Annotated in this window: 47 protein-coding genes, 1 pseudogene and 1 riboswitch (2 of these 49 only partly in view); of the genes and pseudogenes, 26 read left to right on the top strand and 22 right to left on the bottom strand. The window is 74.8% G+C overall.

The window, feature by feature from the left end:
* The 5 genes from AC2TEW_RS23970 to AC2TEW_RS23950 form a co-directional block, all read left to right on the top strand.
* A protein-coding gene (locus AC2TEW_RS23970) for an AfsR/SARP family transcriptional regulator (protein ID WP_484625398.1) crosses the window boundary here: on the top strand, positions 1-413 show its final stretch. 2,473 nt of this gene lie to the left of the window's left edge; only the last 413 of its 2,886 coding nucleotides appear in the window; the start codon falls outside the window, past its left edge; it ends in the stop codon at positions 411-413.
* Positions 414-912: 499 nt separating this feature from the next.
* Positions 913-2,205 (top strand): precorrin-6y C5,15-methyltransferase (decarboxylating) subunit CbiE, encoded by a 1,293-nt coding sequence (gene cbiE / locus AC2TEW_RS23965; protein WP_484625397.1) that lies wholly within the window; start codon positions 913-915, stop codon positions 2,203-2,205.
* Positions 2,202-2,960 (top strand): precorrin-4 C(11)-methyltransferase, encoded by a 759-nt coding sequence (gene cobM / locus AC2TEW_RS23960; protein ID WP_033822637.1) that lies wholly within the window; start codon positions 2,202-2,204, stop codon positions 2,958-2,960. The genes cbiE and cobM overlap by 4 nt, the downstream gene beginning before the upstream one ends.
* Positions 2,960-3,793 carry a cobalt-precorrin-6A reductase gene (locus AC2TEW_RS23955; protein ID WP_484625396.1) on the top strand — a complete coding sequence of 278 codons (834 nt, stop codon included), beginning with the start codon at positions 2,960-2,962 and terminating at the stop codon, positions 3,791-3,793. Before cobM ends, AC2TEW_RS23955 begins: the two co-directional genes overlap by 1 nt.
* Positions 3,794-3,936: 143 nt before the next feature.
* The gene (locus tag AC2TEW_RS23950) at positions 3,937-4,827 is read left to right on the top strand and encodes a DMT family protein (RefSeq protein WP_484625395.1); all 891 of its coding nucleotides are present in this window, start codon (positions 3,937-3,939) and stop codon (positions 4,825-4,827) included.
* A 204-nt stretch (positions 4,828-5,031) separates the two neighbouring features.
* Here AC2TEW_RS23950 and AC2TEW_RS23945 read toward each other — a convergent pair whose 3' ends face one another.
* Both AC2TEW_RS23945 and snpA read right to left on the bottom strand, forming a co-directional pair.
* Positions 5,032-5,916, bottom strand: coding sequence for a S41 family peptidase (locus AC2TEW_RS23945; RefSeq protein ID WP_484625394.1), 885 nt, complete (start codon positions 5,914-5,916; stop codon positions 5,032-5,034).
* Between the two features lie 74 nt (positions 5,917-5,990).
* A complete protein-coding gene (snpA, locus tag AC2TEW_RS23940; protein WP_484625393.1) occupies positions 5,991-6,638 on the bottom strand; it encodes a snapalysin in 648 nt (215 codons plus the stop codon).
* A 190-nt stretch (positions 6,639-6,828) separates the two neighbouring features.
* Here snpA and AC2TEW_RS23935 point away from each other — a divergent pair, with 190 nt between their 5' ends.
* Positions 6,829-7,857 carry a LysR family transcriptional regulator gene (locus tag AC2TEW_RS23935; RefSeq protein WP_484625392.1) on the top strand — a complete coding sequence of 343 codons (1,029 nt, stop codon included), beginning with the start codon at positions 6,829-6,831 and terminating at the stop codon, positions 7,855-7,857.
* 156 nt (positions 7,858-8,013) lie between these two features.
* Here AC2TEW_RS23935 and AC2TEW_RS23930 read toward each other — a convergent pair whose 3' ends face one another.
* Positions 8,014-8,985, bottom strand: coding sequence for a hypothetical protein (locus tag AC2TEW_RS23930; protein ID WP_484625391.1), 972 nt, complete (start codon positions 8,983-8,985; stop codon positions 8,014-8,016).
* 386 nt (positions 8,986-9,371) lie between these two features.
* On the opposite strand from AC2TEW_RS23930, the gene AC2TEW_RS23925 reads away from it, so the two are divergent.
* Positions 9,372-10,166, top strand: coding sequence for a hypothetical protein (locus tag AC2TEW_RS23925; RefSeq protein ID WP_484625390.1), 795 nt, complete (start codon positions 9,372-9,374; stop codon positions 10,164-10,166).
* An 85-nt stretch (positions 10,167-10,251) separates the two neighbouring features.
* On the top strand, positions 10,252-10,704 hold the full coding sequence (locus AC2TEW_RS23920) for a VOC family protein (RefSeq protein WP_484625389.1): 453 nt from the start codon (positions 10,252-10,254) through the stop codon (positions 10,702-10,704).
* A 100-nt stretch (positions 10,705-10,804) separates the two neighbouring features.
* On the opposite strand, the gene AC2TEW_RS23915 is transcribed toward AC2TEW_RS23920, so the two are convergent.
* The 3 genes from AC2TEW_RS23915 to AC2TEW_RS23905 are packed head-to-tail and all read right to left on the bottom strand — an operon-like array spanning position 10,805 to position 14,132.
* On the bottom strand, positions 10,805-12,310 hold the full coding sequence (locus tag AC2TEW_RS23915) for a precorrin-2 C(20)-methyltransferase (RefSeq protein ID WP_484625388.1): 1,506 nt from the start codon (positions 12,308-12,310) through the stop codon (positions 10,805-10,807).
* Positions 12,307-12,933, bottom strand: a complete 627-nt coding sequence (locus AC2TEW_RS23910; RefSeq protein WP_484625387.1) for a precorrin-8X methylmutase — start codon at positions 12,931-12,933, stop codon at positions 12,307-12,309. Before AC2TEW_RS23910 ends, AC2TEW_RS23915 begins: the two co-directional genes overlap by 4 nt.
* The gene (locus AC2TEW_RS23905; protein WP_484625386.1) at positions 12,930-14,132 is read right to left on the bottom strand and encodes a ferredoxin-like domain-containing protein; all 1,203 of its coding nucleotides are present in this window, start codon (positions 14,130-14,132) and stop codon (positions 12,930-12,932) included. The genes AC2TEW_RS23910 and AC2TEW_RS23905 overlap by 4 nt, the downstream gene beginning before the upstream one ends.
* A gap of 114 nt (positions 14,133-14,246) precedes the next feature.
* Positions 14,247-14,369: riboswitch (cobalamin riboswitch) on the top strand.
* A gap of 121 nt (positions 14,370-14,490) precedes the next feature.
* On the opposite strand from AC2TEW_RS23905, the gene cobN reads away from it, so the two are divergent.
* Entirely contained in the window at positions 14,491-18,105 is a 3,615-nt protein-coding gene (cobN, locus tag AC2TEW_RS23900; RefSeq protein ID WP_484625385.1) for a cobaltochelatase subunit CobN, read from the top strand.
* Positions 18,106-18,212: 107 nt separating this feature from the next.
* Complete coding sequence (lnt, locus tag AC2TEW_RS23895) at positions 18,213-19,778, top strand: apolipoprotein N-acyltransferase (RefSeq protein WP_484625384.1); 1,566 nt, start codon at positions 18,213-18,215, stop codon at positions 19,776-19,778.
* An 8-nt stretch (positions 19,779-19,786) separates the two neighbouring features.
* Here lnt and AC2TEW_RS23890 read toward each other — a convergent pair whose 3' ends face one another.
* Both AC2TEW_RS23890 and AC2TEW_RS23885 read right to left on the bottom strand, forming a co-directional pair.
* Positions 19,787-20,551 (bottom strand): VOC family protein, encoded by a 765-nt coding sequence (locus AC2TEW_RS23890; protein ID WP_484625383.1) that lies wholly within the window; start codon positions 20,549-20,551, stop codon positions 19,787-19,789.
* 3 nt (positions 20,552-20,554) lie between these two features.
* On the bottom strand, positions 20,555-21,463 hold the full coding sequence (locus AC2TEW_RS23885) for an NADP-dependent oxidoreductase (RefSeq protein WP_484625382.1): 909 nt from the start codon (positions 21,461-21,463) through the stop codon (positions 20,555-20,557).
* A gap of 180 nt (positions 21,464-21,643) precedes the next feature.
* On the opposite strand from AC2TEW_RS23885, the gene AC2TEW_RS23880 reads away from it, so the two are divergent.
* On the top strand, positions 21,644-22,306 hold the full coding sequence (locus AC2TEW_RS23880; RefSeq protein ID WP_484625381.1) for a GTP cyclohydrolase II: 663 nt from the start codon (positions 21,644-21,646) through the stop codon (positions 22,304-22,306).
* A gap of 159 nt (positions 22,307-22,465) precedes the next feature.
* A complete protein-coding gene (locus tag AC2TEW_RS23875; protein WP_484625380.1) occupies positions 22,466-23,677 on the top strand; it encodes an FAD-dependent oxidoreductase in 1,212 nt (403 codons plus the stop codon).
* Here AC2TEW_RS23875 and AC2TEW_RS23870 read toward each other — a convergent pair.
* From AC2TEW_RS23870 to AC2TEW_RS23820, 11 genes are all read right to left on the bottom strand, one after another.
* Positions 23,646-24,887 carry a carboxylate--amine ligase gene (locus AC2TEW_RS23870; RefSeq protein ID WP_484625379.1) on the bottom strand — a complete coding sequence of 414 codons (1,242 nt, stop codon included), beginning with the start codon at positions 24,885-24,887 and terminating at the stop codon, positions 23,646-23,648. The two genes, AC2TEW_RS23875 and AC2TEW_RS23870, sit on opposite strands and share 32 nt — an antisense overlap.
* A gap of 26 nt (positions 24,888-24,913) precedes the next feature.
* A complete protein-coding gene (locus AC2TEW_RS23865; protein WP_484625378.1) occupies positions 24,914-26,224 on the bottom strand; it encodes a glycoside hydrolase family 16 protein in 1,311 nt (436 codons plus the stop codon).
* Positions 26,221-28,185: a glycosyltransferase gene (locus AC2TEW_RS23860; RefSeq protein ID WP_484625377.1), complete on the bottom strand. Its 1,965-nt coding sequence runs from the start codon at positions 28,183-28,185 to the stop codon at positions 26,221-26,223. Before AC2TEW_RS23860 ends, AC2TEW_RS23865 begins: the two co-directional genes overlap by 4 nt.
* A 2-nt stretch (positions 28,186-28,187) precedes the next feature.
* A complete protein-coding gene (locus AC2TEW_RS23855; protein WP_484625376.1) occupies positions 28,188-29,003 on the bottom strand; it encodes a polysaccharide deacetylase family protein in 816 nt (271 codons plus the stop codon).
* Entirely contained in the window at positions 29,000-29,968 is a 969-nt protein-coding gene (locus AC2TEW_RS23850; RefSeq protein ID WP_484625375.1) for a glycosyltransferase family 2 protein, read from the bottom strand. Before AC2TEW_RS23850 ends, AC2TEW_RS23855 begins: the two co-directional genes overlap by 4 nt.
* Positions 29,965-31,347 (bottom strand): lipopolysaccharide biosynthesis protein, encoded by a 1,383-nt coding sequence (locus AC2TEW_RS23845; RefSeq protein ID WP_484625374.1) that lies wholly within the window; start codon positions 31,345-31,347, stop codon positions 29,965-29,967. Before AC2TEW_RS23845 ends, AC2TEW_RS23850 begins: the two co-directional genes overlap by 4 nt.
* On the bottom strand, positions 31,344-32,585 hold the full coding sequence (locus tag AC2TEW_RS23840) for a glycosyltransferase family 2 protein (protein ID WP_484625373.1): 1,242 nt from the start codon (positions 32,583-32,585) through the stop codon (positions 31,344-31,346). The genes AC2TEW_RS23845 and AC2TEW_RS23840 overlap by 4 nt, the downstream gene beginning before the upstream one ends.
* Before the next feature lie 6 nt (positions 32,586-32,591).
* Complete coding sequence (locus AC2TEW_RS23835; protein WP_484625372.1) at positions 32,592-33,905, bottom strand: glycosyltransferase family 2 protein; 1,314 nt, start codon at positions 33,903-33,905, stop codon at positions 32,592-32,594.
* A complete protein-coding gene (locus AC2TEW_RS23830) occupies positions 33,902-34,732 on the bottom strand; it encodes a glycosyltransferase family 2 protein (protein ID WP_484625371.1) in 831 nt (276 codons plus the stop codon). Before AC2TEW_RS23830 ends, AC2TEW_RS23835 begins: the two co-directional genes overlap by 4 nt.
* Positions 34,733-35,097: 365 nt before the next feature.
* A complete protein-coding gene (locus tag AC2TEW_RS23825) occupies positions 35,098-37,233 on the bottom strand; it encodes a putative bifunctional diguanylate cyclase/phosphodiesterase (protein ID WP_484625370.1) in 2,136 nt (711 codons plus the stop codon).
* A complete protein-coding gene (locus AC2TEW_RS23820) occupies positions 37,230-38,036 on the bottom strand; it encodes an SAM-dependent methyltransferase (protein ID WP_484625369.1) in 807 nt (268 codons plus the stop codon). Before AC2TEW_RS23820 ends, AC2TEW_RS23825 begins: the two co-directional genes overlap by 4 nt.
* Positions 38,037-38,206: 170 nt before the next feature.
* On the opposite strand from AC2TEW_RS23820, the gene AC2TEW_RS23815 reads away from it, so the two are divergent.
* Both AC2TEW_RS23815 and AC2TEW_RS23810 read left to right on the top strand, forming a co-directional pair.
* Positions 38,207-39,973 (top strand): glycoside hydrolase family 15 protein, encoded by a 1,767-nt coding sequence (locus tag AC2TEW_RS23815; protein ID WP_484625368.1) that lies wholly within the window; start codon positions 38,207-38,209, stop codon positions 39,971-39,973.
* 66 nt (positions 39,974-40,039) lie between these two features.
* Complete coding sequence (locus AC2TEW_RS23810) at positions 40,040-41,242, top strand: winged helix DNA-binding domain-containing protein (RefSeq protein WP_484625367.1); 1,203 nt, start codon at positions 40,040-40,042, stop codon at positions 41,240-41,242.
* 126 nt (positions 41,243-41,368) lie between these two features.
* On the opposite strand, the gene AC2TEW_RS23805 is transcribed toward AC2TEW_RS23810, so the two are convergent.
* Complete coding sequence (locus AC2TEW_RS23805) at positions 41,369-42,133, bottom strand: GntR family transcriptional regulator (RefSeq protein WP_484625366.1); 765 nt, start codon at positions 42,131-42,133, stop codon at positions 41,369-41,371.
* Between the two features lie 98 nt (positions 42,134-42,231).
* On the opposite strand from AC2TEW_RS23805, the gene AC2TEW_RS23800 reads away from it, so the two are divergent.
* Positions 42,232-42,468, top strand: coding sequence for a hypothetical protein (locus AC2TEW_RS23800; RefSeq protein WP_484625365.1), 237 nt, complete (start codon positions 42,232-42,234; stop codon positions 42,466-42,468).
* Between the two features lie 52 nt (positions 42,469-42,520).
* On the top strand, positions 42,521-42,778 hold the full coding sequence (locus AC2TEW_RS23795) for a hypothetical protein (RefSeq protein WP_484625364.1): 258 nt from the start codon (positions 42,521-42,523) through the stop codon (positions 42,776-42,778).
* A gap of 366 nt (positions 42,779-43,144) precedes the next feature.
* Here AC2TEW_RS23795 and AC2TEW_RS23790 read toward each other — a convergent pair whose 3' ends face one another.
* Positions 43,145-43,813 (bottom strand): antibiotic biosynthesis monooxygenase, encoded by a 669-nt coding sequence (locus AC2TEW_RS23790; protein ID WP_484625363.1) that lies wholly within the window; start codon positions 43,811-43,813, stop codon positions 43,145-43,147.
* Positions 43,814-44,113: 300 nt separating this feature from the next.
* Between AC2TEW_RS23790 and AC2TEW_RS23785 the strand changes: the two genes are divergently transcribed.
* The 8 genes and pseudogenes from AC2TEW_RS23785 (at position 44,114) to AC2TEW_RS23750 (ending at position 54,929) form a co-directional block, all read left to right on the top strand.
* Complete coding sequence (locus AC2TEW_RS23785; protein WP_484625362.1) at positions 44,114-45,298, top strand: aminotransferase class I/II-fold pyridoxal phosphate-dependent enzyme; 1,185 nt, start codon at positions 44,114-44,116, stop codon at positions 45,296-45,298.
* A 67-nt stretch (positions 45,299-45,365) separates the two neighbouring features.
* Positions 45,366-46,439 (top strand): annotated as a pseudogene (gene egtA / locus AC2TEW_RS23780) (ergothioneine biosynthesis glutamate--cysteine ligase EgtA); the annotation flags it as partial.
* An 881-nt stretch (positions 46,440-47,320) separates the two neighbouring features.
* Entirely contained in the window at positions 47,321-48,613 is a 1,293-nt protein-coding gene (gene egtB, locus AC2TEW_RS23775) for an ergothioneine biosynthesis protein EgtB (RefSeq protein WP_484625430.1), read from the top strand.
* Positions 48,613-49,365 (top strand): ergothioneine biosynthesis protein EgtC, encoded by a 753-nt coding sequence (gene egtC, locus AC2TEW_RS23770; protein WP_484625361.1) that lies wholly within the window; start codon positions 48,613-48,615, stop codon positions 49,363-49,365. Before egtB ends, egtC begins: the two co-directional genes overlap by 1 nt.
* A gap of 133 nt (positions 49,366-49,498) precedes the next feature.
* Positions 49,499-50,470: an L-histidine N(alpha)-methyltransferase gene (gene egtD / locus AC2TEW_RS23765; RefSeq protein WP_484625360.1), complete on the top strand. Its 972-nt coding sequence runs from the start codon at positions 49,499-49,501 to the stop codon at positions 50,468-50,470.
* Positions 50,471-50,626: 156 nt separating this feature from the next.
* Positions 50,627-52,048, top strand: coding sequence for a sugar porter family MFS transporter (locus AC2TEW_RS23760; RefSeq protein WP_484625359.1), 1,422 nt, complete (start codon positions 50,627-50,629; stop codon positions 52,046-52,048).
* Positions 52,049-52,246: 198 nt separating this feature from the next.
* Positions 52,247-53,536, top strand: coding sequence for a nitric oxide synthase oxygenase (locus AC2TEW_RS23755; protein ID WP_484625429.1), 1,290 nt, complete (start codon positions 52,247-52,249; stop codon positions 53,534-53,536).
* A gap of 118 nt (positions 53,537-53,654) precedes the next feature.
* Positions 53,655-54,929: an aminoglycoside phosphotransferase family protein gene (locus AC2TEW_RS23750; protein WP_484625358.1), complete on the top strand. Its 1,275-nt coding sequence runs from the start codon at positions 53,655-53,657 to the stop codon at positions 54,927-54,929.
* On the opposite strand, the gene AC2TEW_RS23745 is transcribed toward AC2TEW_RS23750, so the two are convergent.
* Positions 54,846-55,535: a TetR/AcrR family transcriptional regulator gene (locus AC2TEW_RS23745; RefSeq protein ID WP_484625357.1), complete on the bottom strand. Its 690-nt coding sequence runs from the start codon at positions 55,533-55,535 to the stop codon at positions 54,846-54,848. The genes AC2TEW_RS23750 and AC2TEW_RS23745 overlap by 84 nt on opposite strands.
* Before the next feature lie 193 nt (positions 55,536-55,728).
* On the opposite strand from AC2TEW_RS23745, the gene AC2TEW_RS23740 reads away from it, so the two are divergent.
* Entirely contained in the window at positions 55,729-56,877 is a 1,149-nt protein-coding gene (locus AC2TEW_RS23740; protein ID WP_484625428.1) for an acyl-CoA dehydrogenase family protein, read from the top strand.
* Positions 56,878-56,937: 60 nt separating this feature from the next.
* Positions 56,938-57,379: the 5' portion of a thiolase family protein gene (locus tag AC2TEW_RS23735; protein WP_484625356.1), read on the top strand. The gene runs 746 nt beyond the window's last position; only the first 442 of its 1,188 coding nucleotides appear in the window; it begins with the start codon at positions 56,938-56,940; the stop codon falls past the right edge of the window.

Here is a 57,379-nt window from a genome sequence, read left to right as displayed (position 1 = left end):
ACAGCGACCGGGCCCTGCGGGCCGGCCGGGAGTTCAACGAACTCCCCGGCGACGCCAACACCCTGGTCACCAAGGGCGCCGCGCTGAGCGGACTCGGCCGCGACGCCGAGGCCGTCGCCCCGTTCCAGGAGTCCGTGATGCTCGCCCGCTACATCGGTGACCGGTTCTGCGAAGGCATGGCGCTCTCGCGGCTCGCCCTCGCACTCACCCGGCTGGCCCGGACCGAGGAGGCCGAGACGGCGGTCCTGGAGGCCCGCGCCGTCGTCGACGTGCTCGCCGAGCGGGCCGCCGCCTGGCAGGCGGTCGCCGTCCGGGCGCAGCTCGACGAGGTGGCGGCCGCCGCGCGCACCGCCTGCGGGCACACCGTCGTCGGGCCCACCGCTCCGGCCGCCCGCTCCGGACTGCCGGCCTGACCGCCGGCCGGCCCGAACACCGTCGGCCACACCGTCGGACCGGCCCGGCCGGGCGCCGCGCCGAGACCCCCGTCCCCTGCGCGGCGCCGAGGCGCGGTCAGGTCCAGATCGAGTCCCCCGACACCCCGCCGCCTGCCCGCGCCACCCGCCCGGACTTCCCCGTCGGCTTCGTCATCGTCCGCTCCTCTCACCATCCGCACCGGCCGGACGACAGCCCACCGGCGATCCGGCCGCCCTGTTCGGCGGCCTGCTCGAAGCTTCCTGCGGGCCACCAACGGATCACCAACGGAACACCGTTCGCCGCGACGGCGAGCGGCGACGGCGAGCGGCGACGGCGAGGCAGCCGCAGCGGGAGCCCGGGCCGCCCACCGGCCGCCCGGGGCCGGGCGGCCACCCGCCCCGCCCACCGCGAGAGCAGCGTCACGCCCCGCCCCGGCCCGCCGCTCCGCGGGCCCCGGTAGGCTGCCTGCCAGCCCGTCCGACCTGCGAGGAGTCCCCCTTGACCAGCGCCTCGACCAGCGCTTCCGTTCCGGTCCCGGCGATCACCGTGGTCGGGATCGGGGCCGACGGCTGGCCGGGCCTCGCCGAAGCGTCACGGCGGGCGCTCGAGGACGCCGAGGTGGTGATCGGCGGGCCGCGCCAACTCGACCTGCTGCCCGCCGAGGTGACCGCCGAACGGCTCCCCTGGCCCTCGCCGCTGCGCCCCGCCGTCCCCGGGCTGCTGGCCGACCACCGCGGCCGCCGCCTGGCCGTCCTCGCCAGCGGCGACCCGATGTTCTACGGCATCGGCCGCACCCTGGCCGAGCTCGCCGGACCGGACGCGCTGCGGGTGCTGCCGCACCCCTCCTCCGTCAGCCACGCCTGCGCCCGCCTCGGCCTGCCCGTCGAGGACACCGACGTGGTCACCCTGGTCGGCCGCCCGCCGGACTCACTCACCGCCGCCCTCTACCCCGGCCGCACCGTCCTGGTGCTCAGCGCCGGGGCCCGCACCCCCGCCCAGGTCGCCGCGCTGCTCACCGAACGCGGCTACGGGCCGAGCCGGCTGCGCGTGCTGGAGCAGCTGGGCTCCCCCGCCGAACGGCAGCTGGAGGGCACCGCCGCCCACTGGCCGCACCCGCCCGGCGACCCCCTCAACGTCATCGCCGTCGACTGCGCGGCCGAACCCGGCACGCTCCGCGCCCAGCTGGTGCCCGGGCGGCCGGACGCCGCGTACGAGAGCGACGGCCAGCTCACCAAGCGGCACGTCCGCGCGGCCACCCTCGCCTCGCTCGCCCCCGCGCCCGGCGAACTGCTCTGGGACATCGGCGGCGGCTCCGGCTCGATCGGCATCGAGTGGCTGCGCGCCCACCGCAGCTGCCGCGCCGTCAGCGTGGAACGCGACCCGGCCCGGGCCGGGCGGATCACCCGCAACGCCGCCGCCCTCGGCGTGCCCCGCCTCCAGGTGGTGACCGGCCCCGCGCCCGCCGCGCTGGCCGGGCTGCCCGCCCCGGACGCCGTGTTCATCGGCGGCGGGCTGACCGCACCCGGGCTGCTGGAGGCCTGCTGGGCGGCGCTCCCGGCGGGCGGACGGCTGGTCGCCAACACCGTGACGCTGGAGTCGGAGGCCCTGCTCACGCAGTGGTACCGGCGGCACGGCGGGGAGCTGCTGCGGCTCGCGGTGGCGCACGCGGTACCGGTGGGCGGCTTCACCGGCTGGCGGCAGGCGATGCCGGTCACCCAGTGGTCGGTGGTCAAGCCGCCGACCGGGGACGAGAACGCTTCGGAACAGGGAGAGCAGGGAGAGCAGCAGTGACCGTCTACTTCATCGGGGCCGGCCCCGGCGCCGCCGACCTGATCACCGTGCGCGGCCAGCGCACCCTGGCGGCCTGCGGGGTGTGCCTGTACGCGGGCAGCCTGGTACCGCGCGAGCTGCTGGCCGAGTGCCCGCCGGACGCCCGGCTGGTCGACACCGCGCAGCTCAACCTGGACCAGATCGTCGCCGAGATGACCGCGGCCCACGGACGCGGCCAGGACGTGGCCCGGCTGCACTCCGGCGACCCCTCGGTGTTCAGCGCGGTGGCCGAGCAGATGCGCCGCCTGGACGCGGCCGGCATCCCGTACGAGGTGGTGCCCGGCGTGCCCGCGTTCGCGGCCGCGGCGGCGGCGCTGAAGCGGGAGCTGACGGTCCCGACGGTCGGCCAGACGGTGATCCTCACCCGGGTCGCCCGGCAGGCCACCCCGATGCCCGAGGGCGAGGACCTGGCCACCCTCGGCCGCAGCGGCGCCCTGCTGGTGCTGCACCTGGCGACCCGGTACGTGGAGAGCGTGGTCGAGGAGCTGCTGCCGCACTACGGCGCCGACTGCCCGGCCGCCGTGGTGGCGATGGCCAGCCGCCCGGACGAGCTGGTGCTGCGCGGCACCCTCGGCGACATCGCCGGCCAGGTGAAGGAGGCCGGGGTGCTGCGGACCGCCGTCATCCTGGTCGGGCGCACGCTGGGGGCCGAGCAGTTCCGGGACAGCCACCTCTACTCGGCCGAGCGGGAGCGCCCGCACGAGCCCTGCGCCTGATGCCCCGCCACCTCCTGATCCTCGGCGGGACCACCGAGGCCCGGCAGCTCGCGGCCGCGCTGGTGGCCGGGGCGGCGCCTGGGTCGGTGCCCGGGTCCGTGCCCGGGGCGGCGGCCGGGTCCGTGCGGGCGGCCGGGTCCACGGCCGGTGGGACGGCCGACCCGGGTCTGCGGGTGACCAGTTCGCTGGCGGGCCGGGTGGCGCAGCCGCGGCTGCCCGCCGGGGAGGTACGGATCGGCGGCTTCGGCGGCCCGGCCGGGCTGGCCGCCTGGCTGCGCGAGCACCGGGTGGACGCGGTGGTCGACGCCACCCACCCGTTCGCCGAGGGGATCAGCCGCAACGCGGCCGAGGCCGCCGCCCGCACCGGGGTGCCGCTGCTGGCACTGCGCCGCCCGGGCTTCCAGCCGGTCGCCGGGGACCGCTGGCACCCGGTCGGGTCGCCGGCGGAGGCCGCCGACGCGCTGCCCGCGCTCGGGCGCCGGATCATGCTGACCACCGGCCGGCAGAGCCTGGCCGCCTTCGCCCACCTGACCGGCCTCTTCTTCCTGGCCCGCTCGGTGGACGCCCCGGAGCCGCCGCTGCCGCCGCACACCGAGATCCTGCTCGACCGCGGCCCGTTCACCCTGGACGGCGAACGGGCCGTCCTGCGCACCCACCGGATCGACGTCCTGGTCACCAAGGACAGCGGCGGCGCCGCCACCGCGCCCAAGCTGACCGCCGCCCGTGAACTGGGCCTGCCCGTGGTGGTGATCCGCCGCCCCGAGCCACCGGCCGGCGTCCCGGCCGTCCCGGACGTCGCATCCGCCGTCGCCTGGCTCGCCGCCGCCCGCTGAGCCCGGGCGGCCGGGCGGCCGGGCGGCCGGGCCTTGAACGGGCGGACCGGGCCAGGCGGGCAGGCCGGGCCGGGCCTCGAACGGGCTGCGAACGGCCGCGCTGGTCCGCCGGGATCGGCCGGCCAGGCCATAGCCTCTGGACCATGTCACTCGGGGTGATCTGGGCGCTGGTCGCCGCACTCCTCGCCGGCCTGGCGACGGTGCTGGAGGCACTCGGCACCCGCCGGGCCGCCCGCGGGCGCGATGCGGCCGCCGCCGGCGCCGGGGCAGCGGCGCTGGTGGGCGCGGTCCGGCAGTGGCCGTTCCTCGCCGGTGTGGTGCTGGACGTGCTCAGCTTCGCCGCCGAACTGGTCGCGCTGGAGCGGCTCCCGCTGTACGTCGTCGAGGCGATGCTCTCCTCCGCGCTGGCCGTGACGGCCGTCGGCGCGGCAGCTCTGCTCCGGGTCCGGCTGCGGCGGATCGAGTGGACGGCGGTGCTCGCGGTCTCCGCCGGACTGGCCGTACTGGCCGTCACCGCCGGGCGCGAGGGCAGCGGAAAGGGCGACCTGACCCTGCGGGTCGTCACGCTGGTGGCGGCGGTGGGCCTGCTGGGCGCGACCTGGGCGGCGGGCCGCCTCCCGGCCGGCTCCCGGGCCACCGTGCTCGGGCTGGTCGCCGGACTCGAGTTCGGCCTGGTGGGGGTCGCGGTGCGGGTGCTGCCCTCGCTCGACGTCGGGCATCTGTTCACCGAACCGTCCGCGTACGCGGTCGCGATCGGCGGGATCGGCGGGTTCGTGGCACTGACGGCGGCCGTCGAGAAGGGCTCGGTGACCGCGGCGACGGCGGCCATGGTGATCACCGAGACGGTCGGGCCGGCCGCCGTCGGGGTCCTGGTGCTCGGGGACCGCACCCGGACGGGAGCCGTCCCGGCGGCGGTCGCGGGCTTCGTGGTCGCCGTGGCGGGCGTGCTGATGCTGGCCCGCTTCGGCGACGCCGAGCGGGTGTCCGCCGGGGACGCGGCCCCCGCCCCCGACCCCGCGGCCGACGGCAGCTGAGGGCGGGGCGGGGACGGCGGCCGCGGGCCAAGATCGGACGTCGAACGTCGAACGCCGGACGCCGGCCGTCAGCCGTCAGCCGTCAGCCGTCAGCCGTCAGCCGTCAGCCGTCAGCCGTCAGCCGTCAGGGGCCGGATATCGGATGACAGCACATGGATAACCGTCGACAGATGACAGATTTCATCATCTGTCATCTGCGATCGGTCAGGCCAACTCCGCCGCCAGCCCCTTCAGCGCCGTCTCCAGTGCCAGCTCCGCCGGGACGGCCACATCCGGAACGACGCCGACGCCCTCCCAGTTGGTGCCGGTGATCGGGTTGATCGAACGGGAGGTCGGCACGGTGACGGTGACATGCGGGGTGAGCGGGTACCACTCGGTGGGGTGCGCGCCGCCCCTGGTGGTCTCGCCGATCAGGGTGGCCCGCTGCTGCACCTTCAGGTTGTAGGCGAGCTCCTCACCGCCGGAGAAGGTGGTCGCGCTGGTCAGTACCCGCACCGGCCGGTCCAGGTAGCGCGGCGCCGGAAGGTGGCCGGAGGTCCAGAACTGGCGGGTGCGTCCGGTGGTCCGCTCGTAGACGTCGTTCAGGTGCACCTCGCCGTCGGCGAAGAAGTAGCTGCACCACAGGGCGACGCCCTCCGGCGAGCCGCCGCGGTTGTGGCGCAGGTCGATGACGAGCGCGTCGGTGCCGGCCACCAGCCGCATCGCGGCGGCGAACATCTCGGCGCCGTCGGCCGGGGTGGCGATCAGCCGCAGGTCCAGGTAGCCGATGTTGCCGTCCAGCCGCTCGACCCGGCGCACGCCCTGGTTCTCGGAGCGGCAGAGCGCCGAGAAGGCGGCGTCCGCGTCCTCGTCCTCCTCCATCGGCTGCGGCTCCTCGCGCCACATCAGCCGCAGGTGCTTGTCGGGGCAGACCTGCTGCAGGTGTCCGGTGACGGCGGTGCACAGGTCGGGGACGGCCAGTCCCTCGTACTCGCCGGCGGCGAGGCGGCGGCGGATCTCGGCCTCGGCCTCGGCGGCGCGGTCGGGGAACACGTAGCCCGTGGTGATCCGGGTGAGCGCGTCCTCGAGTATGGCGTGATGGGTGGTCATGGAACCGGATGGTAGTGCGAGGACCCGGCCCCGGCGGTAGCCGTTTTCGGGGCCGGGTCCAGCGCGGCGACCGGTCAGCCGGCCGCGACGGCCGCCGTCAGGCCGTTCACCCAGAGCGAGTTGACCCGGTTCTTCTCCGCGGTGTTCGGGTACGCGTTGGTGCACGAGGTGCCCGGCCCGCCACCGGACATCAGCTCGCTGCACGGGCCGGAGTAGTGGTCCGGCAGGCCGAGCACGTGGCCGGTCTCGTGCGCCACCACGCGGACCGAGTAGTACTGGCGGTTCTGCGCGTAGTCGAGGAAGACGTACCCGCGGCCGTGGCCGTCGGTGCTGGCGTACGAGCCGCGCGAGTCGTTGCCCTCGTAGTAGCGGAAGTCGGCGTTGGTACCGCTGCGCAGCTGCACGTTGCGCACCGAGCCGTTCCAGATCGAAGCGCTGCTGGCTATCTGGCTGCGGAAGGTCGGCGCGCTGCTGGCGTCGTAGGTCACGGTGACGGTCTGGAGGAACGGGTTGGCGGCCTTCTTGGCCAGCGCCGACTTCATCACCGCCTGGTAGAACGCCTGGTTGTTGGCCGCCTCCTCGGCCGAGCCGGTGTACGAGGACGCGACGTAGCCCTGCTGGGGAGCCGTGTCGGAGGTCGCGGCGGTGGCGGGCGTGGCGGCCAGGCCGGCGGCGAGCGCGAGGCCGACGGCAGCGGTGAGCGACAGGACGGAACGCTTCATGTGGGGGAACTCCGTTCGCGAGTTCCACGGCGGTTGGGGGCGCCGCGGAGCACCGGTGAAGTGGTGACAGCAGAGAGCTTCGTCCAGCTCCGCGAGCCGACGCACGATGTCAGTCCGGTGATAACGCGCGGGAATATCCCCACATGTCACGAGCTGTCACCGGGTGTCACCCGGGATTCCATTCCATGACATGGCCCTGGCAAAGACTTGGCCATCTGGTTATGCTCCGGCTGTGGAGCTCGACGTGAGACACCTGCGCGTGCTGTGCGCCATCGCGGACACCGGCAGCGTGCGCAAGGCGGCACTGCAGCTCGGCATGACCCAACCCGCCCTCTCCACCCAGCTGCACCGCATCGAACGCACCATCGGTGGCGCCCTGTTCACCCGTCAGCAGACCGGCAGTCACCCCACCGCGCTCGGTCACTCGGTGCTCTCCCGGGCCCGGCCCATCATCGGCGAGATGGCCACCCTGGTCGCCGCCGCCCGGCAGGAGGCGGTCGGCGCCGAGCAGCTCAAGCTGCGGATCGGCAGCGTCGGCAGCCGCGCCGTACCGGCCTGGCTGCGCAAGGTCCACGACCGGTTACCCGACACCGACACCACCATCCACGTCGACATCTCCGCCATCGCCCTGCTCCGCATGATCGCCACCGAGCAGCTGGACACCGCCTTCGTACACGAGAGCGAGGGCTTCCCGCTCAGGATCCCGGCCGGCACCGAGCACCGCGTCCTGCTCGACCGCGAGCCGCAGTTCCTCGCGATGTCGGTCCGCCACCCGGCGGCCACCCAGCCCGTGGTACGGCTGGCCGACCTCGCCGAGGACACCTGGATGGTCGACCCGACGGCCGACCACGAGTACGCCGCCATGCGGCGGGCCTTCTCCGCCGCCGGGCTCGACCCCCGGGTCCTCCAGGTCCGCGACAACGCCACCGCGGCCGAACTGGTCGCCTCCGGCGAGGCCGTCCGCCCCTGCCAGCCCACCTCGGCCCCCGTCCCCGGCACCGTGGTCCGCCCCCTGCACGGCGACCCGCTCGGCGTCCGCCTCCTGCTCACCTGGCGCACCGACACCCTCACCACCCCCACCCTGGACGCCCTCTACACCGACCTGCGCACCGCCTACCTCGACCTCGCCCGCGCCAACCCCACCTACCTGGCCTGGCTGCTCCGGCACAACCGCTCCCTCCCGCACCTGCTCGGCCCGGCGGAGAGCTCACCCAACTAGGAGCTGCCCGGCCGACCGTGTGACGGAGCCTGATCCGGCGTGATGGTCCAGGCCCGGGGCGCGGAGAAGCGCGGTGATCCGTCGGACGCGGAGCGGGAACGGCTGCTGCCGTACCTACGGGTGGGCAACGGCCGGTGCGGGTGGTGGCGTGAGGTGTCACACGGGGACGACGACCAGGCCCGCGACGTGGCGGGCGAGCTGAGCCGGGCCGTGCCCGGCGAGCGCCCGGTGGACGTAGCCGGGCACCGCGGGCCGCAGCCCGGCGGCGACGTGGCGCAGGTGGGCGGTGTGGTGGAACCGCGTCATCGGGCCGGGTCCGTCGAGCAGGGTGACGCCGTCGGCGGCCCGGCCGGCACACGGACGGTACTCGCGCAGGGTGTCGTGCAGGCGCCGGGCGACCGCGCCCGCGCCGGACTGCGGTGCGGTCAGCAACCCGCGCAGCCGCGGGTGCACCCCCTGACCGGCGAGCTCGGCGTCGGTCGCGACGGGCGGGCACGGCCCGGCGCCGCGGGCGAGGAGCGGGGCGAAGGGCACGGCGCCGGCCAGCAGCCCGGGCCCGTCGAGGCCACCGAACCGCAGACCGGCGGCCTCCGCCTCGGCCGCGCGGAGGCGCAGGGCGGCGCGGACGGCCACGGCGGGCAGCAGCGCCGCGGCGGCGGTGACGGCGGTGACGGCGCCGAGAGGGGTGGCCGCGGTGGCCGCGGCGTCGGCGGCCTCCTCGGGCCCGGTGTGGAGCAGCAGCGCGGCCGGGACCTCCAGGTGCTCGGCGGTGTACAGCAGCCGGGTGAGCTGGGAGTCCGGGTCGGCCCGGCGGTCCGAGCCGATCCGCCACAGACCGGCGTGGCAGGCGAGGCTCCGCGTCTGGACCAGGCAGCCGAACCCCCGCCCACCGGGCTCCACCCACCACCAGAGCAGGTCGGCGCCGGTGGCCCTGCCGCGGTGGCTGTTGAACGAGACGTACCGGGCATCGGGCGGCAACTCCTGCAGCAGCTCCCGGACGATTTCCTCCTCCGCCGTGAAACACCCGCGGAAGAGCGCCTGCGCCAGGCTCCGGGGGCGGCGGCTGCGCGCGACGGCGCGGCCGTCGATCGGCATGCGCGCGCGCCCGGCCAGACCCATCAGCCTCACCCCTCCCCCGCCGCCCGGACCCGGCGGCGCCCGGACCCGCCCCCGTGCTCGCACCCATGATGACCCATCGCCCACCCGCCCGGACCGCTACGCCCGGACCGCCCGAGGCATCCTCCCGTCGGGCCGGGCACCGCATCCACCCCGGCACCGCCACCGCAGCGGCACTCGCCGGCCGACTACGCTCGCGACCGCCAGGACAGCACCTGGTGCCGCGAGCAGGCCCGTCCGGGCCGCGCGGCGGCGCACGCCGGCGACAGGCCGACGGCCGGCCGAACAGCTACGCACAAACAGCGATTGACGCTCCGTCAGATCTCGGCGAGCCTCGTTCCCGGGGGTGCCGACGTGGTGCGCCCGTACCCGTCGACAGCAGAGATGAGCTGGTGCAGATGACGACTGCCGTCCCGCAGTGGCCCGGTGAGTGGCAGGCCGAGATCCCGTCGATCCGCAACGGCAACAGCGCGCTGGGGCCGACGAACTCCCTGTTCAAGGGGGCCCTCGCGAACCACCCGCCGCTGGCCGGGATGGCCAACGCCTTCGTGGCCTCCCTGCTGGACCCGCATGCCACGCCGGGCGCCGCCAAGAGCCTGCTGATCGCGATGAACGACGCTCTCGTCGACCCGGTCAAGATCGCCAACGTGCCGGCCCTGGTCCAGCAGAACGGCGGCTTCCGGCTGCCGAGCGCCTTCCCGCTGCCGAGCTACACCGCCGCCCTGGAACTCATCGCCGCCAAGGCGCTCTGGCTGCACGGCCACACCGAGTTCCTGCCCTGGCCGTTCGACGACATCGCGCTCAAGCCCGACTTCGCGGTCCGCGGCAGGTGTCCGGCCAACCCGGGCCTGGACCCCGGGGCGTTCTACGACCTGTGCACCGAGGTCGCCGACACCCTCAAGGTCGGTGGCACCAAGACCACCGCGGACCTGGTCAACAGCCTCTACGCCGGTGTCACCGGCAAGCTGGCCGCCTACCCCACGAAGCAGGTCGGGGTCTTCCTGGACGCGTGCGACAACCCGTGCCTCTACAACGGCCCGGCGCTCAACCTCAACCGTGCCGCCCTCTGCGCCGGTCTCACCGCGAAGATCGTGCAGGACCTCAACCCCGAGCTCAAGCCGCGCCTGGTCTCGGTGTTCGTGCTCTTCCCGGACTGGCACCTGGAGCAGTTGAACGCCGCCGACTGGCACTGAGCCCCGAGCCGTCGCCGGCCCCTGCCGTCGCCCGCCCGCACTCCCGGGTTGCGGGCGCGGCCCGGCAGCCCATAGAACCGGTGGCATGACTCTGGACTGGAAACTGGTCATCGACACCGCCGACGCCCCCGCGCTCGCGGACTTCTGGGCCGCCGCCCTCGGGTACCGGGTCGAGGACCCGAGCGCGCTGATCGACCGCCTGCTGGCCGCCGGGCAGCTGCCCGAGGAGGCGGTCACCGAGCACAACGGCCACCGGATCTTCCGCGGGTACGCCGCGATCCGCCACCCCGACGACCCGTACGACGAGGTGAGCGGCATCGGCCGGGGCCGCCGGCTGCTGTTCCAGGACGTGCCCGAGCCCAAGACCGTCAAGAACCGGCTGCACATCGACATCCACGGTGAGCGCGGCCGGCTCGACGAACTGGTGGCCCGGCTGGAGGCGCTGGGGGCGACCCGGGTCCGCGAGCACGACCAGGGGCCGGCCGGACACTGGTGGATCATGCAGGACCCCGAGGGCAACGAGTTCTGCGCCGCCTGAGCACGGCCCGCACACAGGAGCGCCCCGGACCGCGCGGAGCCCCGGGCCGCCGATCCAGCGATCGGCGGTCCGGGGCTCCGGTACGGCTGCGCCCCGCCCGTCAGGCCGGCGGGTAGCGGCGCGGGGTCCAGACCACCTCGGTGCCGTTGTCGCGCGCGACGGCCTGGGTCTGCGAGGAGCCGATCAGCAGGATGGTCCGCATGTCGACCTCGGCCGGGTCGAGGTCCGCCAGCCGCACCGTCCGCACCCGCTCGGTCGGGCCGCCGACGTCGCGGGCCAGCACCACGGGGGTGTCCGGCGCGCGGTGCTCCAGCAGCAGGTCACGGGCCAGCCCGACCTGCGTGGTACGGCTCTTCGACCCCGGGTTGTACAGGGCGAGCACCAGGTCGGCGGCGGCGGCCGCGGCCAGCCGCCGGGCGACCACCTCCCAGGGCTTGAGCCGGTCGGAGAGCGAGACCACCGCGTAGTCGTGGCCGAGCGGGGCGCCCGCCCGGGAGGCGGCGGCGTGCGCGGCCGTCATCCCGGGGACGATCCGCACCGGCACCGAGCGGTACGGCTCGGCGCAGGCGGCCTCCAGGACGGCGGTGGCCATCGCGAACACCCCCGGATCGCCCGAGGAGACCACCGCGACCCGGTGGCCCCGCCGGGCCAGGTCGAGCGCGAACTCGGCCCGTTCGGCCTCCACCTTGTTGTCGGAGCCGTGCCGCTGCTGGCCGGGGCGCACCGGCACCCGGTCCAGGTAGGTGGTGTAGCCGACCAGGTCGGTGGCGCCCGCCAGCACGCCGCGCGCCTCGGGGGTGAGCCACAGCGGCCCGGCGGGGCCGGTGCCGACCACCACCACCTCGCCCTGGCCGGCGGGCCGTTCGGCCGCCACCCGGTCGATCCGGCTGGGCAGCACGGCGACCGAGAAGTACGGCACCGACTCCGGGTCCACCCCGGCCAGCGGCGCGGTGCGCTCACCCGGCATGGTGGCCCGCTCGACGTACTGCGCGTCCTCGAGCCGCCCGGCCCGCTCGAGCGCCCGGCGCACCGCCGGGAAGGTGCGGCCGAGCTTCATCACCACGGCCGAGTCGGCGGCGGCCAGCCGGGCCGTCAGCTCCTCCTCGGGCAGGGTGCCCGGGATGATCGTCAGCGTCTCCTCGGCCTCCACCAGCGGCCGGCCCAGCCGGGCCGCGGCGGCGCTCACCGAGGTCACGCCGGGCACCACCTCGGTCGGGTAGCGGTCGGCGAGGCGCTTGTGCATGTGCTGGTACGAGCCGTAGAACAGCGGATCGCCCTCGGCGAGCACCACCACGTCGCGGCCGGCGTCCAGGTGGGCGGCCAGCCGGGCGGCGGCCTGCTCGTAGAACTCGTCCAGCGCACCGCGGTAGCCGCCGGGGTGGTCGGTGCTCTCCACGGTCAGCGGATAGACCAGCTTCTCCTCGATCTGTCCGGCCGTCAGGTAGGGCTCGGCGATCGAGCGGGCGATCGAGCGGCCGTGCCGGGCGCTGTGGTACGCCACCACGTCGGCCTTGCCGATCAGTGCGGCGGCCTTGACGGTGACCAGCTCCGGGTCGCCGGGGCCGAGCCCGACACCGTACAGGCGGCCTGTCTGACGGTCCGTCATTCCACTTCGCTCGCAATCGCGTTGATGGCGGCGGCGGCCATCGCGCTGCCGCCGCGGCGGCCGCGCACCACCAGGTGCTCCAGGCCCGCCGGGTGCTCGGCCAGGGCCTGCTTGGACTCGGCGGCGCCGATGAACCCGACCGGGACACCGATCACCGCGGCCGGCCGCGGGGCACCGGCGGCCACCATCTCCAGCAGCCGGAACAGCGAGGTCGGCGCGTTGCCGACGGCGACCACCGCGCCCTCCAGGTGCGGCAGCCACAGCTCCATCGCGGCGGCGCTGCGGGTGTTGCCCAGCTTCGCGGCCAGCTCGGGCACCGAGGGGTCGGCCAGGGTGCAGATCACCTCGTTGCCGGCCGGCAGCCGCTTGCGGGTGACCCCGCTGGCCACCATGTTCACGTCGCACAGGATCGGCGCCCCGGCGCGCAGCGCCTCGCGGGCGCGGGCCACCACGCCCGGCGAGTACACCAGGTCCTCGACCAGGTCGGTCATGCCGCAGGCGTGGATCATCCGCACCGCGACCTGGGCCACGTCGGCGGCCAGGCCGGCCAGGTCGGCCTCGGCCCGGATGGTGGCAAAGGACTGCCGGTAGATCTCGGCGCCGTCCTTCTCGTACTCGATCACGTCATCCTCCGGGCCTCGGCGACCGCCTCGGCCATCTCTTGCGTCGTCACTTCCGCCGAGGCCTCGCCCCGGGTCACCCGGTAGCCCTGCCCCGTGGCGAGCACGTCCACCCAGGTTCCGCCCGGGTGTCCGCAGCGCCGCCCGCAGCCGGACCAGTGCACCGGCACCCCCGGCTGCTCCGCCGCGTCCAGGGCCGCCGCCGCGTCGGCGCGCACGTCGGCCAGCGACTTGGCGCAGCCGGGCGTTCCGGTGCAGGCGCTGGCGCGCTCCCAGGGCGAGCCCGGTTCGGTGCGCAGTCCGGCCTCGGCCAGCCGGGGCAGCCACCCGGCCGCCGCGCCGGGCAGCACCACACCGCGCCAGGGGGTCACCCGCAGGCCGTCCGCGGCCGCCTCGGCCAGCAGCCGCCACTGTCCGGCGTCGGCCCGGCCGAACCGCAGGCCGACCGACAGGCCGCCGGGCAGCACGCCGGCCGGCGGGTGCGGCCCGGCCGGTGCGGGCAGCTCCAGCGGGCCGGGGTCGAGCAGGTCGGGTGCCTCGCGCAGGTGCCAGGCGGTACGGCCGGCGGCCGCCAGCGCGGCCAGGAAGTCGCGGGCGGCGGCGAGGGCCGCGTCCACCGCGCCGCCGGCGGGAACCGGCCGGGCGGTGGCGGCACGGCCCAGGCGCAGCAGGGCCGCGCCGCCGGGCCTTGCGATCAATGTCACATCGGCATCGAGGGCGGCCACGTCGCCGCGCCCGTCGTCCAGCGCGAACAGGAACTTGCCGCTCAGCGCGGCGGCCCAGCCGCCGGCGCACAGCCGGTGGTCGAGTTCGCGCACCCAGGCCTGGACGTCGGCGTGGCCGCGGCCGTCGAGGCCGGCCAGCGGCGAGGCGACGATGTTGCGGACCCGCTCGTGCGTGTCGGACGGCAACAGTCCGGCCGCGCGCAGCCGGGCGCCCAGCTCGGCGCCGGCGTCCGAACCGAGGCCGCGCAGCTGGACGTTGCCGCGCGAGGTGGTCTCCAGCTGCCCGTCGCCGAGCTGCTCGGCGGCCTCGGCCAGGACCAGTGCCTGAGCGGCCGTCAGCAGTCCGCCGGGCACCCGGACCCGGGCGAGCGCGCCGTCGTCGGCCCGGTGCAGGCGCAGCGCGCCGGGGCAGGCGTCGGCCCGGCCCCGGTCGGGCAGGGCGGGGCCCGGCGCGGAGGCGTCGGGAGTGGGTGGCATGGCGGCGAGCATACAGATGGTCCGATCGGATGCCCCCGGTCTCGTAGATCACAGCCGCGGACCAGCTCCGCAGCCGGTCGGCACCCCGTACGATGCTGCCCGGGTGGCCCGCGGGCCACCCGTGCCAGCGACGGCGCAAGGGGAGGAAACCGGTGCAAACCCGGTGCGGTCCCGCCACTGTGACCACGGTTCACCGCCGTGGGAGCCAGGAACTCCTGCCGTCCCTCAGACCAGCCCTCCGGCGCGTGGCCGGGGGGAACCGCCACGGGGCGCGGACCCCGAGGAAGGCTTGACCTGTGCGCTGCCGCATGTCCTGCGCCGCCCGCCCGTTCGCCGACGAGGCCGGGAGGCCCCTCGCATGATCCTGCTGCTGTCGACCTCCGACACCGACCTGCTCAGCGCCCGCGCCTCGAACGGCCCGGTGCCGTACCGCCTGGGCAATCCGGCCCGGCTGGCCGTCGAGGACCTGCCCGCGCTGACCGAGGGCACCGACCTGGTGATCGTCCGGCTGCTCGGCGGCCGCCGCGCCTGGCAGGAGGGCCTGGACGCGCTGCTGGCCGGCCCCCGCCCGGTGGTGGTGCTGACCGGCGAGCAGGCCCCGGACGCCCAGCTGATGGAGCTGTCCACCGTCCCGGCCGGGCTCGCCGCCGAGGCGCACGCCTACCTCGCGCACGGCGGCCCGGCCAACCTGGCCGAACTGGGCGCCTTCCTGTCCGACACGGTGCTGCTGACCGGCCACGGCTTCGCGCCGCCGGTCTCCGCGCCGGAGTGGGGACCGCTGGAGCGCACCGCCCGCACCGCCGAGGGCCCGGTGATCGCGGTGCTGTACTACCGCGCGCACCACATGAGCGGCAACACCGGCTTCGTCGAGACGCTCTGCCGGGCGATCGAGGACCGGGGCGCGCAGGCGCTGCCGCTGTACTGCTCCTCGCTGCGCGGCGCCGAGCCGGAGCTGCTGGCGCGCCTGGGGACCGCCGACGCGATCGTCACCACCGTGCTGGCGGCCGGCGGCACCCGCCCGGCCGACGCGCAGGCCGGCGGCGACGAGGAGGCCTGGGACGCGGGCGCGCTCGCCGCGCTGGACCGCCCGATCCTCCAGGCGCTCTGCCTGACCTGGTCGCGGGCGGCCTGGGAGGCCAGCGACGACGGGCTGTCCCCGCTGGACACCGCCACCCAGATCGCCGTCCCGGAGTTCGACGGCCGTCTGATCACCGTGCCGTTCTCGTTCAAGGAGCTGGACGAGGACGGGCTGACCGTCTACGCGGCCGACCCCGAGCGGGCCGCCCGGGTGGCGGGCATCGCGGTCCGGCACGCCCGGCTGCGGCACGTCCCGGCCGCCGAGCGGCGGCTCGCGCTGGTGCTCTCGGCGTACCCGACCAAGCACGCCCGGGTCGGCAACGCGGTCGGTCTGGACACCCCGGCCTCCGCGATGCGGCTGCTGGCGCGGCTGCGCGCGGAGGGCATGGACCTGGGCACCGACCTGCCGGGCCTGGACGACGATGCCTCCGAGGACCAGCACGAGGGTGATGCGCTGATCCACGCGCTGATCGCGGCGGGCGGGTACGACCAGGACTGGCTGACCGAGGACCAGCTGGCCCGCAACCCGGTCCGGATCCCGGCCGCGGACTACCGCCGCTGGTACGCCACCCTCCCGGAGGGCCTGCGCGGCCAGGTCGAGGAGCACTGGGGCCCGCCGCCCGGCGAGCTGTACGTGGACCGCTCGCAGAACCCGGACGGCGACATCGTGCTGGCCGCGATCCGGTCCGGGAACCTGCTGGTGCTGATCCAGCCGCCGCGCGGTTTCGGCGCCAACCCGGTGGCGATCTACCACGACCCGGACCTGCCGCCCAGCCACCACTACCTGGCCGCCTACCGCTGGATCGCGGCCGAGCAGTCGGACGGCGGCTTCGGCGCCGACGCCGTGATCCACCTCGGCAAGCACGGCAACCTGGAGTGGCTGCCCGGCAAGACCGCCGCGCTGTCCGCCGACTGCGGGCCGGACGCGGTACTCGGCGACCTGCCGCTGATCTACCCCTTCCTGGTCAACGACCCGGGCGAGGGCACCCAGGCCAAGCGCCGCGCCCACGCCACCCTGGTCGACCACCTGGTGCCGCCGATGGCCCGCGCCGACTCGTACGGGGACATCGCCCGGCTGGAGCAGCTGCTGGACGAGCACTCCAACATCGCGGCGATGGACCCGGCCAAGCTGCCGGCGATCCGGGCCCAGATCTGGACCCTGATCCAGGCCGCCCGCCTGGACCACGACCTGGGCCTGGACGAGCGGCCCGAGGACGACGGCTTCGACGACTTCCTGCTGCACGTCGACGGCTGGCTGTGCGAGGTGAAGGACGCCCAGATCCGGGACGGGCTGCACGTGCTCGGCCAGGCGCCGCAGGGCACCGACCGGGTCAACATCGTGCTGGCGATCCTGCGGGCCCGGCAGATCTGGGGCGGGGTCAGCGCGCTGCCCGGCCTGCGCGAGGCGCTCGGTCTGGACGAGGCCGCGCCGACCCTGGGCGCCACGGACGCGGCCGAGGCGCAGGCCCGCGCCCTGGTCGAGGCGATGGAGGCCGAGGACTGGGCGCCGGAGGCGGTGGAGAAGGCCGCCGCCGGGCACCCGGACGCGGTCCGTGCGGTGCTGGACTTCGCCGCCCGCCAGGTGGTGCCCCGGCTCGCCGCCACCACCGACGAGCTGGACGCGGTGCTGCACGCGCTGAACGGCGGCTTCGTGCCGGCCGGCCCGTCCGGCTCGCCGCTGCGCGGCCTGGTCAACGTGCTGCCGACCGGCCGCAACTTCTACTCGGTCGACCCGAAGGCCGTGCCCAGCCGGCTGGCCTGGGAGACCGGGCAGGCGCTGGCCGCCTCGCTGGTCGAGCGCTACCTGGCGGACAACGACGGCGCGTACCCGCCGTCGGTCGGCCTGTCGCTGTGGGGCACCAGCGCGATGCGCACGGCCGGCGACGACATCGCGGAGGCCTTCGCCCTGCTGGGCGTGCGCCCGGTCTGGGACGACGCGTCGCGCCGGGTCACCGGCCTGGAGGTGATCCCGCTCGAGGAGCTGGGCCGTCCCCGGATCGACGTGACGCTGCGGATCTCCGGCTTCTTCCGGGACGCCTTCCCGCACGTGGTGGCGCTGCTGGACGACGCGGTGCGGCTCGCCGCCCGGCAGGAGGAGGCACCGGCGGACAACTTCGTGCGGGCGCACGTGCAGGCCGACCTGGCGGTGCACGGTGACGAGCGCAAGGCCACCGTCCGGGTCTTCGGCTCCCGGCCGGGCACCTACGGCGCCGGTCTGCTGCAGCTGATCGACAGCCGGGACTGGCGCACCGACGCCGACCTGGCCGAGGTCTACACGGTCTGGGGCGGCTACGCCTACGGCCGCGAGCTGAACGGCCGCCCGGCCCGCGAGGAGATGGAGACCGCGTACAAGCGGATCACCGTCGCGGCCAAGAACACCGACACCCGTGAGCACGACATCGCGGACTCCGACGACTACTTCCAGTACCACGGCGGCATGGTCGCCACCGTGCGCGCGCTGACCGGGAAGAACCCGGCCGCGTACATCGGCGACTCGACCCGGCCCGAGACGGTCCGCACCCGCACCCTGACCGAGGAGGCGGCCCGGGTGTTCCGCGCCCGGGTGGTCAACCCGCGCTGGCTGGAGGCGATGCGCCGGCACGGCTACAAGGGCGCCTTCGAGATGGCCGCTACGGTGGACTACCTGTTCGGCTACGACGCCACCACCGGCGTGGTCGCGGACTGGATGTACGAGAAGCTGACCGAGGAGTACGTGCTCGACCCGGTCAACCGGGAGTTCCTCACCGGCGCCAACCCGTGGGCGCTGCACGGGATCAGCGAGCGCCTGCTGGAGGCCGCCGAGCGCGGTCTGTGGGCCGAGCCGGACCCCGCGCTGATCGACGCGCTGCGGACCGCCTTCCTGGAGACCGAGGGCGATCTGGAGGGCGAGGGCTGAGCCTCCCGCCGCGCGGACCGGGGGTACACCAGATCTTCACCTCCGGTCCGCCACGCGGGTGACCCGGGAATGAGGTGACCGGGCCTCAAGAAGCGGACAATCACGGCATGACCCTTCGTGCCGGCCTCACCCAGCCCGCCCGTTACGCCGCCCTCGGTTCGGGGGCCCTGCCCGTGCTGGCCTTCCCGGGGCTGGGGCTGGCGATGCTGGCGTGGGTCGCCCTGGTCCCCGGGATGCTGGCGATGCAGCGGGCGCCCAGCGGCCGGGAGGCGGCGGTGCGCGGCTGGTGGTTCGGCGCGGGCTTCATCCTGGTCGCGATGTACTGGCTGATCCCGTCGATCGGCCCGGGGCTGGTCCTGCTGGCGCTGCTGTTCGGCGCGCTCCAGGCGGCGCTGGGCCTCGCGGTCTGGCGCACCCTGCACCCGCCGCTGACCCCGCGGCGGGCGCTGACCGCCCTGGTGGTGGTCCCGGCGGTCTGGGTGACCTGCGAGTTCGCCCGCTCCTGGGCCGCGCTCGGCGGTCCGTGGGCGCTGCTGGGCGCCAGCCAGTGGGAGCACCCGGCGATCCTGGGGCTGGCCTCGGTCGGCGGGGTGTGGCTGGTCAGCGCGGCGGTGGCGGCGGCCAACACGGCGGTGCTGATCGTGCTCACCGCGCACCGGCCGCCGGTCCGCGCGCTGGCGGCGGCGGTGCTGGTGGCGGCCCTGGTGTCGGGGCCGCTGCTGTTCGCGGTGCAGCGGCAGAGCGCCCCGCAGGGGCTGGCCACGGTGGCGCTGGTGCAGCCCGGCCAGACCGCGGACGCGGACGCCAGGCTGGCCGCGAACGTCCGGATCAGCCAGAAGCTGGTGGGGCAGCCGGTCGACCTGGTGGTGTGGGGCGAGAGCAGCACCACCGCCGACCTGGACCGCGATCCGGCGGCGCTGGGCGACGTCCGGGCGCTGGCCGCGCTCAGCGGCGCCCAGTTGCTGGTCGGCGAGGACGCCAGGAAGGCCGACGGCCGGATCTCCAAGGACGCCGTGCTGGTCACCCCGGACGGGGTGGCGGCCCGCTACCGCAAGATCCGGCTGGTGCCGTTCGGCGAGTACATCCCGCTGCGTCCGCTGCTGGGCTGGATCGCGGGGGTGAGCGCGGCGGCGGGCGAGAACCGCGCCCCCGGCACCTCCTTCCACCTGCTGCCCACCACCGACCGCGCGGGCCAGGCGATGCCGGTCGGCGCGCTGATCTGCTTCGAGTCGGCGTTCCCCGACATGTCCAGGACGGCCGCCCGGGACGGTGCCCGGCTGATCGTCTACCAGTCGGCGACCTCGACCTTCCAGAACACCTGGGCCCCGGCGCAGCACGCCTCGCTGGGGGCGATCCGGGCCGCCGAGACCGGCCGTCCGGTGGTCCAGGCCGCGCTCACCGGCGAGTCCGTCGCGTACGACCGGCAGGGCCGGCGGCTGGCCCGGATGGACACCGGCGCCACCGGATCCGTCACGGTGAGCCTGCCGCTGGCCGCCCCCACCGCGCTGACCTGGTACGACCGGCTGGGTGACTGGGTGCCGGTGACGTGCGTGCTGATCACGCTGGCGGCCGCCGGCACCGCGCTGCGCCCCGCGGTCCGCCGGCCGGGCCGCCCCCAGGCGGCGCCGGCTCCGGCCGAGGACGAGGACGAGGAGCAGCCGGCGGACGCGTGAGGCCGCCGCTACCCGGCGGCGCCCGCCACGTGCACCCCGAACACCGCGCCCTGCTGGTCCTTGAGGACCGCCAGCCGGGGTCCGTCCGGGACGTCGGTGGGCGGCAGCAGCACGGACGCGCCGAGTGCGGCGGCCCGCTCGGCGGTGCGGTCGACGTCGGCCACCGCGAAGTACGGCATCCAGTAGGGCGGGGTGTCGGCGGGGAACTGGTCGGTCATGTCGGCCATCCCGCCGAAGTCGTGTCCGCGCAGGCCCCACTGGGTGTACATCTCGCCGACCGTGACGCTCCAGCCGAACACCCTCGGGTAGAACTCCTTGGCCTGCTGCACGGCCCGGGTGGTCAGCTCGACCCAGCCCAGCGAGCCCGGCTCGTCGATCACGGCGACGCCGTTGAAGGCCCGGGCCTGCCAGAGCGAGAAGGCCGCGCCGGCCGGGTCGGCGGCGACCGCGAACCGTCCCAGGTCGAACACCTCGGACGGTTCCAGCAGGATCCGGCCGCCGGCCGCGGTGACCGCGGCGGCGCTCGCGTCCGCGTCGGCGACCGCGAAGGAGACGGTCCAGGCGGTCGGCTGCTCGGGCTGGTGCAGGGGTGTCAGCCCGGCCACCGGGGCGTCGCCCAGCAGGAGACTGGTGTACCCGCCGGCCTCCTCGCGGGGGTCCTCCTCGACCCGCCAGCCGAACAGCTCCGCGTAGAAGGACTTGGCGGCCCCCGGGTCGACGGTGCCCAGCTCGACCCAGCAGGGCGCGCCGGGGGTCGTGGTGGTGATCTTCACGGGTCAGCTCACTTCCAGGATCAGCTTGCCGCGGGCGTGGCCGGACTCGACCTCGGCCAGTGCCTCGGCGGCCTGCTCCAGCGGGTAGGTGGCGGTGATCTGCGGGTCCAGGCGGCCGGCTGCGACCAGGTCGGCGAGCGCGGCCAGGGTGGGGGCGGCCGGGCTGCGGCGGATGAACGATCCGCCCAGCTCGGCGGCGGTGCCGGGGTCGGAGGTGGCGATCAGCCGGCTGCGGTCGGCGAGCGTCCCGGCCGCCGCCCTGGCGTCCGCGCCGCCGACCAGGTCGAGGATGCCGTCGACGCCCTGCGGCGCCTCGGCCAGGATGCGCTGCTGCACGCCGTCGCCGTACCGGATCTGGGTGGCGCCGAGGGATTCGACGAAGGCCCGGCGGGCGTCGCTCGCGGTGCCCAGCACCCGCAGGCCGCGGGCCCGGGCGAGCTGGGCGGCCACGCTCCCGACGCCGCCCGCGATGCCGAGGATCAGCAGGGTCTGCCCGGCCGTGAGCCCGACGCTGTCCACCCCGTCGTACGCGGTGGCGGCGGCCACCGGCAGCGCGGCGGCCTGGGCGAAGGTGACGCCGGCGGGTTTGCGGGCGGTGGCGTCGGCCGCCAGCAGGGTCTGCCGGGCGTAGCCGCCGACCGCGGCCACCCCGAACACCTCGTCGCCCACGGCGAAGCCGGCCACCCCTTCGCCGACCGCCTCGACCACGCCCGCCGCCTCCACCCCGAGCACGCCCGGCAGCGCCAGGTGCTTGCCGGTCAGGCCCCGGCGGATCTTCCAGTCGATCGGGTTGACCCCGGCGGCCCGCACGGCGATCCGCAGCTGGCCCGGGCCGGGCGCGGGGGCCGGCCGGTCGAGGAACGCCTGGTGCTGCGGGCCGCCGTAGTCGGTGAATCCGAATGCCTTGGACATGGAGCTTCCCTCGTCGTGTCGGCTGCTCCCCCTGCCCACTGTGCGTGGTGCCCGCCGGTGGCGGCTGGGGATGGTGGGCCGAAAGTGGCTCCCGAAAACCCATGTTGTTCAAATTGGAACTAAGGTGTACGGTCTCAGCCCGAGACACCGTTCAAATCTGAACCACGCCGGAGGCCGGGCATGACGCAGACCGAGACCGACCAGCACCAGCCCGCAGCCGCGCCCTCCCCCGCCACAGTGCGCTCGCGGGTCCGCATCCCGCTGACCTTCCCGGACGGCTACCACGTCGAGGCGGAGGTCTTCACCTTCCACGGCCTCGCCGACGGCGCCGAGCACCTCGCGCTCGCCCTCGGCGACCCCGCCGCCGGCGCCGCGCCCCTGGTCCGGCTGCACTCCGAGTGCCTCACCGGCGACGTCTTCGGCTCCGACCGCTGCGACTGCGGCCCGCAGCTGCGCGAGTCCGCCGAGCTGATCGCCGAGGCCGGCGGCTACCTGCTCTACCTGCGCCAGGAGGGCCGCGGCATCGGCCTCTACAACAAGCTGGACGCCTACGCGCTGCAGGACACCGGGCTCGACACCTACCAGGCCAACACCGCGCTCGGCCTGCCCGAGGACGGCCGCGACTACACCGCAGCCGCCCAGATGCTCACCACCCTCGGCGCCACCGCGGTCCGCCTGCTCAGCAACAACCCCGACAAGGCGCACCAGCTCGCCGCCCTCGGCATCGAGGTCACCGAGCACGTCCCGACCGGCGTGCACGTCTCCGCCAGCAACATCCGCTACCTGCGGGCCAAGGTGGAGCACACCGGGCACGCCATCCCGCTGGCCCGCCTGGTCGGCTGAGCCCCGCGGCCGCCGCGGGCCGCGCCGCCGGACGTGCCGGGCCCGTGGCCACGGTGCACCCTGGGAAGCGGGGACTCCCCCGCCCCGAGGAGGTGGCCCGATGACGCCGCACCGACCGTCCCGCCCCGCCGACCGGCGCACGTCGCCGCGGAGGCGACCGTGAAAGCCGACACCACCGTCCCGGTCACGGTCATCGGCGCCGGACCCTACGGCCTCGCCGTCGCCGCCCACCTCAAGGGCCGCGGGATCCCGATGCGGATCCTCGGCGAGCCGATGGACAGCTGGCGCTCCCGGATGCCGGTCGGGATGTTCCTGAAGTCCACCCCCCGCGCCTCCTCCATCTCCGACCCCTGGGGCCGGTTCCGGCTGGAGGACTTCCGGATCCAGGCCGGCCGCCCCCTCGGCGGCGACCAGCACCCCATCCCGATCGAGGAGTTCATCAGCTACGGCGAGTGGTTCGAACGCACCTGCGTGCCCGAGGTCGAACGCACCAAGGTGCTCCGCCTGCGGTACGAGGACGGGCGGTTCACCCTGCTCCTCGACACCGGCGAGACCTTCACCAGCGCCGCCGTGGTGCTCGCCACCGGCCTCCAGCCGTACGCCTGGGTCCCGCCGGTGCTGCAGCCGCTGGTCGACGCGGGCCTGGCCTCCCACCCCAACGCCCACGTGGACCTCGCGAAGTTCGCCGGACAGCGGGTCGCGGTGGTCGGCGCCGGGCAGTCGGCGCTGGAGAGCGCCGCGCTGCTGCACGAGGCGGACGCCCGGCCGACCGTGGTGGCCCGCACCCACGACCTGCTGTTCGGCGTCCCGCCCGAGACCGACCAGGACCACGACCGGCCCCTGACGTCCCGGCTGGCCGGCCCCGGATCGCCGCTCGGCCCCGGCTGGGGACTGCTGGCGTTCAGCCGGCTCCCCGCCGCCTTCCGCTACCTGCCCGACCGGCGGCGGGCCAGGTCGGTGCGCACGGTGCTCGGCCCGGCCGGCGCCTGGTGGCTGCGCGAGCGGGTGGACGGCCGGGTACCGGTCCTGACCGGCCACACCCTGGAGTCCTCCGAGGCCGACGACAGCACCGCCGTGCTCCGGCTGCTGGGACCGACCCGCACGGTGGAGGCCGACCACGTGCTGGCCGCCACCGGCTACCGGGTCGACGTCGAACGGATCGGCCTGCTCGACGAGCCGGTGCTGCGGGCGCTGCGCCTCACCCCCCAGGGGGCGCCGCGGCTGTCGGCCGGGTTCGAGTCCTCGGTGCCGGGGCTGTACTTCTCCGGGCTGTCCGCCGCGGACAGCTTCGGCCCGCTGCTGCGGTTCGTCGCCGGCACCGGTTTCGCGGCCCGCCGGATCAGCGCGGCCGTGGCCTCGAAGCCGCGCTGAGCGCCCGCCGGGCGACCCGCAGCACCGGCGTTCCGCCGAACCGGACGGCTTCGGCGAGCGCCGGTGCCGGGTCGTCCCGGCACAGCCACGCCCGCTCGGTGCCGCGGTGCGGGCGCAGCCCGCGCGGCGGGCGCCGCTCGTGCCAGGCGGTCACCGCGGCCGACAGCAGGTCCACCTGCCCCACCCCGAACCGCCGGGCCAGCTGCCCGCCGCGGGGGACCTCCCGGCCGGTGAGGGACAGGTGCAGGGCCCGGACCACGTCCACCCCGGCCGCCGTCTCGAAGAGCCGGAACTGGGCGCCGGTCCGCGGGTTGAAGTCGACCAGCTTGTACCGGCCGTCGCGCCGGTCCAGCCGCCAGTCCAGGTCGGCCACCCCGCTGTAGCCGATCTGCCGGCACAGCCGGGCGGCCAGCTCGGCCAGCTCCGGGTTGGGCACCGCGCGGGCCCGGGTGGTGATCCCGGCGCCGGGCGGCCAGGACCGCAGCTTGACCCCCGTGAACACCACCAGCGCCTCGCCGCCGGGACCGCAGCACAGGTGGGTGAACCAGTCCTCGGCGTGCTCCGCCGGCAGGTACTCCTGGACCAGCACCGAGGCCACCACCCCCGGCGGGCAGGCCGCCAGCAGCTCCCGCTCGTCGTGCACCACCGTGGTGGCGGCCACCGCGGGGCGGCTCAGCCGGCTGAACGAGCCGACGTTCTTCAGCACCACCGGGTAGCCCCAGTCCCGGGCGGCCGCCAGCAGCTCGCCCCGGTCGCGCGGGGCGAGGGCGCGGGGGGTCGGGACGTCGTTGGCCAGGCAGACCCCGCTCAGCTCGCCCTTGTCCGCGAGCATCCGCGGCAGCTTGGGCGGCACCGGGGGCAGCAGCAGGTCGGCGGCGAGCTCGTCGGCGTGCTCGGCGAGCAGCACCGCCGCCTCGTCGTCGGTCGCCACCGCGACACTGCGGCGGCCGACCGACCGGGCCGCCGCCCGGATCAGCGCGACCAGCCGCTCGGGCGGCTCACGGCCGTCGGTGGGCGCCACCAGCGGCCGGGTCAGGTACCGGGAGACCGCGGTCGGGGTGAAGCGGTCCTCCACCATCGCGTGGACCGGGACACCGAGCCGCCCGAACGACCTGACCACACCGACCGGGCTGTGCGCCTGCGGGTACCGTCCCACCTTGACCAGCAGGACGGGGACCGCGGGGTCCAGGGCGGGCCCGGCTCGTTCCATGTCGGCTCCCAGCTTCCTCGGCGGGATCAGTGCTGCCAGACCCCGACCCAGTCGACGTGCAACTGGGCGGAGTCGACATCGGACGGAGGTGACTGCGGGTACCCCACCGCGAGGTTGAGGATCAGCTCCATCGCCACGCTCGGGATGACGGCCGGGTCGGTCACCCGGAACTGCTGCACACCGTCGACGTACCAGGTCACCGAGTCGGGCTCCCAGTCCATCGCGAACACCGTCGGGCCGGCGGAGACGCTCTGCGGGGTGTAGCGGTGGCCGACGCTGCCGTCGCCGCCGTCCGCGGTCTTCCAGTGCAGGTTCATCGAGACGAACTGGTCCGTGCCGGGGAACTCGGCGACGTCGAGTTCGGGCGGGGCGCCGCGGGTCTCGGCAGGGATCAGCCAGAAGGCCGGGAACATGCCCCGCGGGTCCTGCGGGGTCCGGATGGCGGCCGCGAAGTACCCGTACGTGAAGGTGTGCAGGGGCGTGCCGTCCCAGGACTGCCGTCCGGTGCTGACCATGCCCGAGGTCCAGGGGTAGGTCTTGCCGTCGCTGCCCGCGGTCGGCGTGCGCTCGGCCGACAGGACCAGCGCGCCGCCGTTCACCGCGACCTGGCCGGGCAGGTACCACTGCTCCTCGTGGTTGCCCGCGTTGGTGCAGCCGGCGTCGTTCCAGTCGTAGCAGGTCACCCAGTTGGCGGGGTCCAGGCCGAGGCCGTTGAAGTCGTCCCGGAACACCTGGTGCCAGGCCCCGGGCGCGGCGGGGGTCTCGGAGGCGGCGGCGCCGGTCGCGGTGGCCTCGGCGCTCTGCGGGACGACGGTGAGGCCGTGGGACGCGGCCGGGCCGGCGCAGGCCGCGGTGAGCAGCAGCACGCAGGAGCCCGCGACCACGGTGCTGCGCCGGCCGAGGCGGCCGCGGCGGCGCGGGTCGGCGACTCTCGCCGGTGGTTCGTCCGTCGCGGGCAGCGGCGGTCCGTCGCCGTCCTGCCTGCCGCGGCGGCCGGGCAGCAGCGCGAGCAGCGAGGTGAGCAGCGCCAGTACGGCCATCGCCCGGCCCAGGGTGAACAGGTGGGCGAGGAAGAACGCCACGGCCACCAGCGTGACGGTGGCCGCGCTGAGCGCCAGCGCCAGCGCCACGGTGGCCAGCCGGTCGGGCCAGTTGGCGGACCGGGCCCGGGCGGGGGCGGCCAGCAGGGCCGCGGTGCCCGGTCCGAGCAGCAGGAACGCCGCGGTCACGGTGGTGCGGACCGGGTCGGCGGCCGGCAGCAGGGTGGTGAGCAGGGCGAGCCACCCGGACAGCGCCAGCATCAGCCGGGCCGGGTGCGGACGCAGGGTGCCGGTCATCGCTGCGGTGCCCCGCCGGGTGCGGGGGCTGCGTCGTGGACGGTCGGCAGGTAGCGGTAGACGGCGGCGTCGGGGCCGCTGTACAGCGGGAGGAAGTCCGGGGAGGCCGCGACGACGTCGTTCAGCCGCTCGACGGTGCCCGCCGGGAACAGGCCGGTCAGGTCGGTGTCCGCCGCCTGCGCCCGGGTCAGGATCAGGTACGCCGGGCCGGTCAGCCGTGGGTCGCTCATGGTGTCCTCCAGCGCCGTCAGCGGCTCCTGGAGCAGCCGCTGCCGGTCGGGGAGGCTGCCCTGGGACAACACGATCCGCTGAAGCTGGTCGTAGCGCATCTCCCCGCCCGGCAGGTCGCCGGTGGCCGAGACGACCAGCGACCCGGGCGGCGCCAGCTGGGTGAGGTACCGGGTGGCGGCGGCCTCCTGCGGGGTGAAGTAGTTCATCGTCTCCTTGGCGTAGTAGCCGACGAACAGCCCGGCCAGCAGCGCCAGCATCACCACCGTCGAGATCCAGGTCCGCACCCGGCGGCGCGGCGGGGGCTGCACCAGCAGGGTGGCCAGCAGGAACGCGGCGGCCGGCAGCGCGAAGAGGTAGGCGCGGAACACCATCTCGCCGCCGTAGTTGTTGCTGAGCAGCAGCGGCAGCGGGGCCACCAGCAGCCAGGGCAGCGGGCTGTGCCGGGCCCAGCGGTGGCAGAGCAGGGCGACCACGGCGAGCAGCAGCACGGAGGCGGTCAGCCCGCGGTCCACCCAGGAGGCCATCACCTGCTGCGGGGCGGCGGTGCCGAGCCGGGACAGGTTGGGCAGGGCGTTCTGGTCCGGCGAACCGAGCGCGGAGACCAGGCTGCTGAGGTTGGCGGAGATGTAGGGGCGGGCGACCGTGGCGTCCCACAGGAAGGTCAGCGCGACCGCGCCGGCCAGCACCGGCGCCACCACCCGCCGGTTGCGGCGCGGCAGTGAGAGCAGCGCCAGGAAGCTGATCATCATCAGCGGGGTCAGCGGGTGCGAGCAGACGATCGCCGCCACCAGCACCATCACCAGGGCGAACGGCACCGGGCGCCAGCCGGCCCGCCCGGCGGCGTCGGAGCGCCGGGACAGGGCCCGGGCCCCGGTCGGCCGGGCCCGCCCCGCCGGGTCCGGGCCCGGCCCGCTCGCGCGGGTGTCGGCGAGCCGCCGCAGCACCAGCGCGAGCAGGGTGAGGAAGAGGAAGTAGGCGAACGCCTGCGGGGAGAAGTAGTCCTGCCCGATCCAGGCGGTGGAGTAGTAGAGCCACAGGCCGCCCCAGACCAGCCTGCGGTCCTGGGTGAGCGTCCGGTAGATCATCATCAGCGGGCCGAGCAGCAGCAGGTTGGCCAGTACGGGGTACCAGGAGGCGTACCCGAGCGCCGAGTGGAGGCCGGTGGCGCGCAGGAACACCACGTTGAGCTGGAAGAAGCCGGGCCACTGGTCGTAGACGTCCATGTCGTGCGCGCCCGGCACCGAGCCGTTGTGGCGCATCATCGCGTCGATGACGGCGACGTGCTTCCAGGCCCAGGCGTACCGCAGTTCGGGGTAGAGCAGGCTGGGGGTGGCGTGGATCAGCGCGATCAGGCCGACCACGTACCCGGCCGCCCAGCGCTGCGGCAGGCGCGGCGCGCGCAGGGTGGCGACGAAGCCGAGGGTGAGCAGGACGACGGCGGCCCAGTACAGCGGCGGCAGGGCCTGCAGCAGCCCGAGGGTGCCCATCCGTTCCAGCCGGACGCCGGACAGCGACACCAGCCACAGGCCGAGCGCGATCGGCAGCGGGGCCCGGACCAGCCACCCGGACCAGCCGCCGCGGCCGGGGACCAGGGCGCGCAGGCCGCGGCGCGCCGGAACGGCGGGGGCCCGGTCGGCGAGCGGGCGCGCGGCGGGATCGGGGGTGCCGGTGGTCTGCTGGTCGGCCATCGCGGTCTCTCCCGGGTCGGGGCCGCTCAGCGGCTCGATCATGGTCAGGACTCCTGCGGCGGGCCGCCGACGGGGCTGCCGATCGCGGCCCGCAGCCGCCGGTAGGCACGCCACCCCCGGGTGTACAGGCTCTCCGGCACCGGCCCGGTCACGGGCCCGCGGCCCATGGTCCAATCCTCGAACACAGCGGGCGGGGTGTCGTCGCGAACCATCAGCCGGCAGATCCGCATCGGGTCGTCGGCGGCCGAGCTGAACTTGTTCTCGACCGCGGTCGCCGAGGTCCAGCCGGCCTGCCGGACCCGGCAGCGCACCGCCGGGCTGGAGTACCCGTGCGGGTAGGCGAACGCCGTGACCTCGTGCCCGAGCACGTCCTCCAGCACGCGCTTGGAGCCGACCACCTCGTCGGCGCACTTCTGGGCCGGCACGGTGTCCAGCTGGGCGTGGGTCTGGGAGTGGCCGCCGATCTCGACGCCGAGCGCGTCGAGGGTGTTGACCTGGCGCCAGTTGAGCATCTGCGCGGGCGGCAGCAGGCTGCCGGTACCGCGGCCGCCGGGCGGGTGGATGGCCCCGACCGTGACGTAGAGGGTGGCCGACAGCCCGAGGTCGGAGAGGATCGGCGCGACCGTCCAGTAGAAGTCGGCGAAGCCGTCGTCGAAGGTCAGCACGGCGACCCTGGGCGGCAGCGGCGGCCCGCCGTGCATCGCGGCGACCAGCCGCCGCAGCGGCACCACGGACAGCCCGCTGTCGATGATCCGCTCGATCTGCTCGCGGAACACCCTCGGCGTCACCGTGTAGGGGGCGATCCAGCCGGGCGGGTCGTCCGAGACGGAGTGCCACAGGAAGACGGGGACCGGGATCATGACGGGCTCCTCACCGATCGCCTTGCGGAACCGGTGGATCCGGCAAGGAAGCTGTGTGCCCGGCCCGAGGTGTAGCCGAGCACCGTGATGCCGACGCCCGCGCAGAGCGTGCCGGCGGTACGGAACTCGGCGCGCAGCAGGCTGCGCAGGACGGCCGCGGGGACGGTGCGCCGCAGGTAGCGGCGTTCGTCCGCGAGCGCGGGCCGGGTGCCCGCGTGCTGCGCGACCAGGGCCTTGGAGCGGCCCTCGGCGTAGCAGCGGGCCCGGAAGTAGGACCAGGTGGTGCGGGTGGGCGGTACGTGGTGGCGGACCCTGGCGGCGGGCTCGAAGCGCAGTTCCGCGTGCGGGTCGCGGGCGGCGAGCCGCAGGCACAGTTCGGTCTCCTCGCAGCCGAGCGGCTTGGTGCCGACCCGGCCGAGGTCCTGCCGGAAGCCGCCCGCGGCGAGCATGTCCGAGCGGCGGAAGGACATGTTGGCGCCGGTGAAGTTGCGGACCGGGGCCGGGGCGCCCGGCGACCCGTGGTAGGTGCAGCCGACCACCCAGTCGAACTCCGGCGGGAACCAGCCGGGGCGGCCGGTCTCCCACCAGGGGTCGACCAGGCCGCCGACCCCGACCACCGCGGGGTCCCGGTAGCCGGCCAGCAGCCGCCGGGTCCACTGCGGGTCGGCCACCGCGTCGTCGTCGAGGAAGGCGACCACCTCGCCGGCGGCCGCGGCGACGCCGGTGTTCCGGGCGCCGGACAGGCCCTTGCGGTGGGTGTTGGGGACGACCCGGGCCTGCGGGAGTTCCCGTTCGGCGCGCCGGGCCAGCTCCGGGCAGTGGTCGGTGACCAGCAGGAGTTCGGCCGGCGGCAGTTGCTGGGCCTGCACCGAGGCGACGGCCGCACGGATGTCGGCCCACCGGTCGAGGGTGTAGGCGCAGATCACCACGGACAGGGTCGGGGCGTCGGGGCGTCGGGTGCTCATGTCGGCCTCCGGTCGGGTGCGGGCAGCCAGCGCGGGAGGGCGACCAGCAGCGGCAGGGCGAGGGCGGTCCCGGCGATCAGCCAGGCGAGGCCGACCCCGGTCAGCCCGAACGCGGGCAGCAGGACGGCGACCAGGCCGATCACCAGGACCGCGAAGGTGGACTGCAGGGCGATCAGCCAGCGCAGCGCCCGCCGGACCCGGCAGACGTCGATGGCGACGCTCAGGACGACGTTGGGCAGCGCCGAGAGCACCATCAGGCGCAGCACGGTGGTGCCGTTCTCGGAGTAGCCGGGGCCGAACAGCTTGAGGATCCAGGGGGCCGCGGCGATCACCAGGGCCACCGCGGCCAGCAGCAGCAGGCCGGTGTGGCGCAGCATCCGGCGGGCGTGCTCGGCGAGCCGCTCGGGTGACCTGGCGGCCTCGACGATCAGCGAACTGCCCATGCTGAACGCGGCGACGTACAGAGTGTCGGCGATGATCCAGGCCAGCGAGTAGAAGGCGTTCTGCTCGGCGCCGAGCTGGTTGAGCACCATCAGCGGCACGATGCTGAACGCGGCCATGCTGGAGAGGTTGCCCAGGTAGTCGGCCATCGCGTAGCGGGCCACCCGGCGGGGTGCGGGCGCGCCGGTCCGGTCGGCCCGGTGCTGTTCGGGCACGGCCCGGCGGAACAGCACCACGTTGGTCACCACGATCGCCACGACCAGGGCCACCGACCAGGACACCAGGATGCCGGTGCCGATCGCGAGGACCGCGCACAGCGCCAGCACCCCGGTCTTGGCGACCGCGAACAGCGCGTTCTCGCCGAGCACCCAGCCGGTGCGGCGCAGGCCGGTGAGCGCACCGTCCTGGAGGACGAAGACCGAGTACCCGGCCGTGGCGGCGACGAAGGCCGCCGCCAGCACGGGGTCGCGCAGGAACGTCAGGCCCGGCGCGATCCACGGGATCAGCAGCAGGAACACCACGGCGGCCAAGGCGCTGGCGCCGGCGCTGACGGCGTAGCACCGCAGCACCAGGCGCCGGGTGTGCCGGCCGGCCCGGGGGACGAACCGCACCAGGACGTTGCCGAGGTTGAAGCTGCCGAGCGCGGAGAGCAGGGTGGCCGCCGAGAGGGCGGCGTAGCTACGGCCGACCGCCTCGGCCGAGTACCAGCGGGTGGCGAAGATCCAGAACAGCGATCCCAGCGCCGCCGCCAGGACCGTGCTGGCCACCAGCATGTGCCCGTTGCGCAGCAGCGGCTCACCCGAGTGGACCTTGCGCGCGGACCGGACCCGGGCCCGGACCAGGGTGAGGTACGAGCACTCGCAGGGCAGCGGTTCGGGGCAGGAGCACGGACGGGCGGCCCGGGAGGAGCCGGCGTGGGCGCTGAGACCGGCGGTCACGACGGTTCGCCACCCCGGATGCCGCGCTGCTGCCAGCGGCTCAGCAGGTAGTTGGGGGGTCCGCAGACCAGGCCGCGGATCTCGGTGCGGCCGAGCGGCGCGGGGCTGCGGCCGCCGTCGCGGGCGGACCGTTCCCGGCTGCGCCGCACCATGTCGGCGGCGCACCGCGGGGCGTACCGGAACAGGGTGGCCAGCAGCCGGGGGCGCTGGGCGAGCACCGCGGTCAGGTAGGCGCCGAAGCCGACGCCGAAGCCGAAGATCTGGGAGTGCAGGCCGTCCATGGTCCGGCGGTGGCGGTGCCAGACGATGGCGTCCGGCTGGTAGGCGACGGTGTGGCCGCCCTCCAGGACGTGGAAGAAGGCCAGCAGGTCCTCGCCGCCGCGGGTGCGGGTGCCGGCGCCGGTCGCGGTGTCGAATCCGCCGAGGCGGCGCAGCAGGTCGGTGCGGAAGGCCATGTTGGCGCCGGTGCCGAAGCCGCCGACGCGCAGCGCCAGCAGCGGGTCGGCGCTCTGCGCCTGCGACCAGCTGCGGGCGGTGAAGCCCTTGGTGTAGCCGCCGAAGCGTTCGAACGCGGCCTGGGCCTCGGTGTCCAGCTCGGCCGGCAGGACCAGTCCGGTGACGCAGCCGATCCGCTCGTCGGAGCGGAAGGCCGCCACCATCGCGGACACCCAGCCGGGGTCGGCCAGCGCGTCGTCGTCGGTGAAGGCGACCAGCTCGCCGCGGGCGGCGGCCAGGCCGCGGTTGCGGGCCCGGGCGAGGCCCGGGACCGGCTCGCGCAGGTAGCGGATCCGGTCCCGGTAGCGGGTGCGGATCAGCAGCTCGGTGGTGTCGTCGGCCGGCGCGTTGTCGACCACGATCACCTCGACCCGCGGGTGGACGGTGCGCAGCAGCGTGTCCAGGCACGGCTCCAGCAGGTCCTCGCGGTCGCGGGTGCAGACGATCACGCTGACGGCCACCTGGCCGGTGCGGACGGCGGACGGCGCCTGCGGCCGGTCCGCCGCCCGCAGCTGGCTCCGGGCGGCCCGGGCGACGGCCCGGGGCAGCGCCGCCGGGTCGCCGGCCGTGCCGATGGCGGTGACCAGCCCGAGCGGGTGGCCGTGCCGGCGGACCAGGGCCAGCACCCGCCCGGACGGCACCGGGCGCAGCCCGCCCGGGGTCCGCAGCTCGTCCGGCCTCTCGAGGTCCAGCTCGACCACCTGGGTCGGGGCGGCGACCGGCTGGAAGGTGGGTGTAGTCATCACGGGCTACTCTCCGGTCCGGACACCGCGCTGGTGCCAGACGCTCGACAGGTAGCAGAAGGGGCCGTACATCAGGCCGCGGAACTCCAGGCGGCCCAGGCCCGCCATCGCGCCGGCGGCGGGGGCGCCCTGGGTGCGGGTGCGGCGGGCAACCTGCCAGCGCCACACTCCGCGGGGCAGGTAGCGGACGATGCCGGCGAGGACCCCGGGCTGGTGCGAGACGGCGGCCGCCAGGTAGGCGCCGAAGCCGACGCCGAAGTTGAAGACCTGCCTGGTCAGCGCGTCCATGGTGCGCGGGTGGGGGTGCCAGACGATGGCGTCGGGCTGGTAGGCGACGGTGTGGCCGCCGCCCAGGACCCGGAAGAACGCCAGCAGTTCCTCGCCGCCGCGGGCGGCGGTGCCGGCGCCGGTCGCGGTGTCGAATCCGCCGAGGCGGCGCAGCAGGTCGGTGCGGAAGGCCATGTTGGCGCCCGATCCGAACCGGCCGACCGAGAACCGGACCAGCGGGTCCTCGGGCCGCTCGCGCAGCGACCAGCTGCGGGCGGTGAAGCCCCGGGCGTAGCCGCCGTACTCCTCGAGGGCGACCTGGGCCTCGGTGTCCAGCTCGGCGGGCATCACCAGGCCGGTGACGCAGCCGATCCGGTCGTCCGAGCGGAACGCCTCGGCCAGCGCGGACACCCACCCGGCGTCGACCACCAGGTCGTCGTCGGCGAAGGCGACCAGCTCGCCGCGGGCGGCGGCCAGGCCCCAGTTGCGGGCCCGGGCCAGGCCCGCCACCGGCTCGCGCAGGTAGCGGACCCGGCCCGGGTAGCGGGAGCGGACCAGTTCCTCGGTCGCGTCGTCGTCCGGCGCGTTGTCGACCACGATCACCTCGACCCGCGGGTGGGCGGTGCGCAGCAGCGAGTCCAGCGCCCGCGGGAGCAGGTGCGGACGGTTGCGGGTGCACACCACCACGCTGACCGTCACCGGTTCGGTGGCCGGGCGGACGCGGCGGGTGCGGTCGGGCAGGGTTCCCCGGGTCGCCGTGGAGAGCGAGGGGACGTGCAGTTCGCGATGAGCGGCATCGACCAGCGCCCGGCACAGTGCGGCGGGGGCGCCGGCTGTTCCGGTGGCGGTGACCAGGCCGAGCGGGTGTCCGTGCAGTCGCACCAACGCCAACACGCGGCCGTCCGGGTCGGCCGGTCCGAGACCGCCGGGTGAGCGCAGCTCACCGGGCTCGTCCAGGTCCAGTTCGACTACCCGGACGGGGGTGTAGAGCGAGTCGCGGGCGGCAAGGCAGGGGCAGGCAGCTGCGGTGCGCCGGTCGGAGCCATTCATCATCGCTCCCCTGCGGAGGCGGGCGTCGCCGCCCTGGCGCCGGGACGTTCGGCGATCAGGGTGCGCAGCACCCGCTTGCCGTCGGAGACGGCGTGCAGGTGCGAGCGCCCGTTTCGGCGGGGGAGTTCGAGGCTCGGGACCTCGGCGAGGCGGAGGCCCGAGCGGAGGGCGTGCGCGACCATCTCGGCCTCGATCTCGAAGCCGGAGGAGCGCAGGTCGAGTTCGTCCAGGAAGCTGCGCCGGAAGGCGCAGAAGCCGTAGCAGAGGTCGGTGAGGTGGGCGCCGTAGAGCCGGTTGACCACGGCGAGCAGCGCCCGGTTGCCGAGCGACCTGACCCGGGTGAAGTCCAGCGAGCCGCCGCCGGCGATGCAGCGCGAGCCCTTGACGAAGTCGTAGCCGTTGGCGAGGAAGTGCAGGTAGTGCGGAATCTCACCGGGCCACATCGAGCCGTCGGCGTCCATCATCACGATGAACTCGCCCTCGGCGGCCGCGAAGCCGGTGCGCAGCGCGTTGCCCTTGCCGGGCCCGATCTGGTCCACGTGGCGGACGGACGGCAGGCAGTGCTTGGCCATCGAGACGGTGGCGTCGCTGGAGTCGCCGTCGACCAGGATCACCTCGTCGACGCAGCGCGGAATCTGCTCGAACACCCAGGGGATGTTGCGGGCCTCGTTGTGCGCGGGGACGACCAGGCTGACGCTGTGCGCGGTGGAGAAGTCGGTCGCCCGGCGCATGGGTGGCCGTACCGTGGCACGGTCGCCGGCGCGGCGCATCGGACGGCCGTCGCGGTCGGGGTACGGGAGAACGTTGTCAGGAGGCAGCGTGGTGCTCATCGCGGGCAGTCCCTAAGAAGGCCACCGGGCACGCAGAGGCCCGGCACGCGGATACCTGGCGGGGCACGGAGGGCCCCGAACGGGGAACGGAGACGGGTCGCGGCGCTGAGGACTGCTTCGTAGAACTCCCCCGAAGCCCCTCACAGGAGCGCCAGCCGGTCTCGGGCGCCGAAGCGCCGACACGGACAGCAACTGGCGAAATGTACGTCCGCCGTGAGGCGGTGCCAGAGCCCCATCACATCAGCACCGGTGCGGCACGTCAAGGGGAAATGTCCGGTTTTCATAAGATTGCCGGGTATCGACCACTCTCGGTCACCACCCCAGGGCACCCCACGGCCGCCCGCCGAACCGGCCGGGGCCGGCCCTCAGTTCTCGCGGACGAAGTCCGCCGCGGGAAGGTTGACCTCGGCGATCCGGCGGGCGATCTCCCCCGGCCGCACCGGGCGGCCGAAGTGCCAGCCCTGCGCCCAGTCGCAGCCCATCAGCCGCAGCCGCTCCGCGTCCGCCCGGCTCTCCACGCCTTCGGCGGTGACGGTCAGCCCGAGCGTGTGGGCGAGCGAGACCAGGCCGCTGACGATCCGCCAGCCCAGGTGGGTGTCCTTGGCCGGGTCGTGCAGGTCGCCGACGAACGACCCGGCGATCTTCAGTCCGGAGACCGGCAGGTCGCGCAGGTACGCCAGGTTGGACCAGCCGGTGCCGAAGTCGTCGACGGCGAGCGAGACGCCCATGTCGACCACCGCGTGCAGCGCCTTCAGCGCCTCGTCCTCGGGCCCGACCACGGTCGACTCGGTGATCTCCAGCTGCAGCATCGCCGGGTCGAGCCCGGTGCCGCGCAGGATCCGCTCGATGTCCCCGACCAGACCGGCGTTGCGGGCCTGACGCACCGCCAGGTTGACGCTCAGCTTGGGCGCCCGCTCGCCGAACCTGGCCACCCAGTCGGCGGCCTGACCGCAGGACTGCTCCATCACCCAGCGCCCGAGCGGCATGATCAGGCCGGTCTCCTCGGCCACCCCGACGAACTCCTCCGGGCCCAGCACACCGAGCTGCGGGTGGCGCCAGCGCACCAGCGCCTCGACCGCGACCAGCGAGCCGGAGGCCAGGTCGACCATCGGCTGGTAGTCGATGAAGAACTCGCCCCGGTCCAGCGCCGAGGGCATCCGCACCGACACCGCGTAGCGGCTGACCGCCCGGGCGTTCTCCTTCGGGTCGAACAGCGTCCACCGGCCGCGGCCGGCCTCCTTGGCCCGGTACAGGGTGAGATCGGCGGCGCGCACCGCCGCCCCCGGCGTGGTGGTGGCGATCCGCCGCTCCAGCACGCCGACGCTGGCGCCGACGGCCAGCTTGTGGTCGCCGATCAGCACCGGCTTGGCCAGCGCGGCGAGCACCGTCTTGGCGGCGGCGACCGCCTCCTGCTCACCCCGGCAGTTCTCCAGCAGCACCACGAACTCGTCGCCGCCGAGCCGGGCGACCATGTGCCCGAGCGGGGTGAGGGCGGCGTCCAGCCGGGCCGCGACCGCGGTCAGCAGCTGATCGCCCATGTCGTGGCCCAGGCTGTCGTTGACCACCTTGAAGCCGTCCAGGTCGACGTAGCACAGGCCGAACCGGGCACCGGGCTCCGGGTCCTCGAACAGGTCCTCCAGGCGCTCGAAGAAGGCCGCCCGGTTGGGCAGCCCGGTCAGCGGGTCGTGGGTGGCCTGGTGGCGCAGCCGCTCCTGCAGCCGGTAGCGGTCGGTGATGTCCTCCAGCATCGCCACCTGGTACTGCGGGGCGCCCTCGTCGTCGCGGATCAGCGACACCGTCAGGTGGGTCCACACCACCTCGCCGTCGTGCCGGTAGTACGGCTTGTCGAACTGGAAGTAGTCCCGCTTGCCGCTGATCAGCTCCTCGTACGCCTCCCAGACGCCCGGGGTGTCCTCGGGGTGCACCAGGTCGTTCACCCGGCGGCCGCGCATGTCCTCGGGGCCGGCGCCGAAGATCTCCTGCAGCGCCCGGTTGACGGCCAGGATGTTGCCCTCGGTGTCGCCGAGGCCGATCCCGATCGCGGCGCTCTCGAACAGCGCGCGGAACCGGGCCTCGGAGGAGCGCAGCGCCCGCTCGACCTCCTGCCGGGCGGTGTCCGCCGCCAGCCGGATGGCCTCCTGCTCGCGCAGCGTCCGCTCGCGCAGCGCCGCCGCCCAGCCGGCCGCGAAGGCGCCGCACAGGGCCGGGCCGCGCCCGTCGCGGACCGGGTACCGCTGGAGCAGGACCACCGCGTCGGCGAGCACCACCGGGTCGGTGAAGTGCGAGTCGACCAGCATCGCGCCGGCCTGTTCGGCGAGCCGGGCGTCGAACTCCTCGTCCTGCCGGGCACGGTGCAGCAGGTCGGCGCTGCGGCCGGCCAGCCGGCTCAGGGTGCCGGGGTGGACGGCGCTGCCGTGGCCCGCCCGCAGCAGCCGCGCCCAGGCGTCGTGGAACTCCGTCGCGCTGCCGTCGGGGTCGTCCTGCGACAGCCCCTCGCTCACGGCAGGCGTCCGACGCCGGCCGCGCCGGTCATCCGCTCGGGGTGGGCGCCGACCGCCTCCGGCCGGTCCGGCCGCCACTCGGGGAGGAAGACGACCCCCGGCTCCAGCAGCTCGAAGCCCTCGAAGAACCCGGTGATCCGCTCCAGGGAACGCATGGTCAGCGGCGTCGGGGTGCGCTTGTACAGGTCCTGGTGGGAGCCGGCCTGGTCGGGGCGGCCCTCCAGCGAGGCGTGGCAGATCACCAGGGCACTGCCGGGCGGGAGGGCGTCCCGCAGCCGGGCGACCAGCTTCTCCGGCTCGTCCTCGTCCTTGATGAAGTGCAGGACCGCCACCAGCAGCAGCACCACCGGCTCCCCCGGGGCGAGCAGCTCCGCCACCTCGGGCCGGGACAGCAGGTCGGGGACGTCCCGCAGGTCGGCCTCGACCACCGAGCAGAGCTCGTCGTCCTTGAGGATCAGCCGGCTGTGCGCGACCGCCACCGGGTCGTGGTCGACGTACACCACCCGGGCCTCGGGGCGGATCGCCCGGGCGATCTCGTGCACCGGGCCGAAGGTGGGGATGCCCGAGCCGATGTCCAGGAAGCGGGTGTAGCCCTGCTCGGCGAGGTACTCGACCGAACGGCGCAGGAAGGCCCGGTTGGCCCGCATGATCTGCGGAAGGTCGGGCCAGAGCTCCATGGCCTTGCGGGCCATCTCACGGTCGGCCTCGAAGTTGTGCGAGCCGCCCAGGTAGTAGTCGTAGACCCGGGCCGCGTTGGGCTTGTCGAGATCCGTTCCGGCGGGCACCCAGTTCGGTCGCCGCATCACGGCACCCCTTCCGCAAGGGAAAAAGACAACAGGCCATAAAGATCTTCCTATCATCCGATCTTCTTTGCAAGTGGAGTCCTCCGCTTCGGCGCGTCGCACCCGCACCACCCGCACCACCGGCGGCCCGTACCCGGCGCGCGGCGCCCACCCGGCGGACAATGGGGGCAATGGCCGGACGCATCGAGGACTACGCCCTCATCGGTGACCTCCAGACCGCCGCCCTGGTGGGCAGGGACGGTTCGGTCGACTGGCTCTGCCTGCCCCGGTTCGACTCCCCCGCCTGCTTCGCCGGACTCCTCGGCGACGCCCGGCACGGCGCCTGGCGGCTCGCCCCGGCGGCCGGCGGCGACTGCACCGCCCGCCGCTACCGCCCGGACAGCCTGGTCCTGGAGACCGACTGGGAGACCCCCCAAGGCGCGGTACGCGTCACCGACTTCATGCCGCACCGGGACCGCGTCCCCCAGCTCATCCGGATCGTCGAGGGCCTGCGCGGCACCGTCCCGGTCCGCGCCGAACTGCGGCTGCGCTTCAACCACGGCCGGGTCGCCCCCTGGGTCCGGCGCACCGAACGCCACCGGGTCGCCGTCGCCGGCCCCGACTCCGCCTGGCTCCGGGTCCCGCCCGGGGTGCACACCTTCGGCCAGGACGGGGCCACCCTCTCGGAGTTCACCGTACGGGCCGGCGAACAGGTGCCGTTCGTCCTCACCTGGCAGCCCTCCCACCAGCACACCCCGCCCCGCACCGACCCCGCGCAGGCACTGGAACGGACCGTCTCCGGCTGGCACGACTGGGCGGCCAGCTGCCGCTACACCGGCGAGTGGCGGGAGGCCGTGCTGCGCTCCCTGATCACCCTCAAGGCCCTCGCCTACGAACCCACCGGCGGCATCGTCGCCGCCCCCACCGCGTCCCTGCCCGAACAGATCGGCGGCGAACGCAACTGGGACTACCGCTTCTGCTGGCTGCGGGACTCCAGCATGACCCTGGCCGCCCTGCTGCGCAGCGGGTTCCGCGAGGAGGCCGCCGCCTGGCGCAAGTGGCTGCTGCGGGCCATCGCCGGCGACCCCGGCGACCTGCAGACGGTGTACGGCGTGGCCGGCGAGCGCGGACTGCCCGAGACGGTCGCCGGCTGGCTCCCCGGCTACCGCGGCTCCACCCCGGTCCGGTTCGGCAACGCCGCCGTGCACCAGCTCCAACTCGACGTCTACGGCGAGGTGGTGGACACCCTGCACCTCGCCCTGCTGGCCGGGATCCCGATGGAACGGCAGGTCTGGAGCCTGCTCCGGACCCTGATGAGCTACCTGGAACAGCACTGGGGCGAACCGGACGAGGGGCTCTGGGAGGTCCGGCGCGGCCGGCGCCACTTCGTCCACTCCAAGGTGATGTCCTGGGTCGCCGCCGACCGCGCCGTCCGGATGGCCGAGAGCACCGGACTGCCCGCCCCCGTCGACCGCTGGCGCGCCATGCGCGACCAGATCCACGCCGACGTCTGCGCCAACGGCTACCACCGCGGCCGCGGCGTCTTCGTCCAGCACTACGGCGGCACCGACCTGGACGCCGCCACCCTGTTCATCGTCAAGACCGGGTTCCTCCCGCCGGACGACCGCCGGGTGATCCGCACCGTGGAAGCCGTCCGCAGCGAACTGGACCACGGCGGCTTCGTCCGCCGCTACTCCACCGGACCCGACGCCGACGGCATGTCCGGCACCGAAGGCGCCTTCCTGGCCTGCTCGTTCTGGCTCGCCGACGCCCTCGCCGCGATCGGCCGCCGGGACGAGGCCCGCGAACTGTTCGCCCGGGTGGTCGCCCTCGGCAACGACCTCGGACTGCTCTCCGAACAGTGGGACCCGCTGGAGAACCTCCAACTCGGCAACACCCCACAGGCGTTCACCCATGTCGCACTGGTCAACTCGGCCTTCGTGCTGTCCGGCGCCTGACCGGGCACACTGGACCCCCGCCACCGGCCCGACGGCCCGGCCCGCACCCCCAGCCCGGAGGCCCGGATGACCACCCGCCCCCGCATCGACGACCACCAGCGCCGCGCCCGGCTCGCCGTACGCCAACTCCTGGCACCCGCGCACCGCGCCGCCACCCCGGAACAGGTCGCGGACGCCGTGGTCGCCCTGCACGCCACCGACCCGGCCACCGTCTTCCTCTCGACCGCCGCCCGGCTCGGCCCGGCACCGGGCCCCGGCCGGACCGCACCCGACCCGGTCCCCCCGCTCGAACGCGCCCTGTACGAGGACGGCACCCTGGTGCGGATGCACGGCATGCGGCACACCCTGTTCGTGGTCCCGGCCGCCCTCGCCCCCGTCGTGCAGGCGTCCACCACCCGCAAGGTCGCCGAGCGCGAACGGCGCGGGTTCACCGCCTTCGCCGCCGACGGCGGCTTCGACCAGGACTGGCTCGCCGACACCGAACACGAGGCGCTGGCCGCACTGGACCGCGCCGGCGAGGCCACCGGCGCCCAACTCGGCGCCCTGGTACCGAGGATGCGCGAGGAGATCGCGGTCGCCGTCGGAAAGCCGTACCAGGCCGTCCAGACCATCGGCACCCGGATGCTGCGGGTGCTCGGCATGGAAGGATCCATCATCCGCCGCCGCCCGGTGGGAAGTTGGACCAGCAGCCAGCACCGGTGGGCGACCCACCGGCCCTACCCGCAGCAGCCGACCGCCGACGCCCAGCGCGACCTCACCGCCCGCTGGCTCGCCGCCTACGGCCCCGCCACCGCCGAGGACCTGCGCTGGTGGACCGGCTGGGGACTGCGGGAGGTCCGCACGGCACTCACCGGCTGCGGAGCCGTCCCGGTCGACCTCTCGGACGGTCCCTCGGACGGCGAGGGCTTCGTCCTGCCCGACGACCTCGACCCGGTCCCCGAACCCGAACCCTGGGTGGCGCTGCTCCCCGCGCTCGACCCCGCGCCGATGGGCACCCGCTACCGCCACTGGTTCCTGCCCGACGAGCACCGGACCGAACTCTTCGACCGCTCCGGAAACATCGGCCCCACCGTGTGGTGGAACGGCCGGATCGTCGGCGGCTGGGCCCAGCGCGCGGACGGCTCGATCGCCTGGGAACTGCTCGGCCCCGTCGACCGGGCGGCCCGCGACGCCCTCGAGGCGGAGGCGGAACGGCTGCGCGGCTGGATCGGCGACACCCGGGTCACCCCGCGCTTCCGGACCCCGCTGGAGCGGCGGCTCTCCGCGTAGGGGCTGCGCCGGGCGGACGGCCGCGGGCCCGGCCCGCGCGGCGCGGGGCCGGGCCCGGGTGGGGGGCCAGGGGCCGGGCAGGCCGGTCAGCCGGCGGTGCCGGTGGGGGTCGGGCCGCACATCCGGTCAGGGCGTGCCGGGCTCCGGCCGGGTGCCGTACTCCGCGATCCAGCGGGAGCCCAGCAGGACGATGTCCGCCGTCTCCACCGGGCGGCCGGTGGCGCGGTCGTAGTGGGTGCGCTGGACGGCCAGCACCACCGCGCCCGGCTGGACGCCGAGCCGCTGGGCCTCCTGCCGGGTCGCCTGACGGGCACTCACCCGTTCGACCGGAAGGCCGACCTCGATGCCGATGACGGCCATCCGGTCGGCGACACCGATGCCGCCGTGCGGCCCGGCCTCGGGAAGGACGATCAGGCTGTTGCCGGTCACGGCCATCGGCTCCCAGGAGTCCGTCAGCTGGACCGGCACCCCGTCGGCCAGGTGCACGTACGCGGTGTGGACCACCGGCTCGCCGGCCGCGACGCCGAGCCGCTCGGCGACCGCCGCGTCCGCCCTCGCCGTCGCGGACTCGGAACGGCGCGAGGCGTCCACCCCTTGCTCCGCCAGCATCACTCGAACGGGTGATCCCTGACCGGGGCGTACGCGCTGATGCCGCACCAGCACCTGCGGCGCCTCCTGCGACTGGACGAAGTAGCCCGCACCGGGCCGCGCGACGACGAGGTTCTCCTCGATCAGAATCCCGTAGGCGCGCTGCGCAACGCCTCCCGAGTAGTTGAACTCCTCGGCCAGTTCACTGATCGACGGCAGGCGCTCGCCCGCGACGACACCGCCGTCCAGGATCCGGGCGCGCAGCTCGTCCGCGATGCGGAGGTACGGCGGGGTGTCCGTCACGGCGTCCTCTCTACTGCATCGGTGTGGCCTGGATGACACGGTAGCGCGAGTCGGGATACTCTATCGATACGGTTCAACCGTACTCATAGGGGAGATCGGTGCAGATCAGTGTGCGCGCGGCCGCTCTTCGGAGCGCCATCGAGCAGGCCACCGGCGAGCTGGCCCACGCGCACCCGACCGCCACCGGCCTGCGGATCACCGCATCGGTCCCCACCGACTGCGGCCCGGATCGCTGGGCCGACATCCTCAAGGCCATCACGGTGGCCGAACGCTGGGGCGCGACCGACGCCGCAGGACTGACCCAGATCTGGGCCGAGATCCAGGAGGATCCGTGAGCAGAACCCGACTCCGCCCGCCCCCGACGGACATCCGACCGGGCGTCACCCCGTGACGGCACCGCGCTGGGAACCCGACCGGTACCTGGTGGACCGTCTGCCGCCCGACACCGCCGGCCGGCTGATGTGGGGCATCCGCGACCTCCACGACGGCGGCGCCTGGGTGGAGACCGGCGGCGAACTCGAGCGGTACCCGCTGCGAAGCAGCGCCCAGCAGTGGATCCGCGCCCGCCGCTACGTGGACGAGGGGCGGCCCCGCGGCTCAGGAGAACGCCGTGGCCAAGGAGGCCGCCGCGATGGAAGGGAGTGACATGCCCGAGGAGACCAGCACCGCCGGTGCGACGGGCCCGGCGGACGCCGCCCGCACGGCGGGAACGACCACCCCGGCCGCCGGGGAGGCCCCCGTCCTGCTGACCATGGGGTACTGCGTGGACTGCGGGGACTACGTCCTGGGGCGGCCCGTCCGGGCGATCAACGACCGGGCCGAGGCCGTCGACCAGCATCGCGACTGCCCGAGGCCCATCCCGCCGAACCGCCGCCCACCGACCGGTCCCCGGCCGGTCAGCCGCCCGCCGGGGCGCCGCGCCCGGCAGCGGGCCGAGCCGGCCGCGACTGTGGACCGGCGCACCACGAACCACTGCACCCAGGAGTCAACACACCAGGACCGCAGGGCCGTTCAGGAGGGGAACAGCCAGCGGCGGAGCAGACGGGTGACCGCCGGCAGTGCGAGGTAGGTCATCAGTGCGCTGATCACGGGTGCCAGCAGCAGGGTACGGGCGACCACCGGCAGGCCCGAAAGGTGCGGTGTCAGCACCAGATTGGCGGTGACGGTGAGCGGGGCGATGGCCACGGTGGAGGCCACCATCATCTTCCAGCGGGCGGGCGGGTTGCGCCGCGCGCCCACCGACGTGGTGGCGAACCAGCCCTCCATGCCGTGGAGTTCGCGACGCGCCACCTCCACATGGTGACCGTCCGCCCGGGCGAAGCATGCCGCCCGGGCCGGGGACGCCTGCCAGTCGGTGAACGCCGCGGCATCACGGAAGTGCAGCAACAGATGCCAGGGATCCTCGGCCCCGGCCGGGCGGAGCAGTCCGGTCCCCAGATTGCCCGGGTGATCGGCCGCAGCCGCGAGAATGCCCCGCGCCCACACCTCGAAGGCCTCCTCGAACCCGGGATCGACCCGCCGGGCGACGAACAGCGTCACCTCCTCACCGGCGGCGGCCCGCTCCCCGCCCGCACCCGCACCCGCGCCCGCGCCCGGTCCGGTTCCCGTGCCCGTGCCCGTTCCCGCTCCCGCTCCCGCTCCCGCTCCCGTGACGCCGTTCAGGTCCTCCGTCGTGGTCATCCGAGTCTCATTCCTCTCCGGCGGTGGGCGGTCCACGGCCCCGTTCCGGGTGGGCCCATGGCGGGTGGCCCCGTCCCGGCGCGCAGGGTACGCGGCTGGGCCGGGCCCACGTCGCGGCCGTCCACGGATCGGAGGCCGGATCCGAGGCCGGGGTGCGCTTGGGGGGTACCCGGGGGCACGGCGCGGTGCTCGCGGGTACGGTACGCGGGTGCGGCGGGTGCGTACGGTCCGGGCCGGGTATGCCCCAGTACCGTGGGCCGCGGGCCCGCCGTGCCCAGGTGGGTACCGGGAGGAGCAGGCGTGTTCGAGGCGTTCGACCGCACCGGGACGGGCAGCAGCAAATGGGCCAGGGCCGGAGCCGGGCGGATCGCGCTGGGTCTGGCGGACATGGACCTGCCCGGCCCGCCCGCGATCGGCGCGGCACTGGCCGCCAGAGCCGGGCACCCGGCGTTCGGGTACACGGTGTGCGAGCGGGACGGCCGAGAGCTGGTGGCCGACTGGTACCGCCGCCGGCACGGGGTCACGGTCGACCCGGACTGGGTGATGCTGCTGCCCTTCGGCCCCCGGACGGCCGTGCGGCTGCTGCTGGAGGCGGCGCAGCCGCGGGGGCCGGTGGTGTTCGGCACCCCGGAGTGGGGCGGGTTCGGCCCGGTCTGCCGGGCGGCCGGACTGCCGTACCGCGAGGTTCCGCTGGCCCGGGACGAGGACGGCTACCGCCTGCCGGTGGAGGAGTTCGCCGAGCTGCGGCCGGGCGTGGTGATGGTGAGCAGCCCGCACAATCCGTCGGGCCGGCCATGGCGGGCCCAGGAGATCCGTGCCCTCGCCGAACTGGCCGAGGAGTGCGGCGGGTTGCTGCTGTCGGACGAGGTCCACGGCGATCTGCTGCACCCCGACGCGGACGCCCGGCACCCGGTCGCGGTGGCCCTCCCGGGTACGGGAGGCGGCAGCGGCGGCAGCGCCAGCGCCAGCAGTACGGTGCGGCACACCGTCACCCTCAACTCGGTCGGCAAGACGTTCAACACCTCCGGCATCCCGAGCTGCTTCGCGCTGGTGCCGGCCGCCGCGCTGCGCGAGCGGCTGACGGCGGTGATGGCCGGGTACGGGTTCTGGGAGGGCGGTCTGCTGGAACAGCTGGTCCAGCGAGCCGCGTTCAGCGAGGGCGGGGCGTGGCTGGACGGGCTGCTCGCCCACCTCGCCGCGGCCCGCGATCTGGCGGTGGAGGCGCTCGGCGACGCGGTGGTGGCGCGGCCGCAGGCTTCGTACCTGCTGTGGCTGGACGCCGCCGCCGTGGCCCGGAAAGCCGGGCTGCCGGGCCTTGCGGGAGAACACGCCAGGGCAGCGATCCTCACCGAACGTGACGTCGAACTGGCGGACGGATCCGACTTCGGCCCGGGCGGCCGCGGCTTCCTCCGGCTCAACTACGCGCTCCCGCTGGCCCGCCTGCACACCGCACTCACCCATCTGACCTGCGAAAACAGACTCTGAGCGGCGGCGATGTTTGCCCCGTTGCAGACTGAGCAGGAACAACCGGGCCGCATACCGCGAACCGAGGATGGTGAGTCCGGTGATACCTGTACGCCCCCACCCGGCAACAGCACAGCAAGAACCGCCACCCAGCGTGACCCCGCTGACCGAAGCCTCGGCCGAGGAACACCTGGCCGGGATCTGCTTCAAAATCGGGCCGCCCCGGCTGATCGGGGTCGAGACCGAGTGGTTCGTCCATGACTCCCGATGTCCGGACGTCCCGGTCGATCCGGCCCGGGCGGCCGCCGCGGTGGCGGCGCTGCCCGACCACCCCGACGGCCCGCTGCTTCCCGCGGGCGCCACCCTCACGCACGAACCCGGCGGCCAGGTCGAGCTCAGCTCCCTCCCCGCCGAGGACCCCGGCCGATGCGCCGTCGATCTGCTCCGCGACCAGGCGGCCCTGCGGGCGGCGTACGCCACCCAGGGGCTGTGTCTCACCGGCAGCGGTACCGACCCACTGGCCCGCGAGCGCCGGATGCAGCTCACCCACCCCCGGTACGTGGCGATGGAGAAGTACTTCGACCGGGCCGGGCCGTGGGGCCGGATCATGATGTGCGGCACTGCATCGGTCCAGGTCAGCGTCGACGCGGGCACCGAGCGCGGAGCGCAGTCGCTGGCGGAGCGCTGGCGGCTGGTGCACCTGCTGGGGCCGGTCCTGGTGGCGGCGTTCGCCAACTCGCCGCTCCTGGACGGCCGGCCGACCGGCTACCGCTCGACCCGGCAGATGGTGTGGTCGCGGATGGACCCGAGCCGCACCCTGGCCCCGCCGCCCGGGGGCGACCCGCGGGAAGCGTGGGCCCGGTACGTGCTGGACGCCAAGGTCCTGTGCGTCCAGCGCCCGGACGGCCAGCCGTGGACGGCGCCCACCGGGATGACTTTCCGGGACTGGCTGCGCGGCGCGGGCGACCGTCCCGCCACCCTGGCCGACCTGGACTACCACCGCACCACGCTCTTCCCGCCGGTCCGCCCGCGCGGCCACCTGGAGCTGCGGATGCTCGACGCGCAGCCCGGCGACGGCTGGCTGACGCCGCTGGCGCTGGTCAGCGCACTGCTGGACGACCCGGTGGCGGCCGACGCGGCGTTCGCGGCGTTGGAGCGGCTGTACTCGGTGGACGGCGCGAGCATTCACGCGAACGCGAATGTGAGCGGCGGCGCGAGCGGTGGCGTGAACGGCAGCGGTGGCGCTGGCGTGAGCGGTCACGCAAGCGTGAACGGGAGCGCGGGTGCGAACGATGGCGCGGGTGCGAACGGTGGCGCGCGCGTGAACGGTAGCGGTGGCGTGAATAGTGGCGATGGCGTGAACGCTGGCGCGAGTGCGAGCGATCGCGCTGACGTGAACGATCACATGACCGCAAACGTGAACGGTGACGGGAGCGCGAACGCTCACCACGCCGTGAACGGCCACCGCCCCGCGAACGCTCACGCCTACGTGAATGGTCGCACCCGCGCGAATGTCGACTTCACCGTGAACGCCCCGCGCAATGCCCTGTGGCAGCGCGCGGCGGTGCTGGGGATGTCCGACCCCGAACTGCGGCGCGCCGCTCTCGCCTGCTTCGGCGCCGCCGAGCAGGCGCTCGGCCGGGCCGCATCCCTCCGCACGGCCTCCGCCCGCGCGGACCGCTCGGACCGCTCGGACCGCGCCGCCCGCGCCGACCACGCAGCGGGCGCCGACCTAGCAGCGAGCGCCGACGGCGCCGACCTGCTGCGCGACAGGCTCACCGCCTTCGCCGAGCGCTACCCGGCGCGCGGCCGCTGCCCCGCCGACGACCAGTTGGACACCCTGCGAGCGGGCGCCCGCCCCGTACCCGAGGAGGCCGCACCGTGCTGAACACCGACCGGCCCGAGCCGACCCCCGGCACCGCCGCACGCCCCGGCACCGCCGCACGCCCCGGCGCCGCCACACCGCCCGGCGCACCCGGCACCACCGCACCCACCGCACCCGGCACCACCGCGCCCGGAAGCACCGCACCCGGCACCGCCGCGCTGCGGGAGCTGATCGCCGGTGAGCTGATCGCCGCGCGCGAGCGCACCGCGCGGCTGACCGACTGCGTCGAGGACCACGACCTGACCGCCCAGCACTCGCCGCTCATGTCGCCGCTGGTCTGGGACCTGGCCCACATCGGGAACCAGGAGGAGTTGTGGCTGCTGCGGAACGTCGCCGGCCGCGACCCGATGCATCCGGAGATCGACCCGTTGTACGACGCGTTCGAGCACCCGCGTTCCGAGCGCCCCACCCTGCCGCTGCTGCCGCCCGCCGAGGCCCGTGCCTATGCGCACGAGGTCCGCGGCCGGGTGCTCGACCTGCTGGAGGCCAGCCCGTTGGAGGGCACCCGGCTGCTCACGGACGGGTTCGCGTTCGGGCTGATCGCGCAGCACGAGCAGCAGCACGACGAGACGATGTTGATCACCCACCAGCTGCGGCGCGGCCCCGTCGCGCTGACCTCTCCCCCGCCGCCCGCCCCCGTGGGTGCCGACCGGTTGCCGCCCGAGGTCCTGGTGCCGGCCGGGCCGTTCACCATGGGGACCGACACCGAGCCGTGGGCGCTGGACAACGAACGCCCGGCGCACCAGGTGGAGTTGCCCGCCTTCCGGCTGGACACCACGCCGGTGAGCAACGCCGCCTACCAGCGGTTCATCGCGGACGGCGGCTACGACGAGCCCCGCTGGTGGACCCCCGAGGGCTGGAAGCACCGCCTGCAGGCCGGGCTGGTCGCGCCGCTGTTCTGGACCGAGGAGGGCGGCCAGTGGCTGCGCCGCCGGTTCGGCGTGGTGGAGCCGGTACCGCCGCAGGAGCCGGTGCTGCACGTCAGCTGGTACGAGGCGGACGCGTACGCGCGGTGGGCCGGGCGCAGGCTGCCGACCGAGGCGGAGTGGGAGAAGGCGGCCAGGTTCGACCCGGTGAGCGGCCGCTCCCGGCGCTTCCCGTGGGGTGACGCCGCTCCGGGCCCCGAGCACGCCAACCTCGGCCAGCGGCACCTCCAGCCCGCCCCGGTCGGCAGCTACCCCGACGGCGCGTCCGCCTTCGGCGCCCGGCAGTTGATGGGTGACGTGTGGGAGTGGACGGCCAGTGACTTCCTGCCGTACCCGGGCTTCCGGGCCTGGCCGTACCGGGAGTACTCGGAGGTGTTCTTCGGGCCGGAGTACAAGGTGCTGCGCGGCGGTTCGTTCGCGGTGGCGCCGGTCGCCTGCCGCGGCACGTTCCGCAACTGGGACTATCCGATCCGCCGCCAGATCTTCTCCGGGTTCCGTACCGCCTGTTCGGTGGAGGGCGACTGATGTGCCGCCATCTCGCCTATCTGGGGCCCGCGGTGCCGATCCGGGAGCTCGTGGTGGAGCCGCCGTTCGGGCTGTACCACCAGTCCTGGGCGCCCCGGTCGCAGCGGTACGGCACGGTGAACGTGGACGGCTTCGGGGTCGGCTGGTACGCGGACGGCGACGAGGTCCCCGCCCGGTACCGGCGGACCGGGCCGATCTGGGCCGACCCGTCCTTCGAGGACCTGGCCCGGGTGGTCCGCACCCGGGCGCTGCTGGCCGCCGTCCGCTCGGCCACCCCGGGGTGCGCGGCCGGGGAGGCGGCGGCGGCGCCGTTCGGGGCGGGGCGCTGGCTGTTCAGCCACAACGGCGCGCTGCCCGGCTGGCCCGAGCGGTACGACAAGGCCGCCGCCGCTCTGCCGCCGGCGGAACTGCTGGCGCTGGAGGCCCGCAGCGACTCGGCACTGGTGTGGGCGCTGGTGCTGCACCGGCTGCGGGCCGGGGCGCCGCCCGGTGAGGCGCTGGCCGGGACGGTGCGGACGCTGGCCGGGTACGGCCCCGACGCCCGGCTCAATCTGCTGCTGACGGACGGGGTCTCGATCGCCGCCACGGCCTGGGGGGACACGCTGTTCCACCGCGCCGGGCGCGCCGGGGAGGGTGTGCTGGTCGCCTCCGAGCCGGGCGACGACGGTCCGGGCTGGACGGCGGTGCCCGACCACTCCCTGCTGACGGCCGACGCCTCGGGGGTCAACGTGTTCCCGATCCAGCCGGGTTGACGGCGCGCCCGCCACGCGGACCGGGCGACCACGGCCCGACGGGACGGCCGCCGCGGCCGTCCCGGTGCGAAGCGGATGACGAGTGACGAGTGTTGAGACGAGTGTTGAACGACTTCCGAGAGGACGAACAGCCGTGAGCTCCTACCACCTGACCCGGCTCCTGCCCGCCGACCACTTCAGCCACGCGCTACGCCACGACGTGCAGCACGGTCTGACCGCGAGTCCCAAGACCCTGCCGCCGAAGTGGTTCTACGACGCCCGGGGCAGTGACCTGTTCGAGGAGATCACCCGGCTGCCGGAGTACTACCCGACCCGGGCGGAGCGGGAGATCCTGACCAGCCGGGCCCGTGAGATCGCCGCGATCACCCGGGCCAGGACGCTGGTGGAGCTGGGGTCCGGCTCGTCGGAGAAGACCCGGCTGCTGCTGGACGCCCTGCAGGAGCTCGGCACGCTGGAGACGTACGTGCCGGTGGACGTCAGTGAGAGCGCGCTGGACGCCGCCGGGCGCGGGCTGACCCGCGAGTACCCGGGGCTGGCGGTGCGGGCGGTGCTGTCGGACTTCACCCACGGGCTGGGCATGCCGGCCGGTGAGGGCCCGAAGCTGCTGGCGTTCCTCGGCGGGACGCTGGGGAACCTGCTGCCGCAGGAGCGGGGCGAGTTCCTGGCCGGGCTGCGCCGGCTGCTCAAGCCGGGTGACGCGCTGCTGCTGGGCACCGACCTGGTGAAGGATCCCGGGGTGCTGGTCGCGGCGTACGACGACGCGGCGGGCGTGACGGCGGAGTTCAACAAGAACGTGCTGTCCGTGCTGGACCGGGAGCTGGACGCGGACTTCGACCCGGACCTGTTCGAGCACGTGGCGGTCTGGGACCCGAAGCAGGAGTGGATCGAGATGCGGCTGCGCTCGACCCGGGCCCAGACGGTCAAGATCCGGGCGCTCGACCTGCCGGTGCACTTCGAGGAGGGCGAGGAGCTGAGGACCGAGGTGTCCGCGAAGTTCCGCCGCACCAGGATCGCGGACGAGCTGACGGCGGCCGGGCTGCGGCTGGCCGAGTGGTGGACCGACGAGCAGGGCCGGTTCGGGCTGTCGCTGGCGGTGCCGAGCTGACGCGAGCAGCTCGACCCCCGATGGCGTTCGTTCATTATTTGAACGGACGCCATCGGGCGTTGACCGGACAAATCGGGATCCTGAGTGCATGACTTGAACGATTGCGGCTACGCTCTCGGGCGGAAAGCTCAATGTTGAGTACTCGGGAGTCGAATCGTGAGCGCCCTACCCACGGCTGTGCAGCCGGAGACCCGGTCGGCCGACCGGCTCGGCTTCGTCGTCTTCATCACCGCGGCCGCCGCCCTCGGCGGCTTCCTGTTCGGCTATGACAGCTCGGTGATCAACGGTGCCGTCTCCGGCATCCAGGGCCGGTTCGCCGTCGGGGACGGCGTGACCGGGCTGATCGTCTCCTCGGCCCTGCTCGGGTCGGCACTGGGCGCGGCACTGGCCGGGCGGTTCGCCGACCGGTACGGCCGGATCCGGGTGATGAAGGTGTCGGCCGTCCTGTTCGGGGTGAGCGCGGTCGGCTCGATGCTGCCCTTCGCCGCCTGGGACCTGGCCTGCTGGCGGGTGCTGGGCGGAGCGGCGATCGGCATCGCCTCGGTGATCGCGCCGACCTACATCGCCGAGGTCGCGCCGACCCGCTACCGCGGCCGGCTGGCCTCCTTCCAGCAGGCGGCGATCGTCCTCGGCATCGCCGTCTCCCAGCTGGTCAACTGGCTGCTCGCCCGGGCCGCCGACGGCGACACCCGCGGGCAGCTGCTGGGCCTGGAGGCCTGGCAGTGGATGCTCGGCATCTGCGTGGTACCCGCCGTCGTCTACTTCGTCATGGCCGCGCTGATCCCGGAGTCGCCGCGGTTCCTGATCGCCGCCGGCCGTACCGAGGAGGCCCGTTCGGTGCTCCGCGAGATCGAGGGCGACGCGGCCGACACCGACGCCCGGATCGAGGAGATCCGCACGCTGATCGCCTCCGACCACCAGCCGCGCCTGCGGGACCTGCTCGGCGGGCGGTTCGGCCTGCTGCCGGTCGTCTGGGCCGGTATCGGGCTGTCGGTGTTCCAGCAGCTGGTGGGCATCAACGTGATCTTCTACTACTCGTCGATCCTCTGGCAGTCGGTCGGCGTGGACCAGAGCAGCTCGCTGCTGATCAGCTTCTCCAGCTCGGTCATCAACATCGTCGGCACCGTGGTCGCGATCCTGCTGGTCGACCGGATCGGCCGCAAGCCGCTGGCGCTGATCGGCTCGGCCGGCATGGCGCTCTCGCTGGCGACCGCCGCCTGGGCGTTCAGCTACGCCACCGGCAGCGGGGACGACGTCTCGGTCCCCGATCTGCAGGGCACGGTCGCGCTGGTGGCGGCCAACGCGTTCGTGCTGTTCTTCGCGATGTCCTGGGGCGTGGTGGTCTGGGTGATGCTGGGCGAGATGTTCCCGAACCGGATCCGGGCGGCCGCCCTGTCGCTCGCCGCCTCCGTCCAGTGGGTCGCCAACTGGGCGATCACGGTGAGCTTCCCGTCGCTGTCCCGGTGGAACCTGTCGGCCACGTACGCGATCTACGCGGCGTTCGCGCTGGGTTCGGCCTTCTTCGTGGCCCGGTACGTGAAGGAGACCAAGGGCGTCCGGCTGGAGGACATGGGCTGAGCCGGCCCGGCCGCCACGCCTGTCGGCGGCCGGGGGCCGGCGGTCCCGCGGGGGCGTCTGCCGGACGGCTGTCCGGGCGGGCGCCCCTCGGCACCGCACCATAGCGCCGTCGCGATCGGCGCGGGGCCCGAATCGCCCACTCGCTGCGGGCAGGAACGCGCATCCGGTAGCCATGGGGGCAGGAGGGATGTGCTCTTGATCTTCAGTCGGCTTCGTCCTCGCAAGCCCGGCCAGGCCACCGTCTGCCCCTACGCCCACCCCGGGCACGGCGCACCGGCCGGGTACGGCACCCACCTCGGCCCGGAGCCGCGTCCCGTACCGGTACCCGGGGTTCCGGGCCCGTCCGGACCGGCCGCAGGACATCCGGGGACCGCATCGGGTGCGCACGACCGGCAGGCCGTACGGGCCGAGCCGGCCGCGCAGGCCGAGGCGTTCATCCGGCAGTTCCACCACGAGCGGCCCGGTGCCGTGGGCCCCGGCCCGAGGATCCGTCAGGTGCTGGACGAGATCGACCGCACCGGGAGCTACACCCACACCGCCGAGGAGCTGGCGTTCGGGGCCCGGGTCGCCTGGCGGAACTCGGCCCGCTGCATCGGGCGGCTCTACTGGCGCAGCCTGGTCGTCCGCGACCTGCGGCACGTCACCGCGCCGGACGAGATGGCCGAGCAGTGCTTCGAGCACCTGCGGACGGCCGCCAACGGCGGGCGGATCCGGCCGGTGATCTCCGTCTTCGCGCCCGACCGGCCGGACCGCCCGGCGCCGCGGATCCTCAACCAGCAGCTGGTGCGCTACGCGGGCCACCGGCTCCCGGACGGCGGACTGCTCGGCGATCCGGCCGGCACCGAACCCGCCGATCTGGCGCTGCGGTTGGGGTGGAAGGGCGGCGAGGGACGGTTCGACGTGCTGCCGTTGCTGATCCAGCAGGGTCCGGCCGACGCACCGCACTGGTACGAGCTGCCCGACGACGCCGTGTCGGAGGTTCGGCTGAGCCACCCCGAGCACGGCTGGTTCGCCGAGCTCGGCCTGCGGTGGTACACCGTGCCGGCGATCAGCGACATGGCACTCGAGATCGGCGGGGTCCGCTACCCGGCCGCACCCTTCAACGGCTGGTACATGGGCACCGAGATCGGCGCCCGCAACCTCGCCGACGCCGACCGGTACGACATGCTGGCGACGGTCGCCGGGCGGCTCGGCCTCGACACCGGCAACGAGCGGACGCTCTGGCGGGACCGGGCGCTGGTCGAACTCAACCTGGCGGTGCTGCACTCCTTCCAGGAGGCCGGGGTGACCATCGCCGACCACCACACCGAGTCGGTGCGCTTCCTCAAGCACATCGCCCAGGAGCAGCGGCTCGGCCGGCCGACCCCGGCGGACTGGAGCTGGATCGTGCCACCCGTCTCGGGCGGACTCACGCCGGTGTACCACCGCTACTACGACCCGGTGGACCCGGAGCAGCGCCCGGCCTTCGTCACCCGGCCCGCCTGGTAGGCCGGCCGGGCACGCGGCGGGTCGGTCGGGAACGGCGGCGGGGGAAGCCACCAGCACGGCTGCCGGCACGGCCGGTAATGCGGTGGACCGCCGGCCGGCGGGACCGGACAATGCCCGGGTGGCTGAGACGGCGGGGCGCACCGTGAAGGTGCTGGTGACCTGGCAGGGCGAGCGGTTGGGGACGGTCGGGCCGTTCCCGGTGGAGTCCCCGTGGTGGGCCGAGGTCGGCCCGGTGGCGGAGCGGCTGGAGAGCGTGCTCGGGGTGCCGGCACTGGTGTTGCGGCTGCACTCGGTGGTCGGCGGCGAGGACGCCAGGGGCGGCCTGGTCACCTACCACGCGGAGGCGCTGCGGCGGCCCGCACAGGTGCCGGGCCCGGACGACGGGGAGCGGTTGGACGAGGACCCGCTGCGGGCCGAGTGGGCCACCGCGGACGGGCTGCGCGCGGCGCTGGACTGGGCCGGGCGGGAACTGACCCGGCTGGGACGGCCGGTGGCGGGGCCCGTGCGGCAGGTGAAGAGCTGGAACCTGTCCGGGCTGATCCGGCTCCCCACCGCGGCCGGGCCGGTGTGGCTGAAGACGACGCCCCGGTTCGCGGTGGCGGAGGCCGAGGTGATCGGCGCCTTCGCCGCGGTCGATCCCGGGCTGGTACCGGCGGTGCTGGCGGCCGACGGACGGCGGATGCTGCTGGACCACGTCCCCGGCGAGGACTGCTGGGGAGTGCCCGACGACGCGGTGCTCGCCGTGGTCGGGCGGTGGGCGGCGGCCCAGGCGAGGCTGGCCGGCGGCCCCGCCGTACCGGGGTTGCCCGACCGCTCGCCCGGGGCGCTGGCGGGACGGTTCCGGGCGCTGCTCGACTCCGGGGCGGTGAACGAGCTGGGCGCCGGGGAGCTGGCGGCGGCGTACCGCCTGGCGGACGGACTGCCCGCGCTGACGGCCCGGCTGGCGGCCTGCGGGCTGCCGGTGACGGTCGTGCACGGGGACTTCCACCCCGGCAACTGGCGTTTCGACGGGCGGCGCACGGTGGCCGTCGACTTCTCCGACGCGCATCTCGGCCACCCGGCGGTCGACGGGCTGCGGCCCCGGGACTTCCTGCCGCCCGCGCGATGGGCCGAGGTCCGGGACGCCTGGGTGCGGGCCTGGTCGGAGCTGCTGCCGGGGAGCGACCCGGCGGGGGCGCTGGTGGCGGCCGAGCCGCTGGTGCACCTCTCGTACGCGGTGCGGTACCAGGAGTTCCTCGACGGGATCGAGCCCAGCGAGCGGATCTACCACGCGGGCGATCCGGCCTCGGAGGTGCGGGCGGCGCTGGCGTCAGTCGGCGGCGGTACCGGCAGCGGCGGTCCCGGCACCCGGGGTACCGGTGCGGGCCTCGGCGGCGAGCCGCTCGAAGCGTAGTCCGAGGCCGTCCAGCAGGGCTTGCAGGCCGGTCTCGAAGGCTCCCTCGTCGATCCGCCGCTGGTGTTCCGCCAGCAGGTGGGCCTCGCCCAGGTGCGGGTAGTCCGCGGCGTACAGCTGGGCGTCCTCGGGGAAGCCGGCCGCGAACGAGCCGAGTGCGGAGCCGGTGATGAAGTACCGCATCAGTGCGCCGATCCTGGTCGCCTGGCCGCGCGGCCAGCCGGCCCGCACCAGGCAGCCGAAGACGGCGTCGGCCAGCCGCAGCGCGTTGGGCCGGCGGCCGGGGCCCTGCGCGAGCACGGGGACGATGTGCGGGTGGGCGGCGAGCGCCGCGCGGTAGGAGCGGGCCCAGTCGCGCAGCGCAGTGCGCCAGTCGGCGGCGGCCGAGAACATCGACAGGTCGACTTCGCCCATCACGCTGTCGACCACCGCGTCGAGCAGGTCGTCCTTGGTCGCGAAGTGGTTGTAGAGGGAGGGGCCGCTGACCGAGAGCTCGGTGGCGAGCCGGCGGGTGGAGAGCGCGTCCAGGCCCTCGGCGTCGACCAGGGTGAGCGCGGCGGTGACGATGCGCTCGCGGCTGAGCAGGGGTGTGCGGGGGCGGGCCATGGTCGCCTCCTCCGGTCGGGTCGGTCGTCGGGTGGGTCCGGTCGGGTGGGTCCGGTCGGGTGGGTCCGGTGGGTCGCGCGGGCCCGGTGGTGCTCGCGGTCGACATTCTGGCAGGGCCCCTTGGCGGCGGGGGCCCGGCGGGTTAGAGTCCGGATAAAACTTGCAGCGCTAGTTTATCGAGGTGTCCCCCGCCGTGAACCTGGAACTCTCCGATGAACAGACCGCCGTCCGGGAGCTGGCCGCCGCCTTCACCGACCGGGAGATCGCCCCGTACGCGGCCGAGTGGGACCGCGCCGAATCGGTCGACCCGGCGGTGGTCGGCAAGCTGGCGAAGCTCGGCTTCCTCGGCCTGACCATCCCCGAGGAGTACGGCGGCAGCGGCGGCGACCACCTCTCGTACTGCCTGGTGCTGGAGGAGCTCGGACGCGGCGACTCGGCGGTGCGCGGGATCGTCTCGGTCAGCCTCGGCCTGGTCGCCAAGTCGGTGAACGCGTACGGCACCGAGGAGCAGAAGCGGCACTGGCTGCCCCGGCTGACCTCCGGCGAGGCGCTCGGCTGCTTCGCCCTCACCGAGCCGGGCACCGGCTCGGACGCCGCCAACCTGACCACCCGGGCGGTCCGCGACGGCGACCACTGGCTGATCAGCGGCGCCAAGATGTTCATCACCAACGGCACCTGGGCCGAGGTGGCGCTGGTCTTCGCCCGCACCGGCGAACCGGGCCACCGCGGTGTCACGGCGTTCCTGGTCCCGACCGACCTGCCCGGCTTCGGACGCACCCTGGTCCACGGCAAGCTCGGCCTGCGCGGGCAGGCCACCGCCGAGCTCTCCTTCGACGCCGTACGGGTCCCCGACAGCGCCCGGCTCGGCGCCGAGGGCAAGGGCTTCTCGGTCGCGATGGCCGCACTGGCCAAGGGCCGGATGTCGGTCGCCGCCGGCTGCGTCGGCATCGCCCGGGCCTGCCTGGACGCCGCGGTCGGCTACGCCAAGGAGCGCGAGCAGTTCGGCCGCCCGATCGCCGGGCACCAGCTGGTCCAGGAGCTGATCTCCGACATCGCGGTGGACGTCGACGCCGCCCGCCTGCTGACCTGGCGGGTCGCCGACCACATCGACCGCGGCCTGCCGTTCGCCACCGAGTCCTCCGTCGCCAAGCTGTACGCGAGCGAAGCCGCCGTACGGGCCGCCAACAACGCCCTCCAGGTCTTCGGCGGCTACGGCTTCATCGACGAGTACCCGGTCGGCAAGCTGCTGCGCGATGCCCGGGTGATGACCCTGTACGAGGGCACCAGCCAGATCCACAAGCTGCTGATCGGCCGGGCCCTCACCGGCGTCAGCGCGTTCTGAGCCCGGCGGGCCGATCCCTCCCGCCACCACCGGTCCAGTCCCGATAAGGAGCCCGAAGAAGTGCGCCCTGTCTACTTCGCCGCCGCCCGCCGCACCCCGATCGGGCGGCTGCGCGGTGCGCTGTCCACCGTCCGCCCCGACGACCTGTCGGCCGCCGTGCTGCGCGGCCTGCTCGCCGACGTGCCGCGGCTCGACCCGGCCCGGATCGACGACGTCTACTGGGGCGCCGCCAACCAGGCCGGCGAGGACAACCGCAACCTGGCCCGGATGGCCGTCCTGCTGGCCGGCCTGCCCGACTCGGTGCCCGGCGCCACCCTCAACCGGCTCTGCGCCTCCGGGATGGAGGCCGTCACCACGGCCGCCCGGGCGATCGGCTCCGGCGAGGCCGAGATCGTGGTGGCCGGCGGCTGCGAGTCGATGAGCCGGGCCCCGTTCGTCCTGCCCCGCCCCGACGAGGCGCTGCCGCACCGGATCGAGACCTTCGACACCCGGCTCGGCTGGC

Source organism: Kitasatospora sp. NEAU-CNBT7, from assembly GCF_057220535.1.
Note: the sequence above shows the minus strand (reverse complement) of the source record. Positions and strands in the feature narration are given on the sequence as shown.

Bases quoted from the DNA above. Each gene is read 5' to 3' on its own strand.
- AC2TEW_RS23955 (WP_484625396.1), top strand. From the start codon at position 2,960: ATGCCCCGCCACCTCCTGATCCTCGGCGGGACCACCGAGGCCCGGCAG.
- AC2TEW_RS23950 (WP_484625395.1), top strand. From the start codon at position 3,937: ATGTCACTCGGGGTGATCTGGGCGCTGGTCGCCGCACTCCTCGCCGGC.
- AC2TEW_RS23945 (WP_484625394.1), bottom strand. From the start codon at position 5,916: ATGACCACCCATCACGCCATACTCGAGGACGCGCTCACCCGGATCACC.
- snpA (WP_484625393.1), bottom strand. From the start codon at position 6,638: ATGAAGCGTTCCGTCCTGTCGCTCACCGCTGCCGTCGGCCTCGCGCTC.
- AC2TEW_RS23935 (WP_484625392.1), top strand. From the start codon at position 6,829: ATGGCCCTGGCAAAGACTTGGCCATCTGGTTATGCTCCGGCTGTGGAG.
- AC2TEW_RS23925 (WP_484625390.1), top strand. From the start codon at position 9,372: ATGACGACTGCCGTCCCGCAGTGGCCCGGTGAGTGGCAGGCCGAGATC.
- AC2TEW_RS23920 (WP_484625389.1), top strand. From the start codon at position 10,252: ATGACTCTGGACTGGAAACTGGTCATCGACACCGCCGACGCCCCCGCG.
- AC2TEW_RS23915 (WP_484625388.1), bottom strand. From the start codon at position 12,310: ATGACGGACCGTCAGACAGGCCGCCTGTACGGTGTCGGGCTCGGCCCC.
- AC2TEW_RS23905 (WP_484625386.1), bottom strand. From the start codon at position 14,132: ATGCCACCCACTCCCGACGCCTCCGCGCCGGGCCCCGCCCTGCCCGAC.
- cobN (WP_484625385.1), top strand. From the start codon at position 14,491: ATGATCCTGCTGCTGTCGACCTCCGACACCGACCTGCTCAGCGCCCGC.
- lnt (WP_484625384.1), top strand. From the start codon at position 18,213: ATGACCCTTCGTGCCGGCCTCACCCAGCCCGCCCGTTACGCCGCCCTC.
- AC2TEW_RS23885 (WP_484625382.1), bottom strand. From the start codon at position 21,463: ATGTCCAAGGCATTCGGATTCACCGACTACGGCGGCCCGCAGCACCAG.
- AC2TEW_RS23880 (WP_484625381.1), top strand. From the start codon at position 21,644: ATGACGCAGACCGAGACCGACCAGCACCAGCCCGCAGCCGCGCCCTCC.
- AC2TEW_RS23870 (WP_484625379.1), bottom strand. From the start codon at position 24,887: ATGGAACGAGCCGGGCCCGCCCTGGACCCCGCGGTCCCCGTCCTGCTG.
- AC2TEW_RS23865 (WP_484625378.1), bottom strand. From the start codon at position 26,224: ATGACCGGCACCCTGCGTCCGCACCCGGCCCGGCTGATGCTGGCGCTG.
- AC2TEW_RS23860 (WP_484625377.1), bottom strand. From the start codon at position 28,185: ATGATCGAGCCGCTGAGCGGCCCCGACCCGGGAGAGACCGCGATGGCC.
- AC2TEW_RS23855 (WP_484625376.1), bottom strand. From the start codon at position 29,003: ATGATCCCGGTCCCCGTCTTCCTGTGGCACTCCGTCTCGGACGACCCG.
- AC2TEW_RS23850 (WP_484625375.1), bottom strand. From the start codon at position 29,968: ATGAGCACCCGACGCCCCGACGCCCCGACCCTGTCCGTGGTGATCTGC.
- AC2TEW_RS23840 (WP_484625373.1), bottom strand. From the start codon at position 32,585: ATGACTACACCCACCTTCCAGCCGGTCGCCGCCCCGACCCAGGTGGTC.
- AC2TEW_RS23835 (WP_484625372.1), bottom strand. From the start codon at position 33,905: ATGATGAATGGCTCCGACCGGCGCACCGCAGCTGCCTGCCCCTGCCTT.
- AC2TEW_RS23830 (WP_484625371.1), bottom strand. From the start codon at position 34,732: ATGAGCACCACGCTGCCTCCTGACAACGTTCTCCCGTACCCCGACCGC.
- AC2TEW_RS23820 (WP_484625369.1), bottom strand. From the start codon at position 38,036: ATGCGGCGACCGAACTGGGTGCCCGCCGGAACGGATCTCGACAAGCCC.
- AC2TEW_RS23815 (WP_484625368.1), top strand. From the start codon at position 38,207: ATGGCCGGACGCATCGAGGACTACGCCCTCATCGGTGACCTCCAGACC.
- AC2TEW_RS23810 (WP_484625367.1), top strand. From the start codon at position 40,040: ATGACCACCCGCCCCCGCATCGACGACCACCAGCGCCGCGCCCGGCTC.
- AC2TEW_RS23790 (WP_484625363.1), bottom strand. From the start codon at position 43,813: ATGACCACGACGGAGGACCTGAACGGCGTCACGGGAGCGGGAGCGGGA.
- egtC (WP_484625361.1), top strand. From the start codon at position 48,613: ATGTGCCGCCATCTCGCCTATCTGGGGCCCGCGGTGCCGATCCGGGAG.
- AC2TEW_RS23745 (WP_484625357.1), bottom strand. From the start codon at position 55,535: ATGGCCCGCCCCCGCACACCCCTGCTCAGCCGCGAGCGCATCGTCACC.